Here is a 57,671-nt window from a genome sequence, read left to right on the forward strand (position 1 = left end):
CCCACTCCCACACCGACAACGGCACCGACCGTGGCACCCGCACCGGCACCGACGCCCACTCCCACACCGACAACGGCACCGACCGTGGCACCCGCACCGACACCGACCCAGGCCCCCGCGCCAACACCCGCGCCCCCCACCCAATCACCAAGCCCGAAGCCCGTTGAGGTTTACGACGTACGTGCCGGCGCAAGCATTCAGGCTGTGCTCAACACGAAACCCAGCGGCGCCACTATTCGATTGCAGGCTGGCGACTACCGCTTGTCGACCGCGTTGCAGATGAAGACCGGACAGAAGTTGATCGGTCCGTCGCAGGGGTATGCGAACCTCCGAGGCGACATCACTCTTAGCGGTTGGTTGCAGGATGGAGCTCGATGGTTCACGTCGGGGAAGCTTCCCGCTGTGTACACGGATAATGGACAGTGCGAAAAGAACAGCGGGCCCGGCGCGAACCCATGTAAGAGCCGAGAGCAGGTTTGGTTCAACGGCGACCGTCTGACACGCGTCATGGCCCTCGCCGAGGTGAGCCCAGGCACGTTCTATCAGGATTTTGCTGCGAATCGCACCTACATCGGGCGGAATCCTACCGGGCATACCGTGGAGATGTCGCTGACTCGAGCGGCCATCAACACATCAGTGAACGGTGGGCGCCTACATCGCATCAAGATATCTAGATTTGCATCTGCTGGGCAATCCGGCGCTGTTGTCATTAGCGGCGAAGATTGGGAAATCGACAACTGCCTTTTCACTGAGAACCACGCCATCGGTCTGCATCTGACCACTGCTGACCGGGCGCATGTGCATCACAATCAGATGGTGGGCAACGGGCAATTGGGCATGGGCCATCACCGATCCCACGAAACAATAATTGAACACAACAACTTTGAGGCAAATAACACGGACGGGTTCTGGCGATCCGATTGGGAGTCCGGCGGCTTCAAAGCTACTTACTCCAAAGGAACGATTTTTCGCGACAATACCGCCCACAATAACGAGGGCACCGGAATCTGGTTCGACATTGACAACATAAATATCACGCTTGGCCCCCGCAATACTGCTACAAACAATTACGCTGATGGTATTCGCTATGAGATCAGTTATGCAGCGATGATTTTCGGGAACACAATAAGTGGCAACGGCTATCGTTACGCCTTCGGCGGCGGCCGGGGCGCGGACTATTCAATGTTCGCAGTCGGTGGGATCAACATCAATACATCATCGAAGGTCGAGGTCTTCGACAATGTGTTAGGCCCGAACCAGAACGGAATAGTTGCCCAGTACCGTTCACGCGGGTCAGGCGAGATAGGTGCACGCGACCTCTCCGACCTCCGCGTACATCACAACGTTGTCGATATGACAACCGGCACCCGGTTCGGTGAGGGAGTGTCCGGGCTTCATACTCTGGGGTTGACCGACGCGTCCATGTATTTCGACGCTCGAAAGAACAACAAATTCCATAACAACATATACACGGTGCTCGCGGGTGCCGACCGTCGATTTGCATGGAGCGGCAAGTACAGGACATTCGCTGACGCGCAAGCTTCCGGATCTGAGCTCGGAAGCGTATTGAAGATCGGGGTCCGCTCCGACACTGGTGTCGCGTCAATGTTCACCGACGGGCGCCTCACACTTGCACCGGGGTCGTCCTTTGGCGAGGACCCAACAAACGGCGATGCTCGGTGATAGCGAACAAGGAACCACCGGTCCTTCGAGGCGCCGTTCACGATGCGGCCCAACGCCCAGATCGGGTCCCCATGCCACGGCCACCTCTCCGTCCCGGCAAATCCGACACGAAGATGTCAGCCGTCTACAAGGTAGATTACGTCAGGCATGGGAGTACGTTCCGTGACGCCGATTGCGCTTCCCACTGCACCGTCGCCGCGTCCTGCTCGACGCCGGGACGGTAACTTGGCTGAGCGCTTACGGGGGATCAACCCCTGAGGGCGCGAGCACCGACGCCTGACAGCATGCCCCCGAATCTGGCACCGATGCGAAACTCGGGGGCATGACTGCTCTTCTCCTGATAAGGAAAGTTTACTATTCACTCGTCGTCGGACCGAGAGTGCGCCACCCAGCAGCTCCGGACGGACGAGGGTCCGCGGACACCGAAGTACCCGTCCACTCCGACCTCATCCCAGACCGAGGGGACAAGATCCCGATTCACCGGGTGTGCTCCGCGGGTCAGCTCCTCGAGCGACCTGACGAGGTTCCTCTGATTCTCAACTCCGGTGACGCGAGGATGGTTCGGAGTCTGTGGGCGGGAGCGTCCACAGCCGTCACCGGATCGGCCGACCCGCTACCGGGAGCCCCGCCCGGAACAGTCCACCGGGTCCGAGCGGTCAATCGTCCGAGACGAATCCGCACCTGCGCCGGACTGTCCATCCGTCGGGGCTCGGTGTGTCACGGGTTTGACCTCGACGTCGAGCAGAAGGACGCATTGCCGGTAAGTACCTCGCGCAGCTGCACCTCGTCGCTCCGGTCCACCTCGTCGATGACGAGTTCACATCGGATGTGCTCATCGACTTGATGCCGCTCTGCCCCACCCGCCACGTGGTGGTTCACACGGCAACGCCCGACGCCCTGAGTATCAGCTACCTCCGGGGCATGCTGCGGTCGAATGGTCTCCTCAGGGGGTCGGTCGTCATGGACCAGTAACTCGTTGCCGAGGAAACAGCTCGGCAAGTCCTCGGCGCGGGGAGCTGATATGGGACCCCGACACGGACGGGGATCAGCGTGTGGCGACGCCCGTTCGTAGGGAGCGCGGAGCGAGAGGTTCGTGCCTGCTGACATGTAGTCGAGTCGTTGAGGATCTTTTGGAGTTGACGGCCCTCGGCCGGCATGGGAGCCGATGCCATCGACCAGGGGGTCAGGACCCTGATTGTGGCGTCGCCAGGGGCAGGTGGCCGTGTTCCGTAGCGGATACGGCTTTATGGTGAGAACACGGAAAAGGCCCGGTTTCCCGGGCCTTTGGTCGTGGAGCTAAGGGGATTCGAACCCCTGACCCCCTGCATGCCATGCAGGTGCGCTACCAGCTGCGCCATAGCCCCTCGGTCGTCGTCCTGGCCGGGATACCCGGCCGAAGCAACTTCCTCAGTGTAGTAGTTCCGCTGCCGCCCGACAAATCAGCGGGAGCTTCCCCGGGTCACCCCTCGAGCGGCTCCGTCGGCAGGGACCCGAGACCCACGTTGTGCTCGGTCAGCTGCCACGAGAAGCGCGCCTGCTCACGATCCGTCACCTCGTGGACCTCGGACCAGTGACAGTTCGAGAGGCCCGAGAGCGCGCCCCAGTGATCGGGAGGCAGGCCCATCAGAGCGGCGAGAGCTGCCCTGATGGAACCACCGTGGCTCGCGACGACGAGAGTGCCTCCGGGCTCGACGCGGTGCACGGCCTCGAGGACCGCCTCGAGCATGCGCTGTCCGACGTCGCGCCGGTTCTCCGCCCCTCCGGCTCGGACGTCAGGATCCCCGCTCCGCCACGCCGTGTTGTCCTCGGCGAAGCGGTCGGCGATCTCGCCGAACGTCAGCCCCTGCCAGACTCCCGCGTTCGTCTCCCGCAGCCGCGGATCGTGCTCCACCCGCGCGCCGCAGATCCTCGAGAGAGCTGCAGCGGTGTCCGCTGCACGCCTGAGGTCGGACGCCACGATCACTGAGGGACGCTTGGCGGCGAGTAGCTCTGCTGCCCGCTTGGCCTGCGCCCGCCCCGTCGCGTCGAGATCGATGTCCTCCTGGCCCTGGAAGCGCCCTGCGTGGTTCCACTCGGTGCGGCCGTGCCGCCAGAAGATGATGCGGCGCGCTGCCGCGTCGGAGTGGGGGTCGCGGCTCACTCGGGGGCGTCGTGCTGTGCTGCCGGCTGCGCAGGGCCCTGCAGCACGCCGTCGAGCTGCAGATCCACGGCCGGGCAGTCCTTCCAGAGGCGATCGAGCGCGTAGAACACACGATCCTCCTCGTGCTGCACGTGCACCACCACGGTGGCGTAATCGAGCAGGACCCAGCGGCCCTCGCTGCGACCCTCACGACGCACGGGCTTCAGGCCCTGCTTGGACAGCTCTTCCTCGATGCCGTCAACGATCGCGTTGACCTGGCGCTCGCTCGGCGCCGAGGCGATCAGGAAGACGTCGGTGATGGCCAGCCGGTCGCTGACGTCGATGGCGATGATGTCCTGGGCTATCTTGTCCGCCGCAGCGTGCGCCGCTGTGCGGGCGATGCCGACGGACTGTTCGGTTGCAGTCACAGATCTCCTTGTATGTGGTCAGCGGTGTCACCCATTGAGGGAGCTGACAGTCATCATTATCCCGGTCACGAGGGCCGCTCCGCCCACACCGAGCAGCGAGTACTGCAGAATGCGCAGACGACGCGCCCGCCCTAGTCCTGCTGTCATGGCATCCAGGGGGTCGAGCCCGAACGCGGTCCGCGCCCCTATCGGGCCGGTCCCCCGCGTTGCCCCCACCTCCGGCGGCGACGCAACGGCGGTCTCCGGCTCGGGATCGGACCCGGTGTGGGACCCGGCAGCGCGGGGCACCACGACGGGGATGTGTGACGTCATCGGCGCGCGGAGCGCCGACGGCGCATCACCGGGACGGCGGGAAGCGTCGGAGTGGGGGACGAAGGGGATGTTGTGTGCCGTCGTGGGATCGTTCGGGACGGGCTTCCGCTGCTGGTTCTGCTCGGCGAGTTCCTGGATCCGCCGGGCGCGTGAGTTCAGGACCGCGGCGCGCTCCGCGAGAGCCCTCTGCTGCGCGAGGACCTCCAGATCCACGACGATGGTGCCGTCGCCGTCGGTCGTCTCGAGTCCTGCGACGAGGGCACGCGCGTCCTGGACGAGGGCATTCCGAGCCGCTAGCGCCTCCTCGACGGTCATGTTCCCGTTCGGCTGTGGGGCGGACCGGTTCGCGGCTGGGGCCCCAGGGAGCGCGGCAGGGGTATGGTCGTCGGCCGGTCGCACGGAACCGTCGACAGCGGTTCCGGGCCGCTCGACAGCGGCGGTCTGGGCGGTCTCCTGCCGACGGCGGTCTCGGCGTCCGCCGGGAAGCGCCACCCGGTCGGTACCGCCCGTCGCCGTGCCGGGATGGGCAGCCGATGCCGGGTGGAGGGCCCGAGCAGCCTGCGCGCCCTGCCCGGCAAGCGCGCGAGGGGCATGCGGCTCCACACCCCGCCCCAGCTCGGTCCCGCTCCCCTGCGATGCCGGGGCAGCGGCTCCGGATGACTCGTGTACCTTCGGAACCTCACGCCCTGCCACCGCGGATTCCGGGCCGGTCGTCGGAGAGCGGGTATCGGCCGGCTGAGCGTCGGAGGGAGCCAGCGAGGACGACTCGGCGGTGTGGTCGGCTACCGCACCGGGTTCGGCGGGAGTCCGTGCTGGGAGATCGGCTGCGGACCCGGGCGTGACCGCTGAGGTCGACGAGGCGCCGGCGCGCTGCACCCGGAGTGTCCGTCGCGTCGGCACCTCCACCCTCGCGCCGTCGGCCGCCTCGGCAGGGCGACCCTCCGCGAGGGCCCGGTAGGCCCGCAGTGCTTCGCGATCACGCGCGCGGACCTGTGACTCGCGCTCCCGGGCGTGCTCGGGCACGGCGTCGACGGGGGCACGGGCAGCACGCCGGCTGTGTCGGATCCCTTCGGGCAGTGCCGAGCCGTCGTCGACGGGTTGCCCGCCCGACGCATCACGCACTGTCATGTCCAGTCCCCCTGACCGTCGTCCATCCGCTTCCCTGCATGAGACCTGCTGCCTGAGACGTTGCTGCTCGAGACCCTGCTGCCGAACCCGATCGCGCCTGATGCACCAGGGACCCCTCGCGGTCCTGTGCACGCTCGACGGGCGTCACTGACGCACGGCGACCCTGTACAGACGGTGTTTGGCGATGTACTGGACCACGCCGTCAGGCACCAGGTACCAGACGGGCTTGTCCTCGTCGACGCGTCGGCGGCAGTCCGTGCTGGAGATCGCCATCGCCGGCACCTCCAGCAGGCTCACGTCGCGGCCGCGCCCGTTGAGCTCGTGCCCGGGCCGGGTGACGCCGATGAAGTGGGCCAGCGACCACAGCTCCTCCGCGTCCTTCCACGTGAGGATCTGCGACATCGCGTCCGCACCGGTGATGAAGAACAGCTGTGCGTCAGGGCGCTCCGCCTTGAGGTCGCGCAGGGTGTCGATGGTGAACGTCGGTCCGGGTCGCTCGATGTCCACCCGACTCACTGTGAACCGCGGGTTCGACGCCGTGGCGATGACCGTCATGAGGTAGCGGTGCTCGGCCTCGGTGACGTTCTTGTCGACTTTCTGCCAGGGCTGACCCGTCGGGACGAACACCACTTCGTCGAGGTCGAAGACGGTCGCGACCTCGCTCGCGGCCACGAGGTGGCCGTGGTGGATGGGATCGAAGGTTCCACCCATGACGCCGAGGCGCCAGGGACTACCGTCGGCGCGGCGCTGCTGCGTTGCGCCCATGACCTCGCGTCCGGGCGTTCCAGGTACCACCGATGCCGCTAGTGCCGGTTGGCTTCGCCGTGATCGTGGTTGTTGGTGTGCTGCTTGTGGGGGTCGATGTGCTCCTCGACGGCCTCGTGGCGGTTGCGCACGTTGGAGAAGGAGACCGTGACCAGCATCAGCAGGAGGAGGATACCCATGACGATCAGCCCGTAGGCGATGGCCGGCATCGGAAGTTCGGTGTGGTGTTCCGCGCCTTCTGCTGCCAGCAGTGCGCCGCCGAGGGAGTAGAGCATCGTATGTCCTCTGTGAGATCGGGTCGGTCCGACCGGCGGGACCGGCCAGGACGATTTCTCCCATGGTACGCGTACCCGGCCCGGCTCCCCCGCCGTCGACCGCCGATCAGTGGAAGATCAGCGGCCGGATCGGCGACGGATCGGCGACTGATCAGCGACGGATCTGGCCCTCGCCCTGCACGATCCACTTCGTGGTGGTGAGCTCCGTCAGGCCCATGGGGCCGCGTGCGTGCATCTTCTGCGTCGAGATCCCGACCTCCGCGCCGAGACCGAGCTCACCGCCGTCGACGAAGCGGGTCGAGGCGTTGACGAGGACGGCCGCGGAGTCGACGCCGGCGACGAACTCCTCCGAACTCGCGAGGTCGTTCGTGATGATCGCCTCGCTGTGTCCCGTGCTCCACCGCCTGATGTGCCGCAGCGCGTCGTCGACGCCGTCCACCGTGCGGACGGCGAGGTCGAGCTGCATGTACTCGCGGCCCCAGTCGTCGTCCGTCGCGGCCAGGGCGTGCACGCCCTCGGGCACCAGGGCCCTCGCGCGGTCGTCCACGTGCAGCATGACCCCTGCGTGGGCCAGCGCCCCGAGGACGGGCCCTGCCGCCGCTGACCGGCTGTGCACCAGGAGTGTCTCCACGGTGTTGCAGACGCTCGGCCGCTGGGTCTTCGCGTTGAGGAGGATGTCGACCGCCATGTCGGTCTCGGCGCTCTCATCGAGGAAGATGTGCACGTTGCCCTCCCCGGTCTCGATGACGGGAACGCGCGCGTTCGTGACCACCGACTGGATGAGCTCACGGCCGCCCCGGGGGATCAGCACGTCGATGCGCCCGCGCGCCCGCATCAGGACCTGCGCCCCTTCCCGTCCGAACTCGTCGACGCTGAGCACGGCGTCGTCGGGCAGGCCGAGGTCCTCGAGCGTGTCCCTGATGATCCCGATGAGCGCGGCATTGGTCGAGGAAGCCGCGCTCCCGCCCCGGAGGACGACGGCGTTGCCACTTTTCAGCGCGAGGCCCACGATGTCGACCGTGACGTTGGGCCGTGCTTCGTAGATGGCGGCGACGACCCCGAGCGGAACGCGTACCTGCCGCATGCGCAGGCCGTTCGGGAGTGTCTCGGCCCGCACGGAGGTGCCCACCGGATCCGGGAGGGCGGCGAGCTGTGTGAGTGCGTCGGCAAGCAGTGCCACGCGATCGGCATCGAGGCTCAGCCGGTCGAGGAGGTAATCGGAGGTCCCGCCCGCGCGTCCGCGTTCGACGTCGTCGCGGTTGGCTGCGAGGACGAGATCCCGCCGTGCGACGAGCGCCTCGGCGATCGCGCGGAGGGCGCCGTCCTTCCGTGCGCGGTTCGCCCGTCCGAGCGTGCGTGAGGCCGCCCGGGCCCGATCCGTGATGGCGTGCACCGCGGCGACGATCGCGTCGCCGTCCGGATCCTGCGCAACGTCCCCGGTGGAGGTCTCCCGCTCAGGGGGCGCTGAGGGCGCAGCGGACGACGACGGTGCGGCTGCCCCGCCGGGCACGGCGGAGGGGGTCGTGTCGTGCTGCGTCAGCGCTTCGGTCTCCGTGCTCACATCGGTCATGCACGCATTCTAGCGAGCGTCGGCGGCCCTCCCGGGTGCGTGTCAGCAGGTGACGGCGTCCTCAGCCGTGCAGGACCACGAGGTCGTTCACGTGCACCACGGACCGTTCGTACTCCGCCCCGAGGTCCTCGGCGAGCTCGTGGGTCGAGCGGCCGAGCATGCGCGGCAGTTCCGCGGAGCTGTAGTTCACGAGCCCTCGGGCCACGACGGACCCGTCGGGGCCGACGAGCTGGACAGGGTCACCGGCCTCGAAGACGCCCGAGACCTCCACGACGCCCGCCGGGAGGAGTGACCGCCGGCGTTCGCGCACGGCCCGTACGGCGCCGTCGTCGAGGACGAGCGTGCCGAGCACACGGGCGAGATGCGCGAGCCAGAGCAGGCGGATCGGCTGGCGCTTGCCGGTGGCGGTGAACCAGGTCCCGACGTCGTCCCCCCGCAGGGCCGCTGCGGCGTTGGCGGTGGACGTGACGAGGGCGGGGATGCCGGACGCCGCCGCGATGGTCGCGGCTTCCACCTTCGTCACCATGCCGCCGGTCCCCACGCCCGACTTCCCGGTCCGTCCGATCGTGACGCCCTCGAGGTCCGCTGCGGAGGCGACGAGCGGGATGCGCGTGGCGCCGGCGCTCGGCGGACCGTCGTAGAGGGCATCGACATCGGACAGCAGGACGAGGGCGTCGGCCTTCACGAGGTGGGCCACGAGGGCGGCCAGGCGGTCGTTGTCCCCGAAGCGGATCTCATGACTGGCGACGGTGTCGTTCTCGTTCACGATCGGCACCACGCCGAAGTTGAGCAGCCGCTCCATCGCCCGGTGGGCGTTGGCGTAGTGCGACCGCCTGATGAGATCGTCGGCCGTGATCAGGATCTGGCTGACGATGATTCCGTGGGCCGAGAACGCGCGCGAGTAGCGGGCCATCAGCAGTCCCTGCCCCACGCTGGCCGCGGCCTGCTGGGAGGACAGCTGGGACGGCCTGCGGGTCAGTCCGAGGGGAGCCAGACCAGCGGCGATGGCTCCCGAGGAGACGAGGATGACCTCGGTCCCGGCGGAGCGCCTGGCGGCGAGCACGTCCGAGAGGCCCACGAGAGCGTCCTCAGAGATACCGCCCGACACCGAGGTGAGCGACGACGACCCGACCTTGACGACGATCCGCCCGGCCTCCGCCAGCCCTCCGTGCACTCCCCCGACCGACCGGTCCGAACTCACCTCCGCCTAGCCCTGGGACTCGGCGTCAGCCTCCTGCTGGGATGCAGGCTGCTGGCGGTTCGTCACCGATTCGGTCCAGACACCGGCCTTGCGGTCGGCCTCGAGGTCCGCCCTGGCCGCAGCCTTCGCGTCCTTGCGCTCCTGGTACTCCTCACGCTTCTGCTCACGGGTGGGACGGACCCACTCCGCGAGGCGCAGGTCGGTACCGCGCGGTCCGGCGAGCAGCTCGGCTCCGCCCATCATGGTGGGCTCCCAGTCGAAGACGACGCCGTCGCCCTCACCGATCACCACGGTGTCGCCGGGCTTGGCGCCGGTCTTGAACAGCTCCTCCTCGACACCGATCTTCGCGAGCCGGTCCGCGAGGTAGCCCACGGCCTCGTCGTTGGTGAAGTCGGTCTGCTTGACCCAGCGCTCGGGCTTCTCACCGAGGACGCGGTACAGCGGAAGGGCGTCCTTCTCCTCGTGGCGGATCCGGAACGAGACCGCATTGACGCCACGCGGACGGAGCACGGGCGGCTCGACCCGGGGCGGCGTCGTAGCGACGACCCTGCGTGCCTCCTCGACGATCTCCGCCATCGCGAAGCCGAGCTGACGGAGCCCCTCGTGGCTGGACGCCGACACCTCGAAGACGCGGTAGCCGCGTGCCTCGAGCTCCGGCCGCACGAAGCCGGCCATGTCCTTGCCGTCAGGCACGTCCACCTTGTTGAGCGCGATCAGCCGCGGCCGCTCGTTGAGGGGCACGACGTCGCCGTCGGGACCCGCATAGCTCATGTCGACGGCGTACTTCTCGAGTTCGCGTTCGATGACGGCGAGATCGTTCAGCGGGTCGCGGTCCGTCTCCAGCGCCGCGCAGTCGAGCACGTGCACGAGCGCCGCGCAGCGCTCCACGTGCCGCAGGAAGTGGTGCCCAAGGCCCTTGCCCTCGCTGGCACCCTCGATGAGCCCGGGGACATCCGCGATGGTGAACCGCGTGGACCCGGCCTCGACGACGCCCAGGTTCGGCACGAGCGTGGTGAAGGGGTAGTCCGCGATCTTGGGGCGAGCCGCGGACATCGCCGCGATGAGACTCGACTTGCCCGCCGACGGGTATCCGACGAGCGCGATGTCGGCGATCGACTTGAGCTCCAGGACGACGTCCCGCTCGTCGCCGGGGATCCCGAGCAGCGCGAAGCCGGGGGCCTTGCGCTTTTGGGACGACAGCGCGGCGTTCCCGAGACCGCCCTGGCCTCCGGCAGCCGCGACGAACTCGGTGCCCTCGCCCACGAGATCGGCGAGCACCTCGCCGTCCTTGGTCTTCACGACGGTGCCGTCGGGGACCGACAGGATCAGGGTCTCCCCGCTCTTGCCGCCGCGCCAGTCGCCCATTCCGTTGCCACCGTTGGTGGCATGGCGGTGCGGGGCGTGGTGGTAGTCCAGCAGCGTGGTGGTCTGGTGGTCGACCCGGAGGATGACGTCGCCGCCGTCGCCGCCGTTGCCGCCGTCGGGTCCACCGAGGGGCTTGAACTTCTCCCGGTGGACGGACACGCAGCCATGGCCACCTGTGCCCCCGGATACGTGCAGGACGACGCGGTCAACGAAGCTCGCCACGCTGGTCTCCTTCTACAAATGCTTCACTGTGCCGAGTCTAGGCGGCTTAAAACAAGGTGGGGCGAGCCGTAGAGGCTCACCCCACCCGAAATGCCTGGTGTACCGTGCGGAGCATTACTCCGCTGCGGCTCCGACGATGTTGACGACCTTGCGTCCACGGCGGGTACCGAATTCGACGGCCCCTGCCTCGAGTGCGAACAGGGTGTCGTCCCCGCCGCGGCCGACGTTGGCGCCCGGGTGGAAGTGGGTGCCGCGCTGGCGGACGATGATCTCGCCTGCCTTGACGACCTGACCACCGAAGCGCTTGACGCCGAGGTACTGCGCGTTCGAGTCGCGGCCGTTACGAGTTGAGCTTGCGCCCTTCTTGTGTGCCATGGGTTAAACCTGCCTTCGCTGAAGTGTCTGCTTGACCGATCGGAAGTCCGGAAGGACTACGCGATGCCTGTGATTTTGACTCGGGTCAGTTCCGAACGGTGACCCTGGCGCTTCTTGTAGCCGGTCTTGTTCTTGAACTTCTGGATGACGATCTTGGGCCCGCGGAGGTTCTCCACGATCTCGGCCGTGACGGTGACCTTCGCGAGGTCCTCGGCGGCGGAGGTGATGTTCGCACCGTCCACCAGGAGGAGCGCGGGAAGCTTGAATGAGCTCCCGGCCTGACCGGTCACGCGGTCCAGGGTAACGAGGTCTCCTACGGAAACCTTTTCTTGGCGGCCGCCTGCGCGGACAATCGCGTACACCACGGGGAACTCACTTCTCTCGACGATCTTGACTTCTGATGGAAAAACTCGGGTGCCTCATGCCGGCGATCCTCAGGATCGGCATTCCGACCACGCCCTGCAATGCACGTGCCCTCGGGCTCCTCGGCGGCGATGCGCCTGCTGCGGCTGACACCGCTGCATGAAGCGGGACACAGCCCATTACCGGCGACTGCACCGAGGGTCAAGATTACGTCAGGACGGCGTCATCCCGCAAATCACGGGTACCACTCGCGCGTCGTCCTGCACCCTTCGAGCCACGCCCGCGGGCAGGACGGCGGCCACGAGGGCCGACGCCGTCCTGCCCTGGTGGCACGCGCCACCCGAGCGGTCGGTGGAGCGGTCAGAGCTCGGACGCGGACACACCGACGCCGAAGATGACCGGCTCGGTGCCGGCCTCCTGCCGGATCGGCGCAGGACGCGCGGCGGCCACATGGCGGCTGCCCCCCGAAGCCGAGGCGGACCCGTCACTCACCTGCGTCTCGATGCTGGTGTCGGCGCCTCCCTGCGCACTGCGCGCCACGCGACGCCGAGGGCGCCGGGACGTGGGCTTCGAGGCAGGAGCTGCGTCCTCGCCGGAAGGAGCGCTGTCGGCCGTCGGAGCCTCGCCGGCGGGCTGTGAGCCCGCCGTCGTCGGCCCGTCGGTGGACTGCTGCTGCGTGTCGCCCGCCGTCGTCCTCCGGTTGAAGGCCTCACTGAGGCTGTCGAGGGTGAGGCGGGTGGCCGGGGCCGGGGCCTCCTCCACGATGTCCGCGCGGCGATCGGCACGCGGCAGCGTGACCGTCTCCCCGTTGATGGTGAGGACTGCCTCGGTCACCTGGATGTCGGCGTCCGCGGCCTCCTCCTCGCTCGGTTCCTCGTGCGCGTGGTGCGTCGCCGCGGCGATGCTCGCCAGGGCCGCACGAGCGGCCTCGGCCTTCGCCGCGCGGTCGGGGCTCTCCGCTGCGGGAGCGACCACGGGCGCCGGCGCGAAGTCGTCCTGCTGACCCCCACGCCCACGGCTCCGCTTGCGCTCACTGCGGGACGGCCGCTCCTGGCGGGGCTGCTGCTGGACGTCCGCCGTCGACGTGTGGCGGTGCTCCACGGGTTCCATGTGCGTCACGACGCCGCGGCCCGCACAGTGCTCGCAGTCCTCGCCGAAGACCTCGAGCAGGCCCGTACCCATGCGCTTGCGCGTCATCTGGACGAGGCCCAGCGAGGTGACCTCGGCCACCTGGTGCTTGGTCCTGTCACGGCCCAGGCACTCGACGAGACGGCGCAGCACGAGATCCCGGTTGGCCTCGAGCACCATGTCGATGAAGTCGATCACGATGATGCCGCCGATGTCGCGGAGGCGGAGCTGCCGCACCACTTCCTCCGCGGCCTCGAGGTTGTTCTTCGTGACGGTCTCCTCGAGATTTCCCCCGCTGCCGGTGAACTTACCGGTGTTGACGTCCACCACGGTCATGGCCTCGGTGCGGTCGATGACGAGGGATCCGCCGGAGGGCAGGAAGACCTTGCGTTCGAGCGCCTTCGCGATCTGCTCGTCGATCCGTGATGCCGCGAAGATGTCCTCATCGCTGGTCCACTTCTCGAGCCTGCCGACGAGGTCCGGCGCCACGTACATGACGTAGGCCTCGATCGTGTCCCAGGCCTCCTCGCCGGAGACGACGAGCTTGGAGAAGTCCTCGTTGAACACGTCGCGGACCACCTTGATGGTGAGGTCCGGCTCGCCGTACAGCAGCTCGGGCGCGAGGGTCTTCGTGGAGCCGGCCTTGCGCTCGATCTCCTCCCACTGCGCACGGAGACGGTTGATGTCGTGGGTCAGCTCCTCCTCGCTGGCACCCTCGGCCGCCGTGCGGACGATCACTCCCGCGTTCTCGGGCAGGCGGTCCTTGAGGATGCGCTTCAGCCGATTGCGCTCGACGTCGGGCAGCTTGCGGGAGATACCCGTCATCGAACCGCCGGGCACGTAGACGAGGTACCGGCCGGGGAGGGAGATCTGGCTCGTGAGCCGGGCACCCTTGTGGCCCACGGGGTCCTTGGTGACCTGGACCAGCACGGGATCGCCGGACTTCAGGGCGAGCTCGATCCGACGGGGCTGACCGTCGAGCCCTGCCGCGTCCCAGTTGACCTCACCGGCGTACAGCACCGCGTTGCGGCCGCGGCCGATGTCCACGAACGCGGCCTCCATGCTCGGCAGGACGTTCTGCACCTTGCCGAGGTAGACGTTGCCGATCAGGGAGTCCTGCTGGGTGCGTGAGACGAAGTGCTCGCCGAGGATGCCGTCCTCGAGCACACCGATCTGGATCCTGTCATCGCGCTGGCGCACGATCATCTGGCGGTCGACCGATTCCCGGCGCGCGAGGAACTCCGCCTCGGTGATGACCTGGCGGCGACGCCCGGTGTCGCGGGACTCCCGCCGACGCTGCTTCTTCGCCTCGAGGCGGGTGGATCCGCGGACGCTGGTCACGCGGTCCGACGGCGGCGCCTCACTGGACTGCCGCGGCGCACGGACACGGGTCACGGTGTTGGGCGGGTCGTCGTCCTCGCCGCCGGTCAGTTCGAGGTCCTGGTCACCACGACGGCGACGACGACGGCGGCGGGAGGTCACGCCCCGTCCGTCCTCGGGCCCGGAGGAGTTCGCACGATCGGCGTCGTCCCCCTGCTCCTCGGCGGAGTCGGTGGACTCGCCCGAGCTCGGCTGCCCGGCGTCGCCGCGCGAGCGGCTCCTGCCGCGGCGGCTCCGGCGGGAACGGCGACCGGACTCGTCGGAACTGTCGTCGTCCTCCTGCTCCTCGTCGCTCGGGGGTGTCACCTTCACCGAGGGAACGGCGACGGTGGTGAGATCCGGAGCATGGAACAGGAGTGACAGGGGCGATTCGGGGACGGCGAACGGATCGAAGCGGTTCTCGGTGGTGGTCCCGGCGCTCTCGCCGGAAGCCGTGTCCGCGGCGTCGTCCTCGTCGGTGTCCTGTTCGACGTCGCCGGCGGGAACCGTGCCTGCCGTCGGGGGCACCTCGGGCCTCGGCGACGCCGATGCCGGTGCGGCGTCCTGGTCGCCCTGATCCGGTTCGGACGCACGACGGCTCCGGCTGCGCCCGGTCGCGGTGCGACGCGTGCGAGCAGGCTTCTCGTTCGGAGCACTGTCCGAATCGGGCGTGTTCGTCCCGGCGTCGGGTGCGGCGTCGGGTGCCGTAGCACTGCCCCGAGCGGCGTCCGGACCGCCCGTGGGCGCGGTGTCCGCTGCGACGGGTGGCGCGGCGTCGGCGGGGCCTGCTTCGGCCGTCGCGGCGCGGCGGCGGGTGCGCGTGGCGCGTACCGGCGGCTCGATGACGGTCGCGGTCGCGATCGTCGGCGTGGCATCACCGTCGGCGGTGGTGGTCCCGGAGAGCGTATCCGGCTGGGCTGTCACCTCGACGGGGGCAGCGGGACCGGCTTCTGCGGTCGCAGCGCGACGGCGGGTGCGGGTTGCCCGGACGGCGGGCACCGTCGCCGCACCGTCGCTCGTTCCGGAGGGATCGGAGAGGGCAGCTGCGGCGCGGTCGGGAGCCGCCTGCGCCGGGGCGTCGGCCGCCGGGAGGTCCGTCGTCGCGGTCGTTTCGGCGGCGACGGCAGGCTTGCGGCTGCGGGTTGCCCTCTTCCGCACGGGCGGGGTGTCCTGGACGTCCGCCGTCGGCGCGGCGGCTTCAGTGGTCGGCGCGGCGGGGAGGTCCGAGTCCTCCGAGGGCGTGGTCACGTCGGATGCCGACGCCGGGGTAACGTGTGCTGCCGCGACGGGTGCCGCGGGCGGCGCGCCGGCGGGTGCACTCGCGGTGCGTCGCTTCCTCGGCGCCCTGACCGGGGCCTTGACCGCCTCGGCGGCTGCCTCCCCGCCCGTGTCACCCGGGTCGGTGGACCCGGTGACGGGTTGCTGCTCCCCCTGCGCCGTCTCGCGCTGCCGCGTCTCCGACACCGCGGCGGTGGTCTCTTCTGTTCCCTGCTGATCTGACTGGTCCATCGGACTGTGCTCCAAGCCCCCGGCGGCACCGGCCACATCCCAGCGCCCTCCGGGGCGGTATGTCGGTCTGCCGCGGGCCTCTCGCCCGGCGGCCGACCGGAAGTCGTTGTCTTGTCGTCCGGCGTCGCACCGACTCTGGGGTGCGTGATCACTCGGAGACCAGTGGCGCTTTTCCTTGTCCTCCGCCGGTATCGACGGTGTGTCCCCCGGGCGGATTCCCCCTGGCGTCCGCCTCCATGGGCGGACTCGTCAGGACGGAAGCATCGCTCGCGGAACGGAAGCCTGTCACTGGACCGGCGGGGGAATGTGGATCCCTCACCAGCCTTCGTCATTGTCTCACACCGTGCTGCGGCGGGCCCGGAACCCGCGGTCCGCGCGCAGGGCGGCCGTCGTCGGGAGGTCGGCTCGAGCGCCCGTGGAACGCATCGGCAGGTCCCGGACGACGGCGAGCACCGGGCGCATCGCCCGGTGCTCGTCAGCGCTCGGGCAGCTGGCCCGTCACGGGTGCGTTGTCCTCTGCGAGGGGCCTCGCCACCGGCACCTTCGTGCCGAGGACCTGCGCCACGACGTCGTGGGTGATCTTCTGCGCGGTGAGGCCCACCCGGGCCAGCACCTGATTGCGTGTCCCGTGGTCGAGGAACTCCACCGGGAGCCCCACCTCGTTGAGCGCGGTGTCCACCCCTGCCGACCGCATCTCCTGGCGGATCCGCGACCCGACACCGCCGGCTCGGACGCCGTCCTCGATCACGATCACGATGCGGTGGTCGGCGGCGAGGTCGATCACCGAGCGGCGGACCGGCAGCACCCACCGCGGGTCGATCACGGTGGAGCTGATGCCCTGGGCGCCCAGCCTGTTGGAGACGTCGAGCGCGAGTTCGCTCATGGCCCCCACGCTGACGATCAGGACGTCGTTCCGGCGCGACCCGGACGGTCGGCGTGAGAGGACGTCCACGCCGTCGTGCAGCCGCTCGACGGCTTCGACCTCCGCACCCACGGTGCCCTTCGAGTAGCGGACCACGCTCGGCGCGTCGGACACGGCGACGGCCTCCCGGAGCTCCTCACGGAGGCGGGAGGCGTCGCGGGGGGCCGCGAGGTGCAGGCCCGGGATGGCCTGCAACATGGCGAGGTCCCACATGCCGTGGTGGCTCGCGCCGTCGGGCCCGGTGACGCCGGAGCGGTCGAGGACGATGGTCACCCCGGCCTTGTGGAGCGCGACGTCCATGAGGAGCTGGTCGAACGCCCGGTTGAGGAACGTGGCGTAGAGGGCGATCACCGGGTGCAGTCCGCCGAAGGCCATGCCGGCCGCGCTGGTGACGGCGTGCTGTTCCGCGATGCCGACGTCGAACACCCTGTCGGGGTGACGCTCGGCGAAGGTGTGCAGACCCACGGGGATCAGCATGGCGCCGGTGATGCCCACGATGTCGGGGCGTTCGTCGGCGATGTCGGCGATCTCGGAGGCGAAGACGGAGGTCCAGGACTGCGCTCCGGCGGCGCCCACGGGCTGGCCGGTCTCCGGATCGATGATCCCCACGGCGTGGAACTGGTCGGCGTCGTGGGCCCTGGCGGGCGCGTATCCGTGGCCCTTCTCGGTGATCGCGTGCACGATCACGGGACCCTCGTACTTCTTGGCGAGGTGCAGTGCCTGCTCGACGGCGGACTGGTCATGACCGTCCACCGGCCCGACGTACTTCATGCCGAGGTCCTCGAAGAGCCCCTGCGGCGCCCACCAGTCCTTGATGCCCTTCTTCATGGCGTGGAGGCTCTTGTAGCTGAACTCGCCCACCGTGCCGCCGTTCTGCATGCGGTTCTTGACCCAGTCGAGCGTCCGCTCGTACACGCGGTGGGTGCGGACGGTGTCGAGGGTGGGCCGCAGGGAGGCGAGGTAGTCGGCTACGCCGCCGATGGTCGGCGCGTAGGAGCGCCCGTTGTCGTTGACGACGATGACCACCCGGCGGCGCTTGTCCGCCGCGATGTTGTTGATCGCCTCCCAGGCCATGCCACCCGTGAGTGCGCCGTCACCCACGAGGACCACGGTGTAGCGATCCCCCTCGCCGCTGAGCACCCGGGCGCGGGAGATGCCGTCCGCCCACGAGAGCGAGGAGGAGGCATGGGAGCTCTCGACGACGTCGTGCACGGATTCGGCGCGTGACGGGTAGCCGGAGAGGCCTCCCTGCTGGCGTAGCGTGTCGAAGTCCTGGCGTCCGGTGACCAGCTTGTGGACGTAGGACTGGTGACCCGTGTCGAAGATGATGCTGTCCCGGGGCGAGTCGAAGACGCGGTGGATGCCGAGGGTGAGTTCCACGACACCGAGGTTCGGTCCGAGATGGCCGCCGGTGCGCGAGACGTTGCTGACCAGGAAGTCGCGGATCTCCCGCGCCAGCGCTGTCAGCTGTGCCTCGGTGAGTTTGCTCAGGTCCTGTGGGCCGTGGATCGTCGTCAGGAGTCCCATCGGCACCTCCTCGCTCGGTGATCGCTGTCTTCGGCGGGGCGTCGTAGCGCCCCTGGGTGTCTTCAACTCTAACGTTCGGCCCCTGTGACGGGTGCCATTGACTCTTCGGTGCCGCACCCCGGATCGGCTTGCCCCGGGCTGCCGATCGATGCGGTGGCCGCTGTCACGAGGACGGCGGGAGGAGCCGCGCGAAGGACTCCATGTGATGCGTGTGCGGGTAGAGGTCCAGGACGCGCAGGTGGTCCAGGGACCATCCGGCGCCGAGGAAGTAGCCGAGATCGCGGGCGAACGAGGCCGGGTCGCAGGACACGTACCCGACGGCGCGCGGGCGTGCATCGACCATCTGCCGCACGACCTTCCTCCCCGCGCCGGCCCTCGGCGGGTCGAGCAGGACGACGTCGAGCGGGCCGTCCCAGCCCCCGAGGACGGCGTCCACGCGTCCCTGAACGATCGACACGTGGTCCTGGCCGTGGAGATTGCGCTTCGCGTCGCGGCTCGTCCCCGGGGAACCCTCGACGGACAGCACCGAGCCGTCCGGGCCCACCGCGCGCGCCAGCGGCACGGTGAACAGGCCGGCGCCGGCGAAGAGGTCCGCGAACCGCTCCCCCGGTGCAGGCTGCAGCCCGTCGAGCACCGCGGCGACGAGCGTCTCGGGCGCCCGGCGGTGGATCTGCCAGAACCCTGCTCCGCTCACCCGGTACTCGTCGTCGAACACCGTCTCCCGGAGCCAGGTGCGGCCCTTCAGCCGCTGCACCTGACCGGACTCGGGGTCGAGGACGGCCACGGACGCCCCGCTGATGGCCGACGCGACGGCCGCCACCCGCCGCGGTGTGGTCGTGGCGGCCGGGACCAGGAGCACGAGGGGGTCTCCCCCACCGGACGGGACCGCGACCTCCAGCCGCTCGAGGCCGGTGAGCTCCAGCGTCCAGAGGGCGAGCGCGTCGATCTCCGGGACGGCCAGCGGCATGGCGCGGACGGGCACGACGTCGTGGGAGCGGTGCACGTGCATGGCGAGCTTCCCCGAGGCGTCGACGGCGAACGAGGCCCTGGTGCGCCAGCCGAGACCGTCACTCGACTCGCCGGCGGCGGCCTCGACCACGACCCCCCGTTCGACGGACGCGAGGCGCGCGAGCTGTTCCTCGAAGACGGCGCCCTTCAACCGGCGCTGCTCGTCGAGCGCGATGTGGCCGAACTCCGCTCCACCCACGGGCGCGCGGCCGCGTGCTGCGGCTCCGAGGGCGTCGGCCGGCGTCCAGGGGTGCGCGACGCGGTGGGGGGAGTCCTCGAGCACCTCGATCACATCGGCGCGCCAGAAGCTCGCGGCGTCATCCGTCTCCGTGAACCGGACACGGACAACCTCTCCGGGTAGGGCGTGCCGTACGAAGACGACCCTGCCCTCGTGCCGGGCGACGAAGTGGCCGCCGTGGGCGGGCCGCTCGACGGTGAGGACCGCCTTCGTGCCGGTGACTCCGCCGGCGGGGTCACCCGCCGGACCGGGCGTGCCGGGACCGGGCGTGCCGGGACCGGAGGTACCTGGGGTGGACGCGGACGTGCCGGAGGTGGTGTCGGGAGGGGTGGTGCCCGTCGGGGCGTTCGCGCTGTTCTGATGCATGGGGTGTTCCTAGTTGAGGTCCTGGTAGGTGCGGGTGGCGTCCGAGGACGCGAGCTGCCACGGGACGCTGGCCACCATGACGCCGGGGACGAAGTGGAGCCGCGCCTTGATGCGCAGCGCCGTCTGGTTGTGCACCAGTTGCTCCCACCACCGACCCACCACGTACTCGGGGATGTAGACGACGATCAGGTCCCTCGGAGCGTCACGGCGCATGGTCCTGATGTAGTCGAGGATCGGCGAGATGGTGTCGCGGTAGGGCGACGCGAGGACGGTGATGGGTACCGGGATCTCGTACTTCTCCCAGTCGGCGAGCGTGCGGCGCGTCTGCTCCGGATCGACGTCCACCGTGATGGCGTCCAGCCGGGACGGGCGGGACGCGCGCGCGAACGCGAGTGCCCTGAGCACGGGTTTCCGGACGTGCGAGACCAGGATCACGGCGTGCACGCGGGACGGGAGGGCACGCAGCTTGACGGCGTCGTCGATGGCGAGTTCCTCCGCGACGGCGTCGTAGTGCTTCTTGATGCTCCGCATCAGTGCGAAGAGGACGGCCATCGCGAGGACGGCGATCCACGCGCCGTACTCGAACTTCGTGACCAGCACGACGACGAGCACCGCGGCGGTGAGGACGAACCCGAGCGTGTTGATGGCCCGGGACTTCTGCATGCGCCAGCGCTCCTGCGTCCCCACGGTGCTGCGCAGCGTCCGCGTCCAGTGCCGGATGAGTCCGAGCTGGCCGGCGGTGAAGGACACGAACACGCCCACGATGTAGAGCTGCACCAGCGCGGTGACGTCGGCCTGGAAGACCAGGATGAGGACGACGGCGCCCAGTCCCAGCGCGATGATGCCGTTGCTGAACGTCAGGCGGTCGCCGCGCGTGCGCAGCTGGCGTGGCAGGTAGCCGTCCGTGGCGAGGATCGAGGCCAGCACCGGGAAGGCGTTGAACGCGGCGTGGCCGGCGAGCATCAGGACGAGGGCGGTGGCCGCCACCACGACGAACAGGAGGGGCGAGTCGGACCCGAACACCGTCCTCGCCAGCTGGCTCACCACGGGTGCCTGGATGTAGTCGGCCGGGACCGGACCGCCGTCGAGCAGCAGTTGGGAGGACGGGTCCTGCACCACGTGCACCCGCGCGGCGTCGGCGAGGAAGAGGACGCCCGCGAGCATCACGGAGGAGACGAGGCCGAGGACCAGGAGCGTGGTGGCGGCGTTGCGGCTCCGCGGCGCCTCGAAGCGCGGCACGTTCGCTCCCGGGCCCTCGAGCCCGGTCAGGGCGGCCGCCCCCGCGGAGAACGCCCGGAGGATCAGCAGCGCGCCGGCCAGGCCCACCAGGCCGGCGTCGAGCGCGGCGTCCGGGAGGATCTCGAACCGCGCACTCGGTGCCTCCTCGAGCGACCCCGAGAGGACCTGCGCGGTACCCGTGGCACAGAGGATGAGAATGCCCGCGAGGAACGCGTAGGTGATCACCGCGCGCGCACGCACCCCGCGGGTGATCCCGCGGAGGTTCAGCAGGACCAGGAGGGCGACGCCGACCACCGCCAGCACCACGCGGCCGGATTCGAGAGCGGGCGCGATCGAGACCAGGTACTGCGCGGCGGCCGAGACCGACACCGCCACGGTGAGCAGGTAGTCGATCATGAGCGCCGAGGCGACCGTTGTGCCGGCGCGGGGGCCGAGGTTCCGCTTGGCGATCTCGTAGTCCCCTCCGCCGGAGGGGTAGGCGTGCACGGCCTGCCGGTAGGAGGCGATGACGACGAGCAGCACGGCGATCACGGCCAGACCCACCCAGGGCGAGACGGCGACCGATGCGACGCCCGCGAGCGCGAGCGTCAGGAGGATCTCGTCGGGCGCGTAGGCCACGGAGGAGAGGGCGCTCGCCGAGAACACCGGCATGGCGAGGCGCTTGGGGAGAGTCCTGTTCCTCAGCCGGTCACTGGCGAACGGCTTGCCGACCAGCACCCGCTTGACGGCCTCGAGAAAAGTCAGCACGCCCCACAGACTACTGCGTCCGTGCCTGCGCCCAGCCACTAGGCTTGGGGCTGGAATCGTCCGCTCGACACAGGAACCCGAGGTGCACCCGGTGGCTCATTTCGTGATCATGGGCTGCGGCCGGGTAGGCGTCAGCCTCGCCCACACGCTCGACGAGTCCGGCCACTCCGTGGCGATCATCGACCAGGACGACCGCGCCTTCCGCCGGCTGCGCTCCTCCTTCGGGGGGCGGCGGGTCACCGGTGTCGGTTTCGACCGGGAGACCCTCAAGTACGCCGAGATCGAGCAGGCCTACGCGTTCGCCGCCGTCTCCAGCGGCGACAACTCGAACATCCTCGCCACACGGGTGGCGCGGGAGACCTTCCACGTACCCCACGTGGTGGCCCGCATCTACGACCCGGGGCGCGCGGAGATCTACCAGCGACTCGGTATCCCCACGGTCGCGGCCGTGCGGTGGAGCGCAGACCAGGTGCTGCGTCGAATCCTCCCGGAGCAGACCATCAACGGTGACTTCCGGGAGACCTCGGGGCGCCTGATCCTCGCGGAGCTCGCCCTCGGGGACGGGTGGCTCGGCCGGTCGCTGCGGAGCATCGAGGCGGCCAGCGGGGTGCGGATCGCCTACATCACACGGTTCGGCGAGGGCATGCTGCCTACCTCCGAGACGAGCTATCAGCAGGGCGACATCCTGCACGCCATGATGAGGACGACGGCGACCGACGAGATCGGCCGCATCCTCGCCGCACCACCGAAGGAGGAGGCCCCGTGAGGGTTGTCATCGCAGGTGCCGGCAGTGTCGGCTCGTCCATCGCCCGTGAGCTCCTCGGCAACAAGCACGAGATCCTGCTCATCGACGAGAAGCCCGAGGTCATCGGCCGGAGCGGGCTCAAGGGCGCGAAGTGGCTCATCGGCGACGCCTGCGAGCTGACGACGCTGAAGGACGCGCGGCTCGACGAGGCCGACGTGGTGGTCTCGGCGACCGGTGACGACAAGGTCAACCTGGTGGTGTCCCTGCTCGCGAAGAGCGAGTTCGGGGTGGGCCGCACGGTCGGTCGCGTCAACAATCCGAAGAACGACTGGATGTTCGACGACTCCTGGGGCGTCGACGTCGCCGTCAACACGCCCCGCCTCATGACGGCGCTCGTCGAGGAGGCGGTGGAGATCGGCGACCTCGTGCGCCTGCTGACCCTGCAGACCGGGGCTGCGTCGATCGTCGAGTTCACGGTCCCGCACGACTCACCGCTGGTGGGCGGCACGATCGGATCGATAGAGCTGCCCTCGGACTGCGCCGTCGTCGCCATCCTGCGCGACGAGTCACCGATGACGCCGAGCCCGGACGACGTGGTCGAGGGCGGCGACGAGGTGTTCTTCCTCGCGGCGATCGCCGCGGAGGACGCCCTGCGGGTGGCGCTCTCGGCGCGCATGGAGGACGACTCCTAGGACGGCCGGCGCAGCGTCCGCGAGGGGTCCGGTGCCGCAGTGGCGGGCGTCAGGACGACGGCGGCGTGGCCGAGGCCTTCTCCCCGGCGCCGTCCGTGGGCAAGATCCGCGGACGCGACACCACCCAGGCGAGCCACAGGCCGAGCGCGTAGAGCGGCAGGCCCATGGCCACCCGCGTGGACCCCAGCGCCGCGACGTTCTCCGCGAGGTACAGAGGGACCTGCACCACGAGCCGCAGGGCGAGCACCCCGACGATGATCCACGTCGCGAGGGCGTAGGCGCGTACGCGGCCGGGGTCCTTCCGCCATTCGATGCCCTCGTTGCGGATGAAGCCGAAGATGAGCCCGGCGAAGGGCCAGCGGAAGACCACCGACGCCGCCATGGCCACGATGTACGCGCCGTTGATGTAGAAGCCGGGCAGGAAGAAGTCCTCGGCGTTGCCGGTCCGCTGCGCCACGAAGGCGCAGAACGCCACGCCCACGAGGCCCGCGAGGGCCTGTGTCACGGGAGTGCGGGAGACGAGCCTGATCACCGTGAAGACCGCGGCCACGGCCAGGGCCGCGATCAGGGAGACGGACAGCTCGGACGTGAATGTGAAGAGGACGGTGAACACCAGGCCGGGCGCGATGCTCTCCGCGAGACCCTGCACACCGCCGATGGACGAGAGGACGTCGATCTGCCCGGACTCCGAGCGCTGCACGCCGGATCGGGCGGCGTACTGGGACGCGAGTTCCGCCGCCGTCGGGCCCTGGTGCGCCTCGTGATCCTGTCCGGACCCACCCGCAGGTGCCTGCCGCTGCGCGTCGCCCTCGGCGGGCCTGTCGGTGTCACTCATGAATACTCCTCGGGCCGGCCGATGATCTCGTAGCGGGGGTTGTACACGGTGGGGATGCCGTCCACGCGGGTCAGCATGCCCTCGATCCTGACGGCCACGCCGGCCTCGATGCCCGGGACCCGGCGCTGGCCCATCCAGACGACGCGCACGTCATGGCGGACGGCCCGTCGGATGATCCGCAGGAGGACCGTGAACGTCGGAGCACTGAGCGCCGGAGCCAGGGTGACCCGCTCGACCACCCCCTGCACGGTGATCCTCCCCCGCTGGGGCAGCTCCACCCCCGCGGCGTCCGCGTCACTCCCCGGGGGGCGGATGGCGCGCGACGACGGCGGGTTCGGCGAGACGGGCACGTGCGTCAGCGGGTCTCGGTGATCTCGGGGCCGCGCTGCAGCGGGTTGAGGTCCGGGCGCTCGGGCGTCAGCGGCGGCGGACTTGCAGCGGCGTCCTTGGGGAGCTTGAGCTGCAGCAGTTCCCGTGGGGGCAACGGGTGGTCACCACGGACCACGACGACGCTGCGGAAGAGCTGCTCGATGGCCGCGGCTGCGTGGGGCTCGATGGCTGCCGGTCCGCCGAACACACCTCGGAGGAACCACCGGGGCCCGTTGATACCGACGAACCGCGCGACGCGCACGCCTGCCTGGCCGTCCGGCGTCTGGGCGGGCAGCGTCGCGACCAGTTCCGTGCCGAGGCGCCCCGGGCGCTCCTGCACCGTGCCGCCCTGGGACCCTACCGACACGCCGATCTGCTCCCGGATCTCGTCCCACAGTCCTTCGGTCCTGGGTGCCGCGAAGGCCTGGAGCTGCAGGGTGGAGCCGCCGAGGTCGAGGGTGACGGCGATGACGCGCTTGCTGCGCTCCTCGACCTCGAGGCGGAGTTGGAGGCCTTCGGCGGCGTTGATGCGCAGTGCACCGAGGTCGATGTAACCGCTCGCAGTGTCCTGCTCGGAGGCGTCGAACGGTCCGAGTGCGGCGCGGTCGTAGTCGGCCGTCGCGACGTGGCCGGCCTGGGGGGCGACAGCCGGTGCGTCATCGCCCGTCGGCGCAGAGTCGGTCGGCGCTGGATCCGTCGGCGCGGAGTCCGATGCCTCGGAGCCCGTCGGCGCGGGATCCGTCACCTCGGGAGTGGCGGTGGACGCCGTGACCCCCGTCTCCGTGGTGGGCTCGGCGTCGTGCTGCTGTGCCGACTCGCCGGCCGGAGCGGCGTCGTCCTGTTTCTTCTTCCTGAGGCGCCCGAAAGCCATGGCGGGTTCCTTTCCTGATGACGTGAGAGGGTTCGTGGGACTGCGGTGGTGACGTGTGGTGATGCGGTGCGGTCTGGGGTTCGAGCGCGGCCCGGGGGCGTCAGCCGTCCACGACGCTGACCGGGGGGCTGCCGGCCGCCGGATCGCGGAAGCCGCCGGTGGACCCGAAGCCGCCGGACCCGCGAGCGGTTCCGGGAAGCTCCTGCACCACGACGAAATCGGCGTGCTCGACGCGTTGGATGACCAGCTGGGCGATGCGGTCGCCCCGGGTGAAACGCACGGCGGCGGAGCGATCGGTGTTGAGCAGGCAGACCTGGATCTCGCCCCGGTACCCGGAGTCGATGGTCCCCGGTGCGTTGACGACGGTCACGCCGAAGCGCGCCGCCAGTCCCGACCGGGGATGGACGAGCCCGACATGGTCCGGAGGGAGGGCGATCGCGACCCCGGTCGGCACGAGGGCCCGCTCGCCGGGTTCGAGGACGAGGTCGACGGTGGTGCGGAGGTCGGCGCCGGCGTCGCCGTCGGTGGCGTAGGAGGGCGGCACGAGCCCGTCGTCGAGCATCACGATCTGGACCGGGAGGCCCTGCTGTGCACCCATCGACCGCATCTCCACCGTTCGCATTCCGGCTACCAGCCCCCCACTGTAGCGCCTTTGACCGGCGCTCCGACGGCGGCGAGGGATGAGGTGCGACCCGATTGATGGAATGCTGGAGTCATGTCCAGCGCACCAGGGGAAGCCCCCCGCACCACGTCCGGCGAGAGTGTCCTGTACGAGGAGAAGCTGTGGCCCTCCCCTTGGATCTGGCTGATCGCCGCGGGTTTCTCGTCGGCCACCATCGTGATGTTCGCGCCCATCTCCGTGGGCTTCGCCGTCGGGGCCGCCGTGGTGGTCGCGGCGATCGTGTTCACGCTGCTGATCCTCTCCACGCCGCGCATCCAGGTGACTCCGACCACCCTCACGGTGGGACGGGCGTCGATCGAGCGCAGGTATCTCGGGACGGCGGAGTGGTTCACGGGCGACGACGCGACGTATGAACGCGGACCGGGGCTCAACGGCCTCGCGTACCTCTGCATCCGCGGATGGATCTCGCCGATCGTGACGGTCCAGGTCACCGATCCCGAGGACCGGACGCCGTACTGGCTGATGTCCTCCCGCCACCCCGAACGTCTCGTGGCCGCCCTCGAGGCGTGACGCCGTCCGAGTGCGAGGGTCAGCCCTCGCACTCCGTGCAGAACAGCTGCCCCCCGCGGTCGTGGGCGATCTGCGACCGGTGCCGTACCAGGAAGCAGGACGCGCAGGTGAACTCGTCCGCCTGGGCGGCCAGGACCTGCTCGGTCACCTCCTCGCTGGACAGATCGGCGCCGGGGAGATCGAAGGCCTCCGCCGACGCGATGTCCTCCGCGGTCACCGCCTCCGCACCGAACAATCGCCGGGCAAGGGTCAGCACAGAGGGCCGCGCTCCGTAGGTGTCCGTGATCGTTCCGCCGGCCATCGTGTCGGTTGCCTCGTCATGAGGTGTCATGCCTGGTATCCCACGCTCCCTTGTCTGCTGCGGCGAGCCACTGCTCGCCGCTTTCGTCAACGCCGGGCACGCCCGATTTGTGCCCGCGAGGGGCCGTGCGGAGGCCCGGAGCGCCACGCCTCGCGGTGTAGTAGGAAAGGCTGTCATTCAATGGCACAGTTTCATCTAGGAAATGCCGTCAGCTGGAGGAATGCATGCAGGAGTTACGCCTGGTGGGAGTGGATGGCGAACATCTGCGCTTGAGCAGCGAACAGGGCGCGACGTTCCGTCTGCCCATCGACGATGCCCTGCGCACGGCCACGGCCGGCGAGAACGCGGGCAGGGCGATCAGCGCGGCCGGACAGGACACCGCCACCGACGCCGCGGGCACCCCAGCGACTCCCCCCGCGAGGAAGCCGACGAAGCCGCCGGTCCCGCTCACTCCACGTGACATCCAGGCGCGCATCCGGTCGGGTGCGACGGCCGAACAGGTCGCCTCCGACGCCGGTGTCGACCTGCAGCACGTCCTGCGCTACGAGGGCCCCGTCAGGGCCGAGCGCGAGTACATCGCCTACCTCGCCCAGCGCGTCGAGGTCGCCTCCCCCCTGCCGAGCCACGACGGGTACCGGTCGGCGTTCGGGGACGAACCCGCGCGGCTCGGCGACATGGTCGCGTACCGGGTCCGCAGCTACGGGATCGATCCGGCGACGCTGGAGTGGGATTCCTGGCGCCGGCCCGACGGCGCCTGGCACGTGGTGGCGTCGTTCGAGCTCCCGGAGGAGTCACGGGTGGACCTCGGGGAGCAGCCCCCTGCCTGGTGGACGTACAACCCCACGCGGAAGAACGTGGCGAACGGCAACCGATGGGCGCAGGTGCTGAGCGAACTCGAACCGCTCGACGGCCCGCTTCCCTCCCGGCGGCTCAGCGCCGTCGCGGACCGCGTCTTCGATTTCGAAGCCGTCAAGGACGCAGGGGCCCAGGAGTCCGATGCACACGAAGCCGTCGAAGGACGCGACGGGACAGACGCACTCGACGGTTCCGACGCACCCTCACCGTCGGAGGAGCAGGACAGCCTCCTGGAGGTCCTCCGGTCGCGGCGCGGGCAGCGACTCGGCGCCGACGAGGAGCAGGACGACGCCCTCGCCGTCATGCTCACACGCGGAGCCATTCCTGCCGCGCACCCCCGCGACGGTGGGGAGTCCGAGCCGGGCCACGGTGAGGACCCCGTCCTCCCGCTCTCCCTGGCTCCGCAGGCCTCTGCCGACGCCGACAACGGTGATCCGAAGGAGGGTGATGCGTCGCAGGACCGCAACGACGACGGCACGCCGCGTTTGTATGACGGCGTCAGCACCGACACCCGGGAGATCAGCATCTTCGCCCGACCGTCGTCGGGCAAGGCACCCCGCGATCGCACGGGAGCTACCGCCGACGAGCCCGCGAGGCCGGCTGCGAACGCCGGCAAGGCGAGGGACAGCGCGAAGGCCGCCGCGAAGGACAGCGGGAAGGACGACGCCGACCCGGCCGCCGAGCGACGCGCCAAGCCGAAGCGCTCCAGCGTCCCGAGCTGGGACGACATCGTGTTCGGACGCCGGGGGGACTGAGCCCGCGCGGGAGGGCGTCAGGGGCCTGCGAGCTCCTCGGTCCTCTGCTCGAACGGCAGCGGGATCTCGTTGCTGAAGAGCAACGGCGAGGTGCGCGAGGTCTGTCGGCGCATGTGATGCCCGCGGCAGAGCGTCTCGTACCCGATCACCGGGGTCAGGTCCCGGCCGCCATCCGCCGCACCCGACGCGGAGGCACCTCCGCGGGACGCACCCGCCGGGCCGCCGTCGAGGTCACCCGGGACGCCGGCCGACTGGTCGACGTCCCCGACGACCATCTGGTCACCCTCGACGACCATCACGCCGTCCACGGTGCGCGCGTTGTGCGTGGCCCGCTTGCCGCACCAGCACAGGGCTTCGACCTGGAGGACCTGCACGCGGTCCGCGAGCTCGATCAGGCGCTGCGATCCGGGGAAGAGCCTGGTGCGGAAGTCCGAGGTGATACCGAAGGCGAAGACGTCGATACCCATCTCGTCAACCACGCGCGCGAGCTGATCGATCTGCTCCACGGAATAGAACTGCGCCTCGTCGCAGATGGCGTAGTCGATCCGCGCCCCCCTGGTCTGGCGTCGTGAGAACTCCGACCAGAAGTCCGTCTCCGCCCGGACCTCCACCGCGGGGACCTGCAGCCCGAGTCGGCTGGAGATCATCGACTCGCCCGCGCGGTCGTGCGAGCTGAACAGCAGACCCTGCCGTCCGCGTGCCGCGTGGTTGTGGTCCATCTGCAGGGCGAGCGTCGACTTCCCGCAGTCCATGGTGCCCGAGAAGAACAGCAGCTCAGCCACGGCCGCGCCCCTTGCGCCGGGCGGGCGACCCGCCGTCCGCCGTGGGGAGCTGCAACAGGGGGACTTCCCGCTCGGCCCGCGTGAGCGAGCCGTGCTGCCCGACCATCTCGAAGGCGGTGTGCTGGACGCGCCGCCCGTCGATCAGGGCGATGGCCTCGCGGGCCAGGACGAGGACGTCGCCGATACGAGGGCGGACGGCATCATCCACGGCGCCGAAGTACCCCTGCGCGATCGCCTCGTCCCGGGTGAGGACCCACGCACGGGTCCCGAAGGCCTCGTGCCACCGCACCGCGACGGCCTCGCGCTCGGTGGCTGTGAGGTTCGTGTCCAGGTACAGGTGCAGCATCCGCGCCTCACCCGCCGTGTGACGGACGCCGTCCAGCAGGTCCGGTCGCTGCGCGTAGTCGATGCGCTGCGTCGCCGGGACGTCCACCATCCCGTGGTCCGCCGTCACCAGGAGGAGGGTGTCGGAGGGGACGCGGCGGGCCAGGAGCTTCAGTGCTGCGTCGAGGTCCTCCAGGGCCCGGAGCCAGTGGCTCGAGGCCACACCGTAGCGGTGCCCGGCCTTGTCGAGGTCATTGAGGTAGAAGTACATGAGCATGCTCGGCGCACGGGACAACCGCTCGGCCGCGGTGTCGAGCATCGCGTGGATGGTCGATGCCCCGACGAACACCCCGCCCCGGAGGGCCGCCCGTGTCATGGGCGAGTCCTCGAACCGGGGCTGGCTCACGGTGACCACCGGGATATGGCGGGCTGCCCGCTCGAACACCGTCTCGTGCGGCTGCCAGAGAGCGGGGTCGACGCCGGCGTCCCACCGGCCGAGCATGTTGACCACCTTGTCCTGGTCGGGGTCGAGGACGTCGTACCCCACGAGCCCGTGGCGTCCGGGCGGCAGTCCCGTCCCGAGGCTTGCGAGCGAGGAGGCCGTGGTCGAGGGGAACGCCGAGGAGAGCATGCGGGCCGTCTCCAGCCGCTCCCGCAGGTAGGGTGCGTGCGCGGCGTGCTTGCGCAGGAGGCCCAGGCCGAGACCGTCCACCATGACCACGGCGACGCGGCGGGACGCCGGCAGACTGAGGGCGTTCTCGAATCCCGGCACCCCGATCGTCGCGGCAGCACTGGTCATGACCTCTGCGACGGTCGAGGACCCGTAGGCGGGCGCGCTGGGCAGGGATTCCCTGTGCACTCGGCTCATGGAACGCTACTGCTGGTGGTGGGCGCGGCTGAACCGGGCGCCGAAGCCGGGCTGCCTGCGGGTGTCGGGGGCGGGCGCGACGACGAACCCTCCCGCTGCCGGGCTCGCCGAGTTCACCTTGCGCAGTGCGCGCGCGAATGCCTTCGCGTTCTGCACGGCCTGGGCGCCGTCGGCCTCGGCGCTGACCCGCAGCACGATGTCCTCCTGGGCCATGGTGCCGGTGAGGCCGTGGTCGGCGTCGCACTGGGCGTCGCCGCAGCTGGCCGGGCCGATGTCGATGCGCTGCCCGCCGGACCAGGCGATGGCGAGGGTCATCTCGCGCACGGGGTCCGACGGCTTGTAGTCCTGCGGCTGCGCGTAGACGTAGCTCAGCACCACGGAGCGGATCTGGCTGACCGGGACGGATTCCGTGGAGATCTGCGCCATCACCTGCTCACCGGCGTCGTCGAGCTGCTGGTCGTCGACGTGGGTGATGACGAGCATGTCCTCCGTGAGGACGAGCACGGTGATGTGTCGGTGCACCTCGGTGCGCTCAAAATGCGTCTCGAGGTGCGCCACGTGGGACAGCGGTTCACGGCCGTCGAGAGCGTCGCGGACGACGTCGGCCACGAGCCTCGGGTAGAAACCTGTGCGTTCGAGCGACCTGTCGAGGTCGCGCCACTGCGCGGAGAGCGAGGGGGTCATACCCCCAGTTTCCCCCACCCGCCCGCGTTGCACCTAACGGGCGGGCCTACGCGGCGACACGGCGCGACGTGCTGTCCTGCCCCTCGTGCGTCGCGGGTCAGTCACGCATGGCCCGCCGGGCGCTGTCCGTCCGGCGTTGCGGGTTGCCGACGTCGATCCCCGCGCTCAGGACGGTCAGGCCGGAGGTGGCCACGAGCACGGGATTGAAGTCCAGCCGGGCGATCTCGGGATGATTGTCCTTCAGCAGTGCCACGCGGGCCACGAGGTCCTCGATGGCGGGTACGTCCGCGGGCGGAAGCCCCTGGTAGCCCAGGAGCTTCCGCGCGGCGCGGGGCGCCCGGACGAGATCGGTGACGTCGTGGGACGTGAGCGGCGGCACGGCGTGCGCCCAGTCGTCGAGCAGGTTGACGGCGTCCCCGGCGAGGCCGAAAGACACCACGGGACCCATCAGCGGGTCCTCGATGGCGCGGATGCTGCACGCCTGGCCGGAGGGAGCCATCGGCTGCACCTCCATCCCGAAGCTGCCGAACGGGGCCAGCACCTTCTCCATCTGCATGATGTTCCGGCGCAGGGACGCCGCGTCCTCGATGTTGAGCCGTACCCCGCCGAGGTCGAGGCGGTGGCGCAGGTGCTCGTCCATCGTCTTCAGCACGACCGGGAAACCGAACCGTTCGGCGTGTTCCACGGCCTCGTCCGCCGTCGTGAAGCCCGCGGAGGGCAGGAGCGAGATGCCGTAGGCGGACAGGAGGGCCGCGCACTCCCCCGGGCTGAGGCGCGTCAGGTCGACGTCGGAGACCCTCGCACGGACCTGCGCGAGGACGCGCAGCGCCTCGTCGACGTCCACGTCGGCCGGGTCCACGAAGCCTCCGTGCTCGACGGCGCGCCACCGGCAGTACCGCACGACGGCGCCGAGCGCGGCCAGGGCCGCTCCGGGGCTGGGGAAGCACGGCAGTCCCGGCTGGAGGCCCGAGGGCGTGTCCTGAGCGTCGAGCGCGTCCGGCGCGTCGTCCGGCCCCGACGTCGACGCTCCGTGCGCCGCAGCCGATGGAGCGGTCGGTCGATCGGACGGCACCGCGATCAGCCCGTCGAGCTGGAGCCGTCCGTCGAGGATGCCGGGGAAGGATGCGATCACGGGTTTACCCGCAGCCTCACCGCAGCGCTGCAGGCACGCGGCCACGGCCTCGGCCGTCAGCCCTCGTGCGGGGAGCGTGACGACGACGGCGGCGTCCACAGCGTCGTCCTGCAGGGCGTCCATGACAGCGGCCTCGAGCGCGGGGAGGGCCACCGACGCGCCGACGTCGAGCTGCAGCCCGGCGTCCACCCGCGCGACGGTCATGCCCTGCGCCACGACGCCGTCGGCCACGACGGACCCGAGCGCGGGCGAGTTCCCGATGACCGCGACCGCGCCGCCATGCGGCAGGGGCTGGCTCCCCACGATCTGAGCGATGTCCATGAGCTGCTCCGTGGTCCGGACGCGCATGACCCCCGACTGCCGCAGCATCGAGTCGAGCGCACCGGGAGGCGCCTGGGTGGTGCGGACGGCGTGACCGGGGGGCAGGCGGACACCGGTGACGTCCGACATGGCGACGATGACGGGTTTCGTGCGGGCGAGCCGCCGGGCGATGCGCGAGAACTTGCGCGGATTACCGATGGACTCGAAGTAGAGGCCCACCGCGCCGGTGGTGGGGTCGTCCTCCCAGAACTGCATGGCGTCGTTGCCCGAGACGTCGGCCCTGTTGCCCGCGGAGATCACCGAGGAGAGCCCGAGGCCGCGCCGGTGCGCGCTGGCGTACAGCAGCACCCCGAGCCCGGCGGACTGGCTGAAGAGGGACAGTGCGCCGCGCAGCGGCAGGTCCGGCGCCATGGAGGCGTTCAGCCGCACGGCGGGGTCGGTGTTGACCAGTCCGAGCGATTCCGGGCCGACCACGCGCATGCCGTGCGCCCGGGCCTTGTGCACGAGGGCGCGCTGGCGCGCGAGCCCCGTCCCGTCGTCGTCCGTGTACCCGGCGGTCACGACGAGCAGGCCCTTGACGCCGGCGCGGGCGCACTCGTCGACCACGGCGTCGACCTGCGCGTGCGGGACGGCGAGGACCGCGAGGTCCACCGGTTCGGGAACCTCGGCGAGGGACGCGTAGGAGACCATGCCGTGCAGCTCGAAGGCCTCGGGATTGACCGCGAACACGCGCCCCGTGAACCCGGCGTCGACGATGTGGTCGAGGAGCTCGTACCCCACCGTGCCCCACTCGCGGCTCGCCCCGACCACCGCGATGGACGACGGCGTCAGCAGCTCGGCCATGCTGCGCGCCTCGGCGCGGTGCTCACGGGCCTCCATGACCGCCTGCGAGCGGCGCGTCGGGTCGATGTCGAAGCCGAGCACCACCACGCCGTCGTCGAAGTGCCGGTCCACCTCGTAGCCGGCCTCGGCGAAGACGGTGATCATCTTGCGGTTCTCGGGCAGCACCTCGGCGGAGAACCGACCGATGCCGTTCTCGCGCGCCGCGGCGGCGAGGTGCTCGAGCAGGATGGACCCGACCCCGCGTCCCTGGTGGTGGTCGGAGACGTTGAAGGCCACCTCGGCCTCGAGGGGGTCGTCGAGGCGGTCGTACCGCCCGATCCCGATGATCTCCGCGCCCCGCGTGATCACGAAGGCCACGCGGTCGTGGTGGTCCACCTCGGTGAAGCGGCGGAGCTCCTTGGTGCTGAGCGTGGCCTTGTAGGTGAAGAAGCGCAGGTAGATCGAGGCCTGCGACTGGCTGACGTGGAACGCCTGCACGGCGTCGGCGTCCTCCGGCGAGATGGGGCGCAGATGCGCGGTTCCGCCGTCGCGGAGGACGACATCGGCCTCCCAATGTTCCGGGTACTGTCCGTCGGCCGCCATAGACTCAGGGTAGTCGGCATCCCTTCGCCCCACGCGTCGGGGCCGCCCGTCCCGAACCCCATCCCCTGACGTCGAGGAACCGCACAGACATGGCCAGGCGCCAGAACACCGCACCGCCCGAGGACTACACCGAGAAGATCATCGACATCGACGTCGAGACCGAGATGGAGGAGTCCTTCCTCGAGTACGCCTACTCGGTGATCTACTCCCGGGCGCTCCCCGACGCCCGTGACGGCCTCAAGCCCGTCCAGCGACGCATCCTCTACATGATGGCGGAGATGGGCCTGAGGCCCGACCGCGGGCACGTGAAGTCGGCGCGCGTGGTCGGCGAGGTCATGGGCAAGCTCCACCCGCACGGCGACACGGCCATCTACGACGCCATGGTGCGCATGGCACAAAACTTCTCGCTGCGGCTGCCCCTGATCGACGGTCACGGCAACTTCGGGTCGCTCGACGACGGCCCGGCCGCCGCCCGGTACACGGAGGCGAGGCTCGCCGCGGCCGCGCTCAGCATGACCAGCCACCTCGACGAGGACGTCGTCGACTTCATCCCCAACTACGACAACTCCCTCGAGCAGCCGGAGGTGCTGCCCGCGGCCTTCCCGAACCTGCTCGTCAACGGGGCGAGCGGCATCGCCGTCGGGATGGCGACCAACATGCCGCCGCACAACCTCGGCGAAGTGGTCGCCGCCGCACGCCATCTCATCGCGCACCCCGATGCCTCCCTCGAGGACCTCATGCGCTTCGTCCCCGGGCCCGACCTGCCGAGCGGCGGCAGGATCGTGGGGCTCGACGGCGTCCGCGACGCCTATGCGACGGGCCGCGGCTCGTTCAAGACGCGCGCCACCGTCACGGTCGAGCAGCTCTCCGCTCGCCGGACCGGCCTCGTGGTCACCGAACTGCCGTACACCATCGGCCCCGAGAAGGTGATCGAGCGGATCAAGGACGCCGTCAACGCCAAGAAGCTCCAGGGCATCTCCGACATCGTCGATCTCACGGACCGACGGCACGGCCTGCGGCTCGTCATCGAGCTGAAGAACGGCTTCAACCCGAACGCGGTGCTCGCGCAGCTGTACAGGTTCACTCCGATGGAGGACTCGTTCGGCATCAACAACGTGGCACTCGTGGACGGGCAACCCCGCACCCTCGGCCTGCTCGAGCTGCTGCGTGTGTACGTGGCGCACCGCATCCTCGTGGTCCGGCGTCGCACGTCCTACCGTCTGCAGCGCAAGCGCGACCGCCTGCACCTCGTCGAGGGCCTGCTGGTGGCGATCCTCGACATCGACGAGGTCATCCAGATCATCAGGTCCTCCGACGAGACCGCGGCGGCCCGGGAACGGCTCATGGCCATCTACGACCTCACCGAGGTCCAGGCGAACTACATCCTGGAACTGCGCCTGCGCCAGCTCACCAAGTACTCGCGGATCGAGCTCGAGAAGGAGCAGGAGCAGCTGCGCCTCGAGATTGCCGAGCTCGAGGCGATCCTCGGGTCCGAGGATCGCCTGCGCGCCCTCGTCTCCGAGGAGCTCGCCGCACTGGCGGTACAGTTCGCCACCCCGCGACGCACGGTCCTGCTGGAGTCCGAGGCGTCGGCTCCGCTGAAGGGTTCCTCGCTGCCCGCGCCGAGCAAGGGCGCGAAGGCCGTCCTGCCGCTCGAGATCGCCGACGACCCCTGCTGGGTGCTGCTCTCGGCCTCCGGACAGCTCGCCAGGACGTCGGACCGTCAGCCCTTCGGCGACGGCCCCCGCCTCCGCCACGACGCCCTCCTCTCCGTGCTCCCCTCCACGGCGCGCGGCGAGGTGGGTGCGGTCACCTCCGCGGGTCGGATGATCCGCCTGCAGGTCATGGACATGCCGGCGCTCCCGCCCACCAACGGGATGCCGAACCTCGCCGGGGGCGTGCCGTCGTCGGAGTTCCTGACCCTCACCCGCGGCGAATCGCTGGTGGGCCTCGCGCCGCTGACGGGCGTCGTCGCCCTCGGCACGGCGCAGGGCGTGGTCAAGCGCGTCCAGCCGGATCACCCGCTCAACCGCGACGACTGGGAGATCATCACGCTGAAGCCGAAGGATCGTGTGGTGGGTGTGGTCGCCTCCTCGGACGCGGACGATCTCGTGTTCGTCACGCGCCTCGCGCAGCTGCTCCGCTTCCCGGCGTCTGCGGTGCGCCCGCAGGGACGCTCGGCGGGCGGAGTCGCGGGTATCAAGCTCACCTCCGGTGACGCGGTCCTGCACTTCGGTGCCGTCTCCCCCGCCGACGCCCGCGCCGTCGTCGTCACGGTCACGGCGTCCGGTGAGGCACTCCCCGGGACCACCGCCGGTTCGGCGAAGGTCACCGACGCCGCGCAGTACCCCCTCAAGGGGCGGGCGACCGCGGGTGTCAGGGCGCACCGCTTCCTCCGTGGCGAAGAGGCGTTGTCCCTGGCCTGGGTGGGGCACGGGCCGGCACGCGCCACCTCCGCGAACGGCGTGGCGCGCGCGCTGCCCACCGAGCACGGGCGTCGTGACGGCTCGGGCGTACCGCTGAATCAACAGATCGACGCCGTCGGGCCCGGCCCCGACGGACTGTTCGAGCTCATCGCCTCTGCGGGCGCGCGCGGGCCCGGCGCGGCTCGTGCCGGTGCCGGTGCCGAGCCGGACACGACGAGCGACGGGCCTGCCTCGCCCACCCCCGTTCCCGACCTCGGAATCGACGCCGTACCCGACCCCGTTCCCGACTCCGTCCCTCACCTTGGAATCGACGGCGGAGGAGCGGAGCCCGGGTCAGGTACCGGTGGACCGGTCACGGGTCGGAAGCGCGGTCAGCGGAAGAGTCCGTCCTCATCTGTGACGGACGACGGCGACGGGGAGTCCGGGCAGGGAACCCTGCTCTGACGGACGTAACGCGTGTGCCGCCTCATCGGAACGACGACGGGGCGGCACACGCGGGACCGCTCAGTCCGCTGCGGTGAGAGGCAGGTCGAAGACGATCGAGCGCTGCGTCGGCACGTACCCCAGGCGCTCGTACAGCCCGAGGGCACCGGACGGGTTGTCCGTGTCCACGCCGAGGCCCGCGTTGTCCATCCCCGCAGCCCTGTACCGCTTCATGGCCTCGGCAAGCAGGGCCGGTGCCAGGCCGCGGCCCCGCCAGGTGCTCCTCACACCGAGCAGATCGGTGTAGCCCTCGGAATGGCCGAGGAGTTCCGGCGAGTCCGGGTCGCAGCTCGCCAGGTGGTAGGCGATCACGTCCCCGCTCCCGGGCTCCACGAGCGCGAGGCTCCAGTCCGCACGGAACTCGGGGTGGCTGACGGTGAACTGCCACGATTCCTGGTCGCGCGGCTCGCTCCCCCAGTGATCGCGGAACGCGTCGTTGTGGGCGAGCCTCACGAGTTCGACGACGTCGCGGCCTCCCGGGTCGGCGAAGCTGACCAGTTCGAGGTCCTCGGGGAAGACCACCTCGGGGATCGGCTGGTCGAGCGGACGGGTCATCTCCGTGAAGTACCGGACGATCGTGCTGCCGCTTCCGCGGAGGAGCGCGAGGTGGGAGGGGTTCCGCTCCTCGACGTAGCTCCTGAACACGCCCTCGGCCTGGTCGTTCTCGCCGAGCCGCCGGCGTGCCCGCTCTGCCTGCCACTGCAGGATCGCGCGGCCGAGACCCCTGCGTCGCCAGGCTGGATCCACGCCTCCGGCCCCGTGCACGAGGGTGGAGCCCGCGTTCATGGACACCCGGCCGAAGGCCCTCAACTCCCCGGTCTCGTCGAAGCCCGCGATCGTGTCGCGGCGGGCGTCGTTCTTCGAGTTCCGCAGCGCCTGCTCGAGGTCGGCGCGCTGCTCCACCCAGTCCGGCTCGTCGGTCACGGCGATGCGCTTGACGAGCGCCAGCCACCGGTCGATGTCGGCGTAGGCCAACGGTCGCCACTGCAGGTCGGAAGGCAGCTGTCGCGCGTCCTCGGGGCGTTCCGCGGTCGGGCGTTGGGCGGTGGGACGGGCGTCCTCCGGTGAGGTCTCGGGCGTCATGCTGCCAGCGTATCGCCGGGAACCCCGCCACCACAGGAGGACGACCGCCACGGAGTGCTGCCGATCGCGGTGACCTCCTACCGGAGCGTCAGGCCTCCATGGACCCGGGGTGCGGCGGCCCTGGAACCCTGCTCGGTGCCAGGAGCCCAGCACCGAGGTCCAGCACCTCGTCGCACGTCGCCGCCTCGGCGGGATCGTGCGTCACGAGCAGCACGGCGGTCCGTGGCAGGCCGCGGCGCAGATCGGCGAGCAGCGCGCGGGCGCCGTCGCGGTCGAGGTGGGCCGTGGGCTCGTCGAGGAGCACCACGCCGGCCCGCGTGAGCAGTGCGCGAGCGACGGCGAGCCGCTGACGCTGCCCACCGGAGAGCCTCGACCCGCCGGGACCCACCGATGCATCGAGGCCGTCCTCCAGCCCGTCCACCAGGTCCGTCAGCCCCACGGCGTCGATGACCGCGAGGAGCTCACCTTCCGTGGCGCTGTCACCGGGCCTCCGGGCGAGCTGGAGGTTCGCCCGGAGCGTGGAGGTGAAGAGGTGGCTCTCCTGCGGGCACCAGGCGACCCGCGGTCGCGTGGAGGGCGCAACGGCTTCCCCGTCGATCACGAGACGTCCGCGCTCGAGCGGCAGGAATCCGAGCAGGGCGCCGAGGACGGTCGACTTGCCGCTGCCGGACGGCCCGGTGAGCCCCGTCCACCGCCCCGGTTCCAGCGTCAGGTCCACGCAGGTCACCACGGGGTGGCCCGGCTCGTACCCGATCGCTGCGTCCTCGAGGGAGAGCGTGGTGACGGGAACCATGTCGATGCTCCCGGGAGCATCGACGTCGCGTCCTGATGACGAGGGGTCGAGGAACGGCTCGAGCCTCTGCACCACGGCTGCGAGAGGAGCCCAGTGCCGGACGGCCGCGGTACCGGAGACGAAGGGCTCGATCAGTGCGAGCTGCATGAGGACGAGGACGGCCGTGACGTCGGCGGGGAGCCCGTCCGCCGTCACCAGGATGCCCAGGGACGCAGCCGAACAGGCGGCGACGACCACCGCCGTCGACAGACCGGACGCTGCTGCGGAACGACGCGCGGCGGCGGCTAGACGGCCTTCCGTCCGCCGTGTCGCCTCCAGCGCGGCACGGTGCGCACCGTTCACACGGAGATCCGCCGCGGCGCGCAGCAGCCGCGCGACGCGTCCGAGAGCCTCGGCCCTCAACCGCACCGTCACGGCACCTGCCGCCCGTTCGCGCAGCACAGCAATCATCGGCGCGACGACGACGGAACCGCCCACGGCGAGCGCCTGCCAGCCGACGGACGGGGGATGCAGGAGGCCTGTCGTCACGAGAGCCGCGACCCCCGCGAGGACGGCGGTGAGGGCAGGCGAGAGCGCGCGTGCGGAGCGGTCCCGCAACTCGTCGATGTCGCCGACGAGCCGCTCGATCCCCCCGGACCCGCGTGCCAGCCTCCGCCATGACTGCCCGGTCCGCAGCAGACCGGTCCACAGTCCGAGTCGCGTCTCGTCGGCGCGGTGGAACACCGCACGGTGCAGCCACAGCCGCTCCTCGTAGCGCAGCAGCGACCTGCCGATGCCGAAGAACCGCACGCCGACGATCGCCGTGAGCAGGTAGAGGATGGGAGGCTGCTCCGACGCCCGGACGATCAGCCATCCGCTGAGGGCCGTCAGGGCGACGCCGAACACCGCGGACCCGACACCGAGGAGGGTCGCGGCGACGAATCGGCGATCCCAGAGCCGGACGAGCGCGAGGACGGCGCGCGCCGACCGCCACCACCGCGCGAGGGACGGCCGCGGCGCCGGTGCCTCGCTGTGCCCTGGCGTGTCGTCGGACATCGCTGCCGCCGGTATCGCCGATGGTGCTGGGGTGTGTGCTGCGGACAGGCCTGCAGATGCTGCGGACGGAAAGCCATCAGTCTCGCGCTCGCCGTTCGGCTGCCCGTCGGCAGGATAGTCGGCCGCGTTCTCGTCCGTCGGAACCCCTAGACGCAGCTCGCTGTCGGCGATGGCCGCCGTCGCGTCGTCGTGCGCGATCAGCAGGACGGTGAGTCCGGGCCTGCGCGCCGTGATCGCGGCCCGAATTGCCGCGGAGCTGCCATCGTCCACGTGGGCCGTCGGCTCGTCGAGGAGCAGGAGCCCCACGGCGGGATCCTGCGCTCGCAGGAGGGCCCGCGCGACGGCGACGCGCCGCAACTCGCCAGGGCTCAACTCACCTGTCCGCCGGTCCACGAGGTCAGCCGCACCCACGGCGGCGAGCACCTCCGTGAGCGAAGGATCACCCTCCTCCGTCCGCCCGTACAGGGCGAGCTCGGCACGCACGGTGGGCGCGATCAGCTCGGGGTGCTGCGGCACCCAGGCCACGCCGCCGTCGGGCGGGGTCGTCACGGTTCCCTCCACGTGGAGGCCCGCCGGAACCGCTGCGCTGCCCGCGAGGACATGCATGAGCGTCGTCTTGCCGCAGCCGCTCGGGCCCCTCAGGGCCGTGACCGACCCGGGGGCGAGGCTGAACGAGAGATCCCGCACCACGGGGCGCACGGCGCCGTCGTACCGGACCGTCACGCCCGCCAGTGACACCGCCACCGCACCCCCAGCGGCGGGACGTCCGGCGCCCCCGGACGCCGCGAGCGGGGCGTCGATGACCGCGCGGACCCGCGCTCCGCTCTCCTCGCCGTCCTCGCTCGCGTGATGGGCGGCACCGACGTCGCGGAGCGGGCCGTAGCACTCGGGCGCGAGGACGAGGGCGATCAGGGCGGTTTCGAGGTCGAGGTCCCCGTTGATCAGGCGCACCCCCGCGAACACGGCGACGACTGCCACGGAGAGGGTGCTGATCAGCTCGAGCGCCAGCGAGGACAGGAACACCGTGCGGAGGGTCGTCATGGTGCGCGACGAGTAGTCGGCGGCGATCTCGCGCAGGGCGCGCGTCTGCTCGCCCGCGCGGCCGAGACCGACCAGCACCGGCAGCCCGCGGGCCAGTTCCACGAGGTGGTCGGAGAGCCGTCCGAGCGCCGCGGCGGCCTGCTGCGTGCGCTCCTGCGTGTGCAGCCCGATCAGCACCATGAACACGGGCACCAGGGGGACGGTGAGGACGATGATGAGCGCGCTCACCCAGTCCGCCGCGAGGATGCGTGCACCGATGAGGAGGGGCACCACGGCGCACGTGATGAGGGACGGGAGGTACTGGGTGTAGTAGGCATCGAGACCGTCGACGCCCCGGGTGAGCAGCACGGCGAGAGAGCCCTGACCACCGCCCGCAGAGGCCGCGCGAGTGGTACCGCCGTCGTCGAGCACGCGCAGGAGCGCGGCCTCGCGGAGCCTCTCGCGGACGCCGAGGGCGAGCTTGGCGGCCGTGGCGTCCTGGCCCCACGCCGCGGCGGTCCGGAGGATCCCGCCGGCGACGCCCTGCACCAGGACCGCACGGACATCGAGTTGCCCGGCGGCCACGCCGGCGATGCCGATGGCGAGGGCCTGTGCCAAGAGCACCAGGCCGAGCGCGCGTGCCGCGGCGAGGACGCCGAGCAGGTAGACCGCCGACGTCGAGCCCGCAGCCCCGGCAGGACCACCGGCCCTCAGGGAGGCGATGGGCGAGACCCGTCGGGTCCGCTCCGTACCGTCCGTCCCCGGCGCGACCTCCGTGGAGTCGCCTGCGGGCCGCCCCTCCGCGAATGACGTGGAGTGGCGCATGACGGTGTGGCTCGCTCCGCTCACAGGGCTTGGACGGCGTGGGCCGCGGGGATGCTCTCCTCCGAGACGCGCCGACGGAACACCCAGTATGTCCACGCCTGGTAGGCCAGGACAAGCGGCAGCCCCACGCACGCGACGATGCTCATCAGCCCGAGCGTGTAGGGCGAGGACGAGGCATTCCGCACCGTGAGGTCGAACGCGGGATCGAGCGTGGACGGCAGGACCACGGGGAACGCGGCGCCGAAGATCGATCCGGTGAGGGCCAGCATCCCGATCCCGAGGGCGGCGAACGCGCGCCCGTCCCGGCCGATCGTCGCGGACCTGTAGGAGGCCAGGAAGGCGACCACGGCGAGGACGACGGCGAGCCAGGTGACGACCGTCCCGTCGTCGACCTGGACGAGGAGCGCCCAGCCGATGAACGGGAGCATCGCGATCGGCAGCAGCCGCCGGAAGAGTCGGTCGGCCTGGCGCCGCACCCCGCCGTCGGTCTTGAGACCCACGAACGCCGCGGCGTGCACCAGGCAGAAGAGGACGACGGCGGCAGCCCCGAGCAGGGCCGGTCCGGTGGCCCAGGCGAAGGCGCCTCCCACCCTGTCCCCGTTGGCGTCGAGCGGCAACCCGGTGGTGGTGAGTGCGAGGGCGGCCCCGATGCCCGCGGCCGCGGCGAAGGAGCCGACGGCAATGGCCCAGTCCCACCGGTTGCGCCAGGCGTCGCTGTCCTGCTTGCCCCTCCACTCGAAGGCGACGGCCCGGAAGATCAGGCCGAGCAGCACGAGCAGGAACGGCAGGTAGAGCGCCGACAGGAGGGACGCGTACCAGAAGGGGAAGGCCGCGAAGGTCGCCCCGACGGCAGTCACGAGCCACACCTCGTTGCCGTCCCAGACCGGGCCGACGGTGTTGAGCAGCACGCGCCGCTGGGTGTCGTTGCGCGCCATGAGCTTCATCAGCATGCCGACGCCGAGGTCGAACCCCTCGAGGAAGAGGTAGCCGGCCCAGAGCAGGGCGATGAGGACGAACCAGAGGGTGGGGAGTGCCTCGGTCATCGTGGTCCCTTCCGGAGTGAGGAGGTGTGGGCTACTGACGCACGGTCGGGGCTCCCGTGACCGGCAGCCCGTCGGTCAGTACGCGAACGCGAGCACATCGCCGTCGTCCTTCCTGCCGCTCGGGGCGTCGTCGTCCTCGTCCGTGTGGGCGAGTTCGGGCATCGCGGAGGCGGTACCTCCCCGGACGTACGTCACGAGGAGCTTCACCTCGACGACCAGGAGCACGGCGTAGACGCCGGTGAACAGCACCAAGGAGGTCACGAGCTCGGTGAGCGACACCCCGGGAGACACGGCCGCCGCGGTGAACATGAAGACACCGTCGACGCCGCTGAGGTCCGGGTTGGGCGCGACCACGAAAGGCTGGCGCCCCATCTCCGTGAACACCCAGCCGGCGATGTTCGCGCCGAAGGGCGCGAGGATCCCGAGGACGGCCAGGCGCATGAGCCACCGTGACTCTGGGACGGTCCCCCTGCGGAGGACCCACAGGGCGGCGGCGGACGCCGCAGCGGCGATGGCCCCGAACCCGATCATGATGCGGAAGCCCCAGTAGGTGACCTCCATGACGGGCAGGTAGTCGATCTCGGTGCCGGCCAGATCGCCGTACCGGGGATCGTCGGGGAGGTGGGTGCCGTACTTCTCCTGGTACTCGGGGAGGAGGGTGTTGACGCCCTTGACCTCGGTGGTGAAGTCGCCGTTGGCGAGGAAGGAGAGGACTCCCGGTACCTCGATGACGGCGGTGATGTCCTCGCAGCTCTGGGCCCCGAGGTTGCCGACGGAGAGGATCGAGAAGCCGGTGCCGTCGTGGCACGCGGCCTCCGCAGCGGCCATCTTCATGGGCTGCTGGTCGAACATGAGCTTGCCCTGAAGGTCGCCGGTGATGCCGGTGCCGGCGAAGGCGATCATGGCGACCACGGCTCCGGCACGGGCCGAGCGCAGCCAGACGGCGTGGTCGACGGCGTCACGGGCCCCGGCGCGTGCCCCGACCACGACGGCACCGTTCTCGCCGACGCTGTCGATCCCGTCGTGGCGGCGCTTCCAGAGGTGGTACCAGCTGATGCCGAGGAGGAAGGCCCCGGCGACCGCGAGGCATCCGAAGACGGTGTGGGGGAAGGCGACCAGCGCGGTGCTGTTGGTGAACACGGCCCACGCGTCCGTCATCACGGGCCTGCCGTCCACCACCTCGACACCCACGGGGTGCTGCATCCAGGAGTTCGCCACCAGGATGAAGTAGGCGGAGAACACCGACGCGAGCACGGCGGCCCAGAGGGACATGAGGTGCAGTCGCTTGGGCAGACGGTCCCACCCGAAGATCCACAGGCCGAGGAAGGTGGACTCGACGAAGAAGGCGAGCAGCGCCTCCATGGCCAGAGGGGCCCCGAAGACGTCACCGACGAAGCGGCTGTACTCGCTCCACGCCATCCCGAACTGGAACTCCTGCACGAGACCCGTGGCCACGCCGACGATGAAGTTGATGAGGAACAACTTCCCCCAGAACTTGGTCATCCTCAGGTACTGCTCGTGACCGGTGCGGTGCCACATGGTCTGCATGGTGGCGACGAGCAGTCCGAGGCCGATCGTCAGGGGAACCATGACGAAGTGGTAGACGGTCGTGATTCCGAATTGCCATCTGGCGATCTCCAAGGCTTCCATGAGGCCCCTTCCGCGGTGCCGCCGTCGATCCCGACGGGACTTCTACAACGTGTAGAAAAGTTCTACTACACAGTGTAGAACGATTTCGGATCCACTTCTACGCGGAGTAGAAAGGCACGGCGCGACGCTGTACTTTAGATGCATACGCTCTATCGCTCCCCCGGGGAGCGGGGTGCCACCCGAGGCGGGTCGGCACCGCGGAATGATCGAAGGAAGAACATGGCAACGCTCGGAGACCTTGAACGCACAGTGATGGATCTGCTGTGGTCGACACCCGGGGCCGTGACCGCCAACGAGGTGCGCGACGCGATCGCCGAGGCCCCGCTCGGACAGTCCGGCCGCGAGCTCGCCGTCACCACCGTCCTCACCGTGCTCTCACGACTCGAGAAGAAGGGCCTGGTGGAGCGCGAGCGGAACAGCCGACCGCACAGGTACCGGTCGGTGACCAGTCGCGAGGACCACACCGCGGAACTCATGCACGAGGTCCTCGTCACCGCCCCCGATCGCGAGGCCGTTCTGGCCCGGTTCATCGGCAGTGTGTCCGAGGCCGAGGCGGAGACGCTCCGCAAGCTGCTCGGCCGCGACTGACTCCACCGTGTTCTGGGCCTCCTACCTGCTCGCGGCGCTCGCGATCATCCTGGCGTGGCCTGCGCCCATCCTCTTGTCCCGCGCACAGTGGCCGGCGCGCGCTCCCTTCACGGCCATGGTGCTGTGGCAGTCGATAGCGCTGGCCGGTGGATGCTCGATGATCGGGGCCATGCTGGTATGGGGGCTCGAGCCCCTGGGCGACAACCTCGTGTCGGCGTCGGCGGGGTTCCTCGACATCCTGCTCAATGACGAGTCGGTGGGCACGCTCGGCGTGGTCCACGTGTTCGCCATCAGCGCGGCGACCCTCCTGTTCGGTCACCTCGTCTCGACACTCGCCCTGACCTTCGTGCGCATCAAGCGGCAGCGGCGGCGTCACCGCGACATGCTGTCGCTGCTCAGCTCCCCCGCCGCGGACCAGCCGTCGACGCTCGTCATCAACCACCCCGCGCCGGTGGCGTACTGCCTCCCGGGCGGGGCGCGATCCGTCACCGTCATGTCCAACGGGCTGATGGACCTCCTCACGCGCACCGAGCTCGACGCCGTCCTGACGCACGAGAATGCACACCTCCACCAACGCCACCATCTGCTGCTGTGGGCCTTCGCCGCCTGGCGGTCCGCGCTGCCATGGCTACCGACGTCGCGGCTGGCACAGCGTGCCGTCAGCGAACTGATCGAGATGCTCGCCGACGACGAGGCGCTCCGTCACGTCGATGAGCACACGCTCGTCCGTGCGATCGCGATAGTCGGTGCCGGCGCGGGGCCGATCGCCCGGGATCCTCTCGATGACCCGTTGGCCGACGAACCCGCCGCAGGACGGGTCACGGGCAGGATGGTCACGGACGTCACGGGAGGTACGACGTCGATCGACTCCACCAAGCCCCGCCTGCGCAGACTACTCACCCCTCTGCCACCTCTGGGGCGGCTGCACCAGGCCGTGGCACTCTCGACGGCGGGCCTCCTGCTCGTCGTGCCGCCGGTGCTGCTGGTCGCTCCCGAGCTGATCGGCTGACCATCCGGCAGCTCTCCGACGGACGGCGTTACTGAAGCTGGCTTCGGACCGATCCGGAGTCGGTCAGGCGTCGATGCGATCCCGATCGAGGGACGCCGCACCCTCCACGATGAAGTCCTTCCGCGGCGCCACATCGCTGCCCATGAGCAGATTGAAGACGCGTTCGGCCGACTCCGCCTCGGTGATGCGAACCCGACGCAGCGTGCGGTGCCGGGGGTCCATGGTCGTCTCAGCCAACTGGTCCGCGTCCATCTCGCCCAGTCCCTTGTACCGCTGGATGGGCGACTTGTACCGCTTCCCCTGCTTCTCCATGGCAGCGAGCACTTTCGCGAGTTCTGCCTCGGAATAGGTGTAGATCATTTCGTTGGCCTTGGAGCCCCCGCTGATCACCTCCACCCGGTGCAGCGGTGGTACCGCCGCGTACACGCGGCCGTCCTCGACCAGCGGTCGCATGTACCGGAAGAACAGGGTGAGCAGCAGCGTCCGGATGTGTGCGCCGTCCACGTCCGCGTCCGTCATGAGGATCACCTTGCCGTAGCGGCGGGCGTCCAGCTGGAAGCTCCGGCCGGACCCTGCGCCGATCACCTGGATGAGCGCCGCACATTCGGCGTTGGAGAGCATGTCCCCGACCGAGGCCTTCTGCACGTTGAGGATCTTGCCCCGGATCGGCAGCAGCGCCTGGTAATCGGAGGAACGCGCGTTCTTGGCGGTTCCGAGGGCGCTGTCGCCCTCGACGATGAAGAGCTCCGAGCGTTCGGGATCGTCGATGCGGCAGTCCGCGAGCTTCGCGGGCATGGTCGAGGTCTCGAGGGCGTTCTTGCGACGCTGCGTCTCCTTGTGGACACGCGCCGAGATCCTCGACTTCATCTCGGCGACGATCTTCTCGAGCAGGAGGGCCGAGTGCGCCTTGTCGTTGCGCGACGATGACGTCAGCCTTGCCTGCAACTCCTTCTCGACGACCTTCGCCACGATCGCCTTGACCGCCGAGGTGCCGAGGATCTCCTTCGTCTGGCCCTCGAACTGCGGTTCCGCCAGCCGGACCGTGAGGACGGCCGTGAGTCCGGCGAAGACGTCGTCCTTCTCGATCTTGTCCGTACCCGCCTTCAGCTTGCGCGCGTTGGCAGCGATGACGGTGCGGAACGTCTTCAGCAGGGCCTGCTCGAAGCCCGACTGGTGCGTACCGCCCTTGGGCGTGGCGATGATGTTCACATAGCTGCGGAGCGTCGTCTCGTAGCCGATCCCCCAGCGCAGCGCGATGTCGACGTCGCACTCCCGCTCGACCTCCGCCATCCGGCTGTGACCACGATCGTCGAGCACCGGGACCGACTCGGTGAAGCGGCCCGACCCCTGGAATCGCCACACGTCCGTGACGCCGGCGTCCAGCGCAAGGAATTCCGCGTACTCGGAGATGCCGCCGTCGTGCTGGAAGACCTCCTCCACGGCTCCGGACTCCCCCGGAGTTCCCGGCAGCCTGCGCTCGTCGCGCAGCGTGATGCGCAGACCCGGGACGAGGAAGGACGTCTGACGTGCGCGGGTCTGCAGCTCCTCGTAGGAGAAGGTCGCGTCGGGCGTGAAGATCTGCCGGTCCGCCCAGTAGCGGATCCGGGTTCCTGTCACACCACGTTTCGCCGTCCCCACGACGTCCAGTCGCGAGCCGTCGAGGAACGGCTCGAAGGAGGACGTGGGTGACGGCGACCGTCCGTCGGAGAAGATTCCCGGCTCGCCCCGGCGGAAGGACATCGCGTAGGTCTTGCCGCCGCGGTCCACGAAGGCGTCGAGACGTGCTGAGAGAGCGTTGACGACACTGGCGCCCACACCGTGGAGGCCGCCCGAGGCGGTGTAGGAGCCGCCCCCGAACTTGCCTCCGGCGTGCAGCTTCGTGAACACCACTTCCACGCCGGTGAGCCCCGTCTTCGGTTCGATGTCCACGGGGATACCGCGCCCGTCGTCGTGGATCTCGACCGATCCGTCGGCGTGCAGGATCACCGTGATGTTCTGGCCGTACCCCGCCAGTGCCTCATCCACCGAGTTGTCGATAATCTCCCACAGGCAATGCATCAGTCCACGGGAATCGGTGGACCCGATGTACATTCCGGGGCGTTTGCGCACAGCCTCCAGGCCCTCGAGGACCGAGAGGTGCCGCGCGGTGTAGTTGGACGTGGGGGGTGTCACAGCGGTGTCTCCTCGACGGTACGGCCCCTCGCCGGACGAGCCCCAGAAGGGCGACCGCGCGGAGGGATGGGGCCAGCTTATTACGGCCTGATGACACTCCTCGGCAGGCGCGACCTGTCGCGCCGACCCGTGGCACCCGCGCCACAGCAGGGGTTCGACCCCCTGCCATAACCTCTGCTACGCCCCGAGCGAAAGGAGGCCCAGCTTGGGGAGGCGCGGCACCGAATAGTGGTTATATGAATACACGATCCACATGAGGAGGCATTCATGACCACTGCAGTAGCAACTCGCGAACTCACTGCCCTGGACCGCTGTGACCGTTGCGGCGCTCAGGCGTACGTGCGGGCGGTCCTTCAGTCCTCCGGTGGAGAACTTCTGTTCTGCGGCCACCACGCGCGCGCAGTAGAAGCCAACCTGAAGCCACTCACGTCCGAGTGGCAGGACGAGACCAAGCGACTCCACGAGAAGCCGGTCGCAGCAGGCGACTGATTTCCCCGACCCCGATCCGACGGCGCTCCGTGTACAGGCGCCGCATCGCGTGACGAAGGCCCCCTCCGAGGAGGGGGCCTTCGTTGTATCCGGCGGGATGAGCGGGCCGGTGCAACACCGTATCGGTCCTGCCGCTCAGCTGCGATCATCGCTCATGGTCCGGCCGGGGCATCGGCTGCCCCGGCCGGCGCACATCGATCAGTCGAGGTAGTCCCGCAATACCTGCGAACGCGAGGGGTGACGAAGCTTCGACATGGTCTTGGACTCGATCTGACGGATTCGCTCGCGGGTGACCCCGTACACCTTGCCGATCTCGTCGAGCGTCTTCGGCTGACCGTCCGTGAGACCGAACCGCATCGCGACGACGCCGGCTTCCCGCTCGGACAGCGTGTCGAGCACGGAGTGCAGCTGCTCCTGGAGCAGCGTGAAGCTCACGGCGTCGGCGGGAACCACGGCCTCGGAGTCCTCGATGAGGTCACCGAACTCGGAGTCACCGTCCTCGCCCAGCGGCGTGTGCAGCGAGATGGGCTCACGCCCGTACTTCTGCACCTCGACGACCTTCTCGGGTGTCATGTCGAGTTCGAGTGCCAGCTCCTCGGGCGTCGGCTCGCGGCCGAGGTCCTGGAGCATCTGACGCTGGACGCGTGCGAGCTTGTTGATGACCTCGACCATGTGGACGGGGATACGGATGGTGCGCGCCTGATCTGCCATGGCTCGTGTGATCGCCTGGCGGATCCACCAGGTGGCGTAGGTGGAGAACTTGAAGCCCTTGGTGTAGTCGAACTTCTCGACCGCGCGGATGAGTCCGAGGTTCCCCTCCTGAATGAGGTCGAGGAACAGCATGCCGCGGCCCGTGTAGCGCTTGGCCAGCGAGACGACGAGGCGCAGGTTCGCCTCCAGGAGGTGGTTCTTGGCACGCTTGCCGTCGTGGATGACGAACTCGAGCTCGCGCTTGAGCTTCGGGTCCATGTCGGGCTCGGCGGCGATCTTCTCCTCGGCGAACAGCCCGGCTTCGATCCGGAGCGCCAGATCGACTTCCTGCTCGGCATTCAGCAGGGCGACCTTGCCGATCTGCTTCAGGTAGTCCTTGACCGGGTCCGCAGTGGCTCCGGCCGAGACGACCTGCTGCGCGGGGGCGTCGTCGTCATCGGCGTCGGAGTAGACGAAGCCGGTGGTGGTGCCGACCTCTGCCGCTTCGGGCTTGGCGTCCTCGACGTCCGCGTCGAGCGCGACGTCGGCGATGGGTGCGTCGGCCTCCAGCGTGTCCACTGATCCCGAAGCGTCGGACGCGGTGGCCTTGGCGGCCGCGGCGCTCTTCGTCGCGGGCTTCTTGGCCGCGGCGCGTCGCTTCGTCGTGGTGGTACCGGCGTCCGACGACGCCGGTGCTGCTGTCTTCTTGACCGTCACAGAGAACCTTTCATACGGCGATGTGCGATGCCGTCAGACGGACAACACCACTATGACCCTGTCAAGTCCGCGCTGGTTACCAGACGGCCATCGCAGAGTCGTTCCCCTGAGGAACCGCTCTGCGACGACGGCTATTCCCGCCGCCGCACGCCCTCGAGGGGACGTGTGCGTGGGTGTTGCCGAGTCGTTCTGGTGCACGGACCCAACCGGGTCTCACCGTCAAGTGTCTCACGTGCCCACTCCACGCCGGAAATGTATACCGGCTTACTTCTTCCTGCGCCTCCGTTGACAGCGCGCCGTCGCGCGCCGCCCGATGATGTGCGCTCTCGGCTCCACGACGCACGAGGGAGGCCTTCATCGGGCCACGTCGGGTCACGTCAGGCCGCGTCCCGGGTCGACCGACGGCGATCGGTGGATGCCGACGTCGACGAAGCAGGTGACGAGGCAGGTGACGAAGCCCCCTTTGCTCCCGACGCCGTCGGTGCTCTCGACTCGAATGCCGACGCTGACGAGGTGGACCGCCACGCCGTCGTGCGATTGCGGGCCCACGATGGCAAGCCACCTCGGCACAGTAGTTCGTTGAGCAGACGCGCGAGTCGATACCCGGGGAGCGCCGCTTCGGCTGCCTCGAAGAGGACCGCCGCCCGAGATCCCCGTCCTCGCGCGTACTCGAGCCAGCCGAGCATCGTGAGCGCCGCGGCTCTCGCCTCGCCCGTCGGGCCGGCGACAGCGACGAGGCGGGTGAGGACACGCGTCATGGCATCGACGCGTTCCCAGTCGGGCGTGCCGGGATGGAGACCCGCGAGCACGTCCGTGAACAGTCGAAGGGCGGAGGGGTCGGGCGCTGTCCGACCGTCGGCAAACCGATCGAGGAGCGGAGCAGCCAGTCGGACGTCCCCGGGTTCGTCGGACTGCGCCACGCCCCAGGCGGCCGCGAGAGGCGGCACGACGCACTGCGCATCGTCACCGCGTATCCCCGATGAATCCATCGGTGCCGCAGCGATCACCCCGCAGGACACGGCGCCTTCGAGTGCCGTGTCGGATCCGAGACACGCGCTCACGAGCAGGAAGTCCCGTACCGCCCTCGATTCGAGGCTGGCCAGCAGGAATCCGGCGAGGTCGGCGTCCAGGTCCGAGCCTGATCCGAGCAATGACTCTTCCACAGCAGTGCTGGACCCCTGGATGACCGCATCCCACACGTCCGACGTGGCGGTGAACTGGCGCTCCTCGTCCCAGTGCCCCGCGCAGGCCGCCGCGTAGTGGGCCTGACCCTCGTCGACGGCATCGCGGGAGGGCGAGGGAATCGGCCGGGCGACGAGGGGCGACGACCGACCGACGGCGTCGGCGGGTGATTCGTCGAAGGAGCTGCCGCCGAAGATCAGTTCGGCGTTCAGACGGCTGTCCGTGACGGTGTCCAGCGGGTGGCCGGACCACGGACAGCACCTGCCGTCGTCGCAGAAGTAGTCGCGCCAGGCGGCGGCGGAGACGAGCCAGCCGCTGCGCACGGGCAGTCCCGCCGAGGCCAGGACGTCGCTCAGTTCCCGCACGAGCACGCCCTGCGGCGGCGGATCATCGGGACGCCGTACCGCGTGCGTGTAGACGATCACGAGGACGCCGTCGGCATCGTCGTCGCCGTCGATGAAGGACAGGACGGCCCGCGCGAAGTCCGTGGCCTCGCCGCCGGGCGAGGGATCGGCTGCCGGGAGGTCCACGCGGAGCGTCGCCCCGAGCCGGCCCCTCCCGGTGGTGAGCACGACGAGGCTCTCCATGGGCGTGAACCCGAGGGCGTGCGGCACGTAGGAGAGGATGTCGGCCGGCGAGGTCACGGACAGGACGGGACGCGGGGCATCCGAGGAAGGGCGGGGCGAGGGATGTGAGGGTGACATGTCCGCCAGCCTCCTCCGGGTGCCCTCGGACGGCTCGACCGAACATCCCTATGTGGACAACGCAGTCGGCTCCGGAAGCCGTTCGAGGACGGCGAGCCCGACCGGCGTCCTCCCGGTCACGGCCGCGATGGACGGCCCGCCCGGCGGTCCCTGCGACGTCGTCGCTCGCGAGCGAGCGCCTCGCGCAGCGGGGGGACGACCACGCCCTGATCGGCCATGCGACGCCTGACCCTTCGCCGCACGACGACGACGGCCACGGCTCCGGCCGCGAGCAGGACGAGCTGCACGGACATGGCGAGGCGGAAGGACGTGAGGGAGTACAGGTCACCGTCCGAGACACCACGGGCGAGCAGCACGTCGAGGACGACGCCGATGACGAACATGGACAGCAGCGACGCCATGAAACCGCCGATGTTCACGATCCCGGTGGCCGTTCCCATCCGGCCCGCGGGATTGAACGTCCGGGCGAAGTCGAAGGCGATCATGGACCCGGGTCCCCCGATCGCGAGCGCGACCACGAGGAACGTCAGCAGGGGAAGTGGGGCAGGGCCCGGGTACAGCAGCACCATCAACCAGGCGACCGCCATCAGCGCGGCGATCGCGAGCACCATCGTGGACCGGCGGAGCGGGTGCCGCGCCACGTACCGCCCCAGCTGCGGCCCGCAGGCGATGCCCACGGCCACGAAGAGGGTCATCAGGGCGGACGCCACCGCGTCGCCCACCTTCTCGGCGCGTACGAGGTAGGGGTAGCCCCACATGAGGACGAAGACCGTCCCGGGGAACTGGATGGTGAAGTGCGACCACAGCCCGAGGCGCGTACCCGGCTGCTTCCACGCCTGCGCGAGGGAGACACCCGTCTGGCGGAGGGTCGGCGCTGCGCGGTCGCCGGCCGGAGACGGCGAGTCCCTGATGATCGCCGTCGCGAGGATGGCGGCGAGGACGGAGAGGGATGCAGCGGACAGGAACGCGGTCTGCCAGCCAAGACCCGTGAGGAGGGCCACGAACGGGATGACCGAGACAACCTGACCCAGTTGGCCGATGATGCCCGTCCACTGCGTGAGAACCGGGATGCGTCGGGGCCCGAACCATGCCGGCAGCAGCCGGAGGACGCTGATGAAGGTGGTGGCGTCACCCGCTCCGACGAAGAGGCGGCCGGCGATCCCCTCGCCCACCGAGTCGGCGAAGGCCAGCTGGGCCTGCCCCACGGCCATGAGGACGGCGCCTGCGACGATCAGGAACCGTGGGCCCCAGCGATCGACGAGCACACCCACCGGCACCTGGAGACCCGCGTAGACGAGCAGCTGGACGACGGTGAACACCGACAACTGCGATGCGGAGGCGGAGAAACGATCGGTCGCCTCGAGACCGGCGACACCGAAGGTGGTGCGCTGCGTCACAGCAACGAGATAGGCCGCGACACCCGCTCCCCACACCAGCAGCGCACGCGTCGAACCCACGACCCCAGTCTCCTCCGGTGCAGCGGTGTTCTCCAACCGGACGCGTCCCGGGACGAATCGACGACGGTGTGCTCCCCGCGACGGCTTCCCCCGAGCTCACCCGACGGGCGTGCCCTCAGCCCTCGGGGCGAGGATCACCGTGGCGGTCGTCCGGGCGGAACTCGGTGTCCCAGAGCAGCGTCGACTCCTCCTCGGCCTGCGGACTCGCCAGGTAGGCCTCGACGGCGGCGCCCAGCTCGTCGGCGCTCGCCAGCTCGCTGTTCTCCTTCACGAGCAGCGACCGCCGCTCGGCGCCGTCCGCGTACTCGTCGTAGCGCTTCTCCAGCGACGTCACCACGGACTGCACCTCGGTGCTGTCCCCGACCTGCCGGGCGATCTGGCGTTCGACGTCGCGCCCTGCCTCGCGCAGCCGGTCGGTGGGCAGGACCAGACGGGCGGTCGCACCGAGGTACTCGAGGCCGGCAACCGCCGCAGGCGGGTACTCCGCATCCGAGAGGTAGTGGGGAACGTGGATCACGTGCCCGACGACGTCGTGCCCGGCCTCGATGAGCCGCAGCTCCAGGACGTGCCCGATCGAGGCAGGAACCTCGACCGTGGGACGCCACGCACTCATGCCGTCGATCAGGTCGGGTCGGTTGCCGTGCAGCGTGACGCCGATGGGGCGGGTGTGCGGCACCGGCATGGGGATCGCGTGGACCCAGGAGATCAGGCTCACGTCGAGGTCCTCGACCAGTCCGACGACGGCGCTCACGAAGCGCTCCCACTGGAGGTCCGGCTCCACCCCGGTGAGGAGGAGGAACGGCTCGCCCAGTCCGTCGTGCAGGCGGTGCAGCTCGAGGCTGTGCGGGCGGTAGTCGGTGAGGTGGTCCTCGACGAAGGTGATCTTCGGTCGCCGACCCCGGTAGTCCATCAACTGGTCGGCGTCGAACTCGGCGACGATCCGGTGATCGAGGACCTCGAGGAGCTCGGCACTGACCTGCTCGACGACGTGACCGGCGTCCATGAAGCCGGTGAGGCTCATGAGCAGGGGTAGCCCTCTCAGGTCGGGATCTCCGATGATCGTCTCGTCGGTGTTGTACAGGGTTCGCGGATCCAGCATGGTGTTCTCCTCGCCGTCAGGTCCTGTAGTCATCAACACGCCCCGCTCCTCCTTCATTCCGACGCCCACCGGCGCCCACCGTCACCTGCGGTACGTTCCGCCGGTCGGCCGCGCGAGTGGGCAGAGACTACGATCGTCAGGACCGTTCCCGGACCGCTCAGGTGTGCCGGGGCCCGCAGTGCCGCCGGACCCGGGCGGCTGCGCCGGATACGAGGAGAAACGCCGTGATCACAACGATCGACCTGCATCTGACAGCCTCCGACAAGGACCTCAAGAAGGTTCCGAGTGACGCTCTCGTCATCGCCGTCGGGAAGGGCCCCGACGGACCGGCCCTCCTCGACAACCCGCTGCCGGCGAAGGCGGCGCGCGCCCTCGGCGACTCCCTGCAGGTCCTCGGGATCACCGGCGCGGCGGACGAGGTGCGACGCCTGCCCGGCCTGCCGGACACCGGGGCCGACACGCTCGTCCTGACCGGTGTCGGCACGGTCGCCGCCGACGCCGTCCTGGACGCCGAGACCCTGCGCCGTGCCGCGGGAGCCGCTGTGCGCCACCTCACCGGGCTCGACACCGTCGTCCTCGCGCTGCCCGCAGCCACCGTCGACGCCGCCACCGCGGTGGCCGAGGGCGCCGCCCTCGGCGCCTACACCTTCGATGGACTGAAGACGGGCATGAAGCCGGACGGCACGGTGTCGTCGAGCGATGACAAGGCGGCGGTCCGGAACGTCGTCGTGCACACCGGGACGGCGGCCGACGCAGGCCTCGCGGAAGGCCTCAAGCGCGCCGTCGTCCTCGGCCGGAACGTCAACACCACACGCTCGCTCGTCAACCAGCCGCCCAGCCACCTGTACCCGGAGTCCTTCGCGCAGGCCGCCAAGGATCTCGCCCGCGGATTGCCCGTCAAGGTCACGGTCATGGACGAGAAGCGCCTCGAACGTGACGGGTACGGCGGCATCCTCGGCGTCGGCAAGGGCTCCTCGCGCCCCCCGCGCATGGTCAAGCTCGAGTACTCCCCCGCCAAGTCCGCCGTGCACCTGGCGCTCGTGGGCAAGGGCATCACCTTCGATTCCGGCGGACTCTCCCTGAAGCCGGCCGCAGCGATGCAGACCATGAAGCTGGACATGGGTGGCGCCGCGGCCGTCCTCGCCACCCTCCTCGCCGTCGCCGAGCTGGGTCTGCCGGCCAAGGTCACGGCGTGGCTGTGCCTCGCGGAGAATATGCCCTCCGGGACCGCACAGAGGCCCGAGGACGTCATCACCATCTACGGTGGCCGGACCGTCGAGGTGCTCAACACCGACGCCGAGGGCAGGCTCGTCATGGCCGACGGCCTCGCCGCCGCGAGTGAGGAGTCCCCCGACGCCATCATCGACATCGCGACGCTGACGGGCGCGCAGATGATCGCCCTCGGGACGCGCACCTCCGGCGTCATGGGCGACGACGGCGTCCGCGACGCCGTCAAGGCGGCGGCGGACCGCGCGGGCGAACCGTTCTGGCCCATGCCCCTGCCCGAGGAACTGCGTCCGAGCCTGGAGTCGCAGGTCGCGGACATCGCGAACATCGGAGAGCGCAACGGCGGCATGATGACGGCCGCCGTCTTCCTCCGTGAGTTCGTGGGGCAGGTCGACGGCGAGAAGATCCCGTGGGCGCACCTCGACATCGCCGGACCGGCCTACAACGAGGGGTCCGCACACGGGTACACGCCGAAGGGCGGCACGGGCGTCGGCGTCCGCACCCTCCTGGCCTACGTCGAGGACGTCCTGGCCCGTTCGGTCTGACGGTTCGCGGAAGGGGGCGCCGGAGCATCCGCGCCTCCTTCCGCCCCGGCCGGAACCCCGACGGGTACGCAGCCGGGTGACTCTGCACACATAGCGGGTACCCGTGGCCCGGACGCGCACGGTTCAGGTGGATGCCGATTCCTTCTGGGGATAGGCTGAAAAACGGGAGCATTTCACGCGCCGGTGGCCGCGAAGCGGCTCCAGGGGCTAACCACTCACCAATCGATCCATCAACAGACGCGATCAGCGCGTCGAGAGACCACGCGAGGGAGCGTCCAAGTGGCCGAATCGGCAACTGCGCAAGAGTTCGACATCCTGGTACTCGGTGGAGGCAGCGGCGGATACGCCGCCGCACTCCGCGCGGTGCAGCTGGGGTTCACGGTGGGGCTCATCGAGAAGGGCAAGCTGGGCGGCACCTGCCTCCACAACGGCTGCATCCCCACGAAGGCCCTCCTGCACTCGGCGGAGATCGCGGACGGCGCCCGTGACGCGGAGAAGTACGGTGTGAAGGCGACCTTCGAGTCCATCGACATGAACGCCGTCAACGCGTACAAGGACGGCATCATCGCCGGGAAGTACCGCGGCCTCCAGGGACTGATCAAGTCCAAGGGCATCACCGTCATCGAGGGCTCGGGCACGCTCGCGTCCCCGACCACCATCGACGTCGACGGCACCGTCTACACGGGCAAGCACATCATCCTCGCCACCGGCTCCTTCTCCCGCAGCCTTCCCGGCCTCGAGATCGGCGGCAAGGTCATCACCTCCGACCAGGCGCTCCAGATGGACTTCGTGCCGAAATCGGTCATCATCCTCGGCGGCGGCGTCATCGGCTGCGAGTTCGCGTCGGTCTGGAAGTCCTTCGGCGTGGACGTCACGATCATCGAGGCGCTCCCCTCGCTCGTCCCGAACGAGGACGCGTCGATCGTCAAGAACTTCGAGCGCGCCTTCAAGAAGCGCGGCATCAAGTTCAACACCGGGACCCGGTTCAAGGCCGTGGAGCAGAACGACGACGGCGTCGTCGCCACGCTCGAGGACGGCAAGACCTTCACCGCGGACCTCATGCTCGTCGCCGTCGGCCGCGGGCCCGTCACGCAGAACCTCGGCTACGAGGAAGCGGGCCTCACCATGGACCGCGGGTTCGTCATCACCAACGAGCGCCTGCACACCGGCGTCGGCACCATCTACGCGATCGGCGACATCGTCCCCGGCCTGCAGCTGGCCCACCGCGGATTCCAGCAGGGCATCTTCGTGGCCGAGGAGATCGCGGGCCTCAAGCCCGTCGTCGTCTCCGACCTGAACATCCCGAAGGTCACCTACAGCGATCCCGAGATAGCCTCCGTCGGATACACCGAGAAGGCGGCCCGCGAGAAGTTCGGCGACGACCGCGTCGAGACCCACGAGTACAACCTCGCGGGCAACGGCAAGAGCTCCATC

General features: G+C 69.8%; 44 protein-coding genes and 1 tRNA gene (1 of these 45 cut by a window edge). 11 read left to right on the forward strand and 34 right to left on the reverse strand.

The annotated features are described in order from the left end of the window. The first annotated feature begins 204 nt into the window (after positions 1-204). The gene (locus tag AC4D12_RS08005) at positions 205-1,683 is read left to right on the forward strand and encodes a right-handed parallel beta-helix repeat-containing protein (RefSeq protein WP_490949360.1); all 1,479 of its coding nucleotides are present in this window, start codon (positions 205-207) and stop codon (positions 1,681-1,683) included. Between the two features lie 1,291 nt (positions 1,684-2,974). Here AC4D12_RS08005 and AC4D12_RS08010 read toward each other — a convergent pair. The 16 genes from AC4D12_RS08010 to AC4D12_RS08085 all read right to left on the reverse strand — a co-directional run bounded on the left by AC4D12_RS08010 (position 2,975) and on the right by AC4D12_RS08085 (position 21,849). After that, a tRNA-Ala gene (locus AC4D12_RS08010) sits at positions 2,975-3,047 on the reverse strand. Between the two features lie 95 nt (positions 3,048-3,142). After that, on the reverse strand, positions 3,143-3,823 hold the full coding sequence (locus AC4D12_RS08015; protein ID WP_490949361.1) for a histidine phosphatase family protein: 681 nt from the start codon (positions 3,821-3,823) through the stop codon (positions 3,143-3,145). After that, a complete protein-coding gene (rsfS, locus tag AC4D12_RS08020) occupies positions 3,820-4,230 on the reverse strand; it encodes a ribosome silencing factor (protein ID WP_490949362.1) in 411 nt (136 codons plus the stop codon). The genes AC4D12_RS08015 and rsfS overlap by 4 nt, the downstream gene beginning before the upstream one ends. 27 nt (positions 4,231-4,257) lie before the next feature. Beyond that, positions 4,258-5,670, reverse strand: a complete 1,413-nt coding sequence (locus AC4D12_RS08025; RefSeq protein ID WP_490949363.1) for a hypothetical protein — start codon at positions 5,668-5,670, stop codon at positions 4,258-4,260. A gap of 144 nt (positions 5,671-5,814) precedes the next feature. Then, on the reverse strand, positions 5,815-6,435 hold the full coding sequence (gene nadD, locus AC4D12_RS08030; protein ID WP_490949364.1) for a nicotinate-nucleotide adenylyltransferase: 621 nt from the start codon (positions 6,433-6,435) through the stop codon (positions 5,815-5,817). A gap of 38 nt (positions 6,436-6,473) precedes the next feature. Further along, positions 6,474-6,710: a hypothetical protein gene (locus tag AC4D12_RS08035; RefSeq protein WP_490949365.1), complete on the reverse strand. Its 237-nt coding sequence runs from the start codon at positions 6,708-6,710 to the stop codon at positions 6,474-6,476. Positions 6,711-6,861: 151 nt separating this feature from the next. Further along, positions 6,862-8,280 carry a glutamate-5-semialdehyde dehydrogenase gene (locus tag AC4D12_RS08040; protein ID WP_490949366.1) on the reverse strand — a complete coding sequence of 473 codons (1,419 nt, stop codon included), beginning with the start codon at positions 8,278-8,280 and terminating at the stop codon, positions 6,862-6,864. 61 nt (positions 8,281-8,341) lie between these two features. After that, complete coding sequence (gene proB / locus AC4D12_RS08045; RefSeq protein ID WP_490949367.1) at positions 8,342-9,481, reverse strand: glutamate 5-kinase; 1,140 nt, start codon at positions 9,479-9,481, stop codon at positions 8,342-8,344. Positions 9,482-9,487: 6 nt separating this feature from the next. Next, on the reverse strand, positions 9,488-11,068 hold the full coding sequence (gene obgE, locus AC4D12_RS08050) for a GTPase ObgE (RefSeq protein ID WP_490949368.1): 1,581 nt from the start codon (positions 11,066-11,068) through the stop codon (positions 9,488-9,490). 114 nt (positions 11,069-11,182) lie between these two features. After that, positions 11,183-11,443 carry a 50S ribosomal protein L27 gene (rpmA, locus tag AC4D12_RS08055; protein ID WP_028280075.1) on the reverse strand — a complete coding sequence of 87 codons (261 nt, stop codon included), beginning with the start codon at positions 11,441-11,443 and terminating at the stop codon, positions 11,183-11,185. A gap of 56 nt (positions 11,444-11,499) precedes the next feature. Beyond that, positions 11,500-11,808, reverse strand: a complete 309-nt coding sequence (gene rplU, locus AC4D12_RS08060; RefSeq protein WP_490949369.1) for a 50S ribosomal protein L21 — start codon at positions 11,806-11,808, stop codon at positions 11,500-11,502. Between the two features lie 358 nt (positions 11,809-12,166). Beyond that, positions 12,167-15,802: an Rne/Rng family ribonuclease gene (locus AC4D12_RS08065; RefSeq protein ID WP_490949370.1), complete on the reverse strand. Its 3,636-nt coding sequence runs from the start codon at positions 15,800-15,802 to the stop codon at positions 12,167-12,169. A 336-nt stretch (positions 15,803-16,138) separates the two neighbouring features. After that, positions 16,139-16,264 carry a hypothetical protein gene (locus AC4D12_RS08070; protein ID WP_490949371.1) on the reverse strand — a complete coding sequence of 42 codons (126 nt, stop codon included), beginning with the start codon at positions 16,262-16,264 and terminating at the stop codon, positions 16,139-16,141. Positions 16,265-16,277: 13 nt separating this feature from the next. Next, entirely contained in the window at positions 16,278-18,251 is a 1,974-nt protein-coding gene (dxs, locus tag AC4D12_RS08075; protein ID WP_490949372.1) for a 1-deoxy-D-xylulose-5-phosphate synthase, read from the reverse strand. Between the two features lie 163 nt (positions 18,252-18,414). Continuing rightward, positions 18,415-19,863, reverse strand: coding sequence for a class I SAM-dependent RNA methyltransferase (locus tag AC4D12_RS08080; protein WP_490949373.1), 1,449 nt, complete (start codon positions 19,861-19,863; stop codon positions 18,415-18,417). 9 nt (positions 19,864-19,872) lie between these two features. Then, the gene (locus tag AC4D12_RS08085) at positions 19,873-21,849 is read right to left on the reverse strand and encodes an APC family permease (RefSeq protein WP_490949374.1); all 1,977 of its coding nucleotides are present in this window, start codon (positions 21,847-21,849) and stop codon (positions 19,873-19,875) included. A 91-nt stretch (positions 21,850-21,940) separates the two neighbouring features. Here AC4D12_RS08085 and AC4D12_RS08090 point away from each other — a divergent pair, with 91 nt between their 5' ends. After that, positions 21,941-22,615, forward strand: a complete 675-nt coding sequence (locus AC4D12_RS08090) for a potassium channel family protein (RefSeq protein WP_490949375.1) — start codon at positions 21,941-21,943, stop codon at positions 22,613-22,615. Continuing rightward, positions 22,612-23,286 carry a potassium channel family protein gene (locus AC4D12_RS08095; RefSeq protein ID WP_490949376.1) on the forward strand — a complete coding sequence of 225 codons (675 nt, stop codon included), beginning with the start codon at positions 22,612-22,614 and terminating at the stop codon, positions 23,284-23,286. Before AC4D12_RS08090 ends, AC4D12_RS08095 begins: the two co-directional genes overlap by 4 nt. Before the next feature lie 49 nt (positions 23,287-23,335). On the opposite strand, the gene AC4D12_RS08100 is transcribed toward AC4D12_RS08095, so the two are convergent. The 4 genes from AC4D12_RS08100 to dut form a co-directional block, all read right to left on the reverse strand. Beyond that, positions 23,336-24,121: a DUF3159 domain-containing protein gene (locus AC4D12_RS08100; protein ID WP_490949377.1), complete on the reverse strand. Its 786-nt coding sequence runs from the start codon at positions 24,119-24,121 to the stop codon at positions 23,336-23,338. Continuing rightward, entirely contained in the window at positions 24,118-24,471 is a 354-nt protein-coding gene (locus AC4D12_RS08105) for a hypothetical protein (RefSeq protein ID WP_490949378.1), read from the reverse strand. The genes AC4D12_RS08100 and AC4D12_RS08105 overlap by 4 nt, the downstream gene beginning before the upstream one ends. 5 nt (positions 24,472-24,476) lie before the next feature. Further along, the gene (locus AC4D12_RS08110; protein WP_490949379.1) at positions 24,477-25,361 is read right to left on the reverse strand and encodes a DUF3710 domain-containing protein; all 885 of its coding nucleotides are present in this window, start codon (positions 25,359-25,361) and stop codon (positions 24,477-24,479) included. 100 nt (positions 25,362-25,461) lie between these two features. Next, a complete protein-coding gene (dut, locus tag AC4D12_RS08115) occupies positions 25,462-25,968 on the reverse strand; it encodes a dUTP diphosphatase (protein WP_490949520.1) in 507 nt (168 codons plus the stop codon). Between the two features lie 108 nt (positions 25,969-26,076). Between dut and AC4D12_RS08120 the strand changes: the two genes are divergently transcribed. Beyond that, on the forward strand, positions 26,077-26,553 hold the full coding sequence (locus AC4D12_RS08120) for a DUF3093 domain-containing protein (RefSeq protein ID WP_490949380.1): 477 nt from the start codon (positions 26,077-26,079) through the stop codon (positions 26,551-26,553). Between the two features lie 19 nt (positions 26,554-26,572). Here the strand turns inward: AC4D12_RS08120 and AC4D12_RS08125 are convergent, their stop codons facing one another. Beyond that, a complete protein-coding gene (locus AC4D12_RS08125) occupies positions 26,573-26,884 on the reverse strand; it encodes a DUF4193 family protein (RefSeq protein WP_490949381.1) in 312 nt (103 codons plus the stop codon). Between the two features lie 194 nt (positions 26,885-27,078). On the opposite strand from AC4D12_RS08125, the gene sepH reads away from it, so the two are divergent. After that, entirely contained in the window at positions 27,079-28,464 is a 1,386-nt protein-coding gene (gene sepH / locus AC4D12_RS08130) for a septation protein SepH (RefSeq protein ID WP_490949382.1), read from the forward strand. Positions 28,465-28,481: 17 nt separating this feature from the next. Here the strand turns inward: sepH and AC4D12_RS08135 are convergent, their stop codons facing one another. From AC4D12_RS08135 to AC4D12_RS08150, 4 genes are all read right to left on the reverse strand, one after another. Further along, positions 28,482-29,246, reverse strand: a complete 765-nt coding sequence (locus AC4D12_RS08135) for a thymidine kinase (protein WP_490949383.1) — start codon at positions 29,244-29,246, stop codon at positions 28,482-28,484. After that, positions 29,239-30,438 carry an alkaline phosphatase family protein gene (locus AC4D12_RS08140; protein ID WP_490949384.1) on the reverse strand — a complete coding sequence of 400 codons (1,200 nt, stop codon included), beginning with the start codon at positions 30,436-30,438 and terminating at the stop codon, positions 29,239-29,241. The genes AC4D12_RS08135 and AC4D12_RS08140 overlap by 8 nt, the downstream gene beginning before the upstream one ends. Before the next feature lie 6 nt (positions 30,439-30,444). Continuing rightward, positions 30,445-31,122: a DUF5998 family protein gene (locus tag AC4D12_RS08145; RefSeq protein WP_490949385.1), complete on the reverse strand. Its 678-nt coding sequence runs from the start codon at positions 31,120-31,122 to the stop codon at positions 30,445-30,447. A 97-nt stretch (positions 31,123-31,219) separates the two neighbouring features. Continuing rightward, positions 31,220-34,000, reverse strand: a complete 2,781-nt coding sequence (locus AC4D12_RS08150; RefSeq protein WP_490949386.1) for a bifunctional acetate--CoA ligase family protein/GNAT family N-acetyltransferase — start codon at positions 33,998-34,000, stop codon at positions 31,220-31,222. An 89-nt stretch (positions 34,001-34,089) separates the two neighbouring features. Here AC4D12_RS08150 and AC4D12_RS08155 point away from each other — a divergent pair, with 89 nt between their 5' ends. Further along, positions 34,090-36,870, forward strand: coding sequence for a DNA gyrase/topoisomerase IV subunit A (locus tag AC4D12_RS08155; RefSeq protein WP_490949387.1), 2,781 nt, complete (start codon positions 34,090-34,092; stop codon positions 36,868-36,870). Positions 36,871-36,930: 60 nt separating this feature from the next. Here AC4D12_RS08155 and AC4D12_RS08160 read toward each other — a convergent pair whose 3' ends face one another. The 4 genes from AC4D12_RS08160 to AC4D12_RS08175 form a co-directional block, all read right to left on the reverse strand. Then, positions 36,931-37,992: a GNAT family N-acetyltransferase gene (locus AC4D12_RS08160; protein WP_490949388.1), complete on the reverse strand. Its 1,062-nt coding sequence runs from the start codon at positions 37,990-37,992 to the stop codon at positions 36,931-36,933. Between the two features lie 88 nt (positions 37,993-38,080). Then, positions 38,081-41,665: a thiol reductant ABC exporter subunit CydD gene (gene cydD, locus AC4D12_RS08165; protein WP_490949389.1), complete on the reverse strand. Its 3,585-nt coding sequence runs from the start codon at positions 41,663-41,665 to the stop codon at positions 38,081-38,083. Between the two features lie 20 nt (positions 41,666-41,685). Continuing rightward, positions 41,686-42,708 carry a cytochrome d ubiquinol oxidase subunit II gene (gene cydB / locus AC4D12_RS08170; RefSeq protein WP_490949390.1) on the reverse strand — a complete coding sequence of 341 codons (1,023 nt, stop codon included), beginning with the start codon at positions 42,706-42,708 and terminating at the stop codon, positions 41,686-41,688. Positions 42,709-42,783: 75 nt separating this feature from the next. After that, positions 42,784-44,358 (reverse strand): cytochrome ubiquinol oxidase subunit I, encoded by a 1,575-nt coding sequence (locus AC4D12_RS08175; RefSeq protein ID WP_490949391.1) that lies wholly within the window; start codon positions 44,356-44,358, stop codon positions 42,784-42,786. A 219-nt stretch (positions 44,359-44,577) separates the two neighbouring features. On the opposite strand from AC4D12_RS08175, the gene AC4D12_RS08180 reads away from it, so the two are divergent. Continuing rightward, positions 44,578-44,946: a BlaI/MecI/CopY family transcriptional regulator gene (locus AC4D12_RS08180; protein ID WP_490949392.1), complete on the forward strand. Its 369-nt coding sequence runs from the start codon at positions 44,578-44,580 to the stop codon at positions 44,944-44,946. A gap of 7 nt (positions 44,947-44,953) precedes the next feature. Beyond that, positions 44,954-45,955: a M56 family metallopeptidase gene (locus AC4D12_RS08185; protein WP_490949393.1), complete on the forward strand. Its 1,002-nt coding sequence runs from the start codon at positions 44,954-44,956 to the stop codon at positions 45,953-45,955. Between the two features lie 63 nt (positions 45,956-46,018). Here the strand turns inward: AC4D12_RS08185 and AC4D12_RS08190 are convergent, their stop codons facing one another. Then, positions 46,019-48,127: a DNA gyrase/topoisomerase IV subunit B gene (locus AC4D12_RS08190; protein ID WP_490949394.1), complete on the reverse strand. Its 2,109-nt coding sequence runs from the start codon at positions 48,125-48,127 to the stop codon at positions 46,019-46,021. A 267-nt stretch (positions 48,128-48,394) separates the two neighbouring features. Between AC4D12_RS08190 and AC4D12_RS08195 the strand changes: the two genes are divergently transcribed. Further along, on the forward strand, positions 48,395-48,616 hold the full coding sequence (locus tag AC4D12_RS08195; protein WP_490949395.1) for a DUF7455 domain-containing protein: 222 nt from the start codon (positions 48,395-48,397) through the stop codon (positions 48,614-48,616). A 198-nt stretch (positions 48,617-48,814) separates the two neighbouring features. Here AC4D12_RS08195 and AC4D12_RS08200 read toward each other — a convergent pair whose 3' ends face one another. From AC4D12_RS08200 to AC4D12_RS08215, 4 genes are all read right to left on the reverse strand, one after another. Beyond that, positions 48,815-50,023 carry an RNA polymerase sigma factor gene (locus AC4D12_RS08200; protein ID WP_490949396.1) on the reverse strand — a complete coding sequence of 403 codons (1,209 nt, stop codon included), beginning with the start codon at positions 50,021-50,023 and terminating at the stop codon, positions 48,815-48,817. A 377-nt stretch (positions 50,024-50,400) separates the two neighbouring features. Continuing rightward, a complete protein-coding gene (locus tag AC4D12_RS08205) occupies positions 50,401-51,909 on the reverse strand; it encodes a DUF4192 domain-containing protein (protein WP_490949397.1) in 1,509 nt (502 codons plus the stop codon). A 116-nt stretch (positions 51,910-52,025) separates the two neighbouring features. Continuing rightward, on the reverse strand, positions 52,026-53,366 hold the full coding sequence (locus tag AC4D12_RS08210) for an MFS transporter (RefSeq protein ID WP_490949398.1): 1,341 nt from the start codon (positions 53,364-53,366) through the stop codon (positions 52,026-52,028). A gap of 115 nt (positions 53,367-53,481) precedes the next feature. After that, positions 53,482-54,498: a proteasome assembly chaperone family protein gene (locus AC4D12_RS08215; RefSeq protein ID WP_490949399.1), complete on the reverse strand. Its 1,017-nt coding sequence runs from the start codon at positions 54,496-54,498 to the stop codon at positions 53,482-53,484. A gap of 191 nt (positions 54,499-54,689) precedes the next feature. Between AC4D12_RS08215 and AC4D12_RS08220 the strand changes: the two genes are divergently transcribed. Together AC4D12_RS08220 and lpdA are read left to right on the forward strand one after the other, a co-directional pair. Then, the gene (locus AC4D12_RS08220) at positions 54,690-56,237 is read left to right on the forward strand and encodes a leucyl aminopeptidase (protein ID WP_490949400.1); all 1,548 of its coding nucleotides are present in this window, start codon (positions 54,690-54,692) and stop codon (positions 56,235-56,237) included. A 279-nt stretch (positions 56,238-56,516) separates the two neighbouring features. Further along, on the forward strand, positions 56,517-57,671 hold the 5' portion of the coding sequence (gene lpdA / locus AC4D12_RS08225; protein ID WP_490949401.1) for a dihydrolipoyl dehydrogenase. The gene runs 228 nt beyond the window's last position; the window shows 1,155 of its 1,383 coding nt (coding positions 1-1,155); the start codon lies at positions 56,517-56,519; its stop codon lies beyond the right edge, outside the window.

This window comes from Arthrobacter sp. TJ-266 (assembly GCF_058269115.1).

Bases quoted from the DNA above. Each gene is read 5' to 3' on its own strand.
- nadD (WP_490949364.1), bottom strand. From the start codon at position 6,435: ATGGGCGCAACGCAGCAGCGCCGCGCCGACGGTAGTCCCTGGCGCCTC.
- sepH (WP_490949382.1), top strand. From the start codon at position 27,079: ATGCAGGAGTTACGCCTGGTGGGAGTGGATGGCGAACATCTGCGCTTG.
- rpmA (WP_028280075.1), bottom strand. From the start codon at position 11,443: ATGGCACACAAGAAGGGCGCAAGCTCAACTCGTAACGGCCGCGACTCG.
- dxs (WP_490949372.1), bottom strand. From the start codon at position 18,251: ATGGGACTCCTGACGACGATCCACGGCCCACAGGACCTGAGCAAACTC.
- AC4D12_RS08180 (WP_490949392.1), top strand. From the start codon at position 44,578: ATGGCAACGCTCGGAGACCTTGAACGCACAGTGATGGATCTGCTGTGG.
- AC4D12_RS08125 (WP_490949381.1), bottom strand. From the start codon at position 26,884: ATGACACCTCATGACGAGGCAACCGACACGATGGCCGGCGGAACGATC.
- AC4D12_RS08145 (WP_490949385.1), bottom strand. From the start codon at position 31,122: ATGACCCCCTCGCTCTCCGCGCAGTGGCGCGACCTCGACAGGTCGCTC.
- AC4D12_RS08215 (WP_490949399.1), bottom strand. From the start codon at position 54,498: ATGACTACAGGACCTGACGGCGAGGAGAACACCATGCTGGATCCGCGA.
- AC4D12_RS08175 (WP_490949391.1), bottom strand. From the start codon at position 44,358: ATGGAAGCCTTGGAGATCGCCAGATGGCAATTCGGAATCACGACCGTC.
- AC4D12_RS08100 (WP_490949377.1), bottom strand. From the start codon at position 24,121: ATGAGTGACACCGACAGGCCCGCCGAGGGCGACGCGCAGCGGCAGGCA.
- AC4D12_RS08110 (WP_490949379.1), bottom strand. From the start codon at position 25,361: ATGGCTTTCGGGCGCCTCAGGAAGAAGAAACAGGACGACGCCGCTCCG.
- AC4D12_RS08040 (WP_490949366.1), bottom strand. From the start codon at position 8,280: ATGACCGATGTGAGCACGGAGACCGAAGCGCTGACGCAGCACGACACG.
- cydD (WP_490949389.1), bottom strand. From the start codon at position 41,665: ATGCGCCACTCCACGTCATTCGCGGAGGGGCGGCCCGCAGGCGACTCC.
- AC4D12_RS08025 (WP_490949363.1), bottom strand. From the start codon at position 5,670: ATGACAGTGCGTGATGCGTCGGGCGGGCAACCCGTCGACGACGGCTCG.
- AC4D12_RS08150 (WP_490949386.1), bottom strand. From the start codon at position 34,000: ATGGCGGCCGACGGACAGTACCCGGAACATTGGGAGGCCGATGTCGTC.
- AC4D12_RS08035 (WP_490949365.1), bottom strand. From the start codon at position 6,710: ATGCTCTACTCCCTCGGCGGCGCACTGCTGGCAGCAGAAGGCGCGGAA.
- AC4D12_RS08205 (WP_490949397.1), bottom strand. From the start codon at position 51,909: ATGTCACCCTCACATCCCTCGCCCCGCCCTTCCTCGGATGCCCCGCGT.
- AC4D12_RS08120 (WP_490949380.1), top strand. From the start codon at position 26,077: ATGTCCAGCGCACCAGGGGAAGCCCCCCGCACCACGTCCGGCGAGAGT.
- AC4D12_RS08070 (WP_490949371.1), bottom strand. From the start codon at position 16,264: ATGCGCCCGGTGCTCGCCGTCGTCCGGGACCTGCCGATGCGTTCCACG.
- AC4D12_RS08065 (WP_490949370.1), bottom strand. From the start codon at position 15,802: ATGGACCAGTCAGATCAGCAGGGAACAGAAGAGACCACCGCCGCGGTG.
- AC4D12_RS08140 (WP_490949384.1), bottom strand. From the start codon at position 30,438: ATGAGCCGAGTGCACAGGGAATCCCTGCCCAGCGCGCCCGCCTACGGG.
- dut (WP_490949520.1), bottom strand. From the start codon at position 25,968: ATGCGGTCGATGGGTGCACAGCAGGGCCTCCCGGTCCAGATCGTGATG.
- AC4D12_RS08160 (WP_490949388.1), bottom strand. From the start codon at position 37,992: ATGACGCCCGAGACCTCACCGGAGGACGCCCGTCCCACCGCCCAACGC.
- AC4D12_RS08155 (WP_490949387.1), top strand. From the start codon at position 34,090: ATGGCCAGGCGCCAGAACACCGCACCGCCCGAGGACTACACCGAGAAG.
- cydB (WP_490949390.1), bottom strand. From the start codon at position 42,708: ATGACCGAGGCACTCCCCACCCTCTGGTTCGTCCTCATCGCCCTGCTC.
- AC4D12_RS08080 (WP_490949373.1), bottom strand. From the start codon at position 19,863: ATGCATCAGAACAGCGCGAACGCCCCGACGGGCACCACCCCTCCCGAC.
- AC4D12_RS08195 (WP_490949395.1), top strand. From the start codon at position 48,395: ATGACCACTGCAGTAGCAACTCGCGAACTCACTGCCCTGGACCGCTGT.